The organism is Enhygromyxa salina, assembly GCF_002994615.1.
Classification (GTDB): Bacteria; Myxococcota_A; Polyangia; order Nannocystales; family Nannocystaceae; genus Plesiocystis; species Plesiocystis salina_A.
In genome coordinates this window covers 57,141-106,623 of the sequence record NZ_PVNK01000207.1, presented here as the reverse complement: position 1 = coordinate 106,623, position 49,483 = coordinate 57,141, and the positions used below count along the sequence as shown (strand labels likewise).

Annotated in this window: 34 protein-coding genes; 15 read left to right on the top strand and 19 right to left on the bottom strand. The window is 69.4% G+C overall.

All coding sequences use genetic code 11. The annotated features are described in order from the left end of the window. Positions 1-711: hypothetical protein (locus ENSA5_RS24400; RefSeq protein ID WP_181198094.1), on the bottom strand; the 711-nt coding region annotated here is incomplete at its 3' end. A gap of 38 nt (positions 712-749) precedes the next feature. Beyond that, a complete protein-coding gene (locus tag ENSA5_RS24395) occupies positions 750-1,625 on the bottom strand; it encodes a multinuclear nonheme iron-dependent oxidase (RefSeq protein WP_106394097.1) in 876 nt (291 codons plus the stop codon). 89 nt (positions 1,626-1,714) lie between these two features. On the opposite strand from ENSA5_RS24395, the gene ENSA5_RS24390 reads away from it, so the two are divergent. Then, a complete protein-coding gene (locus ENSA5_RS24390) occupies positions 1,715-3,346 on the top strand; it encodes an NAD(P)/FAD-dependent oxidoreductase (protein ID WP_181198093.1) in 1,632 nt (543 codons plus the stop codon). A gap of 261 nt (positions 3,347-3,607) precedes the next feature. Here the strand turns inward: ENSA5_RS24390 and ENSA5_RS24385 are convergent, their stop codons facing one another. Then, positions 3,608-5,371 (bottom strand): DUF2330 domain-containing protein, encoded by a 1,764-nt coding sequence (locus tag ENSA5_RS24385; protein ID WP_181198092.1) that lies wholly within the window; start codon positions 5,369-5,371, stop codon positions 3,608-3,610. A gap of 92 nt (positions 5,372-5,463) precedes the next feature. Further along, on the bottom strand, positions 5,464-7,191 hold the full coding sequence (locus ENSA5_RS24380; RefSeq protein WP_258183000.1) for a DUF2330 domain-containing protein: 1,728 nt from the start codon (positions 7,189-7,191) through the stop codon (positions 5,464-5,466). A gap of 432 nt (positions 7,192-7,623) precedes the next feature. Here ENSA5_RS24380 and ENSA5_RS24375 point away from each other — a divergent pair, with 432 nt between their 5' ends. From ENSA5_RS24375 to ENSA5_RS36330, 8 genes are all read left to right on the top strand, one after another. Beyond that, positions 7,624-8,823: an efflux RND transporter periplasmic adaptor subunit gene (locus tag ENSA5_RS24375; RefSeq protein ID WP_181198091.1), complete on the top strand. Its 1,200-nt coding sequence runs from the start codon at positions 7,624-7,626 to the stop codon at positions 8,821-8,823. Positions 8,824-8,831: 8 nt separating this feature from the next. Next, positions 8,832-12,596, top strand: coding sequence for an efflux RND transporter permease subunit (locus ENSA5_RS24370; protein WP_106394092.1), 3,765 nt, complete (start codon positions 8,832-8,834; stop codon positions 12,594-12,596). Further along, the gene (locus ENSA5_RS24365; RefSeq protein WP_106394091.1) at positions 12,589-15,783 is read left to right on the top strand and encodes an efflux RND transporter permease subunit; all 3,195 of its coding nucleotides are present in this window, start codon (positions 12,589-12,591) and stop codon (positions 15,781-15,783) included. Before ENSA5_RS24370 ends, ENSA5_RS24365 begins: the two co-directional genes overlap by 8 nt. Positions 15,784-16,050: 267 nt before the next feature. Continuing rightward, on the top strand, positions 16,051-16,563 hold the full coding sequence (locus tag ENSA5_RS24360; RefSeq protein WP_258182999.1) for a GNAT family N-acetyltransferase: 513 nt from the start codon (positions 16,051-16,053) through the stop codon (positions 16,561-16,563). Between the two features lie 174 nt (positions 16,564-16,737). Continuing rightward, entirely contained in the window at positions 16,738-17,376 is a 639-nt protein-coding gene (locus ENSA5_RS24355) for a hypothetical protein (protein WP_146156063.1), read from the top strand. A 169-nt stretch (positions 17,377-17,545) separates the two neighbouring features. Further along, positions 17,546-19,042: a hypothetical protein gene (locus ENSA5_RS24350; RefSeq protein WP_106394088.1), complete on the top strand. Its 1,497-nt coding sequence runs from the start codon at positions 17,546-17,548 to the stop codon at positions 19,040-19,042. Between the two features lie 77 nt (positions 19,043-19,119). Continuing rightward, positions 19,120-19,908 (top strand): GNAT family N-acetyltransferase, encoded by a 789-nt coding sequence (locus tag ENSA5_RS24345; protein WP_106394087.1) that lies wholly within the window; start codon positions 19,120-19,122, stop codon positions 19,906-19,908. 85 nt (positions 19,909-19,993) lie between these two features. Then, positions 19,994-20,518, top strand: a complete 525-nt coding sequence (locus tag ENSA5_RS36330; protein WP_146156062.1) for a hypothetical protein — start codon at positions 19,994-19,996, stop codon at positions 20,516-20,518. Here the strand turns inward: ENSA5_RS36330 and ENSA5_RS24340 are convergent. From ENSA5_RS24340 to ENSA5_RS24330, 3 genes are read right to left on the bottom strand one after another with little or no spacing between them, the layout of a single operon-like run. After that, positions 20,438-23,524, bottom strand: a complete 3,087-nt coding sequence (locus ENSA5_RS24340; RefSeq protein ID WP_106394086.1) for a DPP IV N-terminal domain-containing protein — start codon at positions 23,522-23,524, stop codon at positions 20,438-20,440. The genes ENSA5_RS36330 and ENSA5_RS24340 overlap by 81 nt on opposite strands. Positions 23,525-23,570: 46 nt before the next feature. Beyond that, entirely contained in the window at positions 23,571-24,416 is an 846-nt protein-coding gene (locus tag ENSA5_RS24335) for a M48 family metallopeptidase (protein WP_106394085.1), read from the bottom strand. Between the two features lie 7 nt (positions 24,417-24,423). After that, the gene (locus ENSA5_RS24330; protein WP_181198090.1) at positions 24,424-25,254 is read right to left on the bottom strand and encodes an alpha/beta hydrolase; all 831 of its coding nucleotides are present in this window, start codon (positions 25,252-25,254) and stop codon (positions 24,424-24,426) included. A gap of 88 nt (positions 25,255-25,342) precedes the next feature. On the opposite strand from ENSA5_RS24330, the gene ENSA5_RS24325 reads away from it, so the two are divergent. Both ENSA5_RS24325 and ENSA5_RS24320 read left to right on the top strand, forming a co-directional pair. After that, entirely contained in the window at positions 25,343-26,386 is a 1,044-nt protein-coding gene (locus tag ENSA5_RS24325) for a hypothetical protein (RefSeq protein ID WP_146156061.1), read from the top strand. A gap of 80 nt (positions 26,387-26,466) precedes the next feature. Then, entirely contained in the window at positions 26,467-27,009 is a 543-nt protein-coding gene (locus tag ENSA5_RS24320) for a CBS domain-containing protein (RefSeq protein ID WP_106394082.1), read from the top strand. A gap of 16 nt (positions 27,010-27,025) precedes the next feature. On the opposite strand, the gene ENSA5_RS24315 is transcribed toward ENSA5_RS24320, so the two are convergent. Next, positions 27,026-28,186, bottom strand: a complete 1,161-nt coding sequence (locus tag ENSA5_RS24315; protein ID WP_181198089.1) for a protein kinase domain-containing protein — start codon at positions 28,184-28,186, stop codon at positions 27,026-27,028. On the opposite strand from ENSA5_RS24315, the gene ENSA5_RS38165 reads away from it, so the two are divergent. Then, positions 28,169-28,834 (top strand): ATP-binding protein, encoded by a 666-nt coding sequence (locus ENSA5_RS38165; protein ID WP_181198088.1) that lies wholly within the window; start codon positions 28,169-28,171, stop codon positions 28,832-28,834. The genes ENSA5_RS24315 and ENSA5_RS38165 overlap by 18 nt on opposite strands. Positions 28,835-28,849: 15 nt before the next feature. Here ENSA5_RS38165 and ENSA5_RS38160 read toward each other — a convergent pair whose 3' ends face one another. From ENSA5_RS38160 to ENSA5_RS24260, 9 genes are all read right to left on the bottom strand, one after another. Further along, complete coding sequence (locus ENSA5_RS38160) at positions 28,850-29,518, bottom strand: hypothetical protein (protein ID WP_181198087.1); 669 nt, start codon at positions 29,516-29,518, stop codon at positions 28,850-28,852. Further along, on the bottom strand, positions 29,515-30,309 hold the full coding sequence (locus ENSA5_RS24295) for an outer membrane protein assembly factor BamD (RefSeq protein ID WP_106394078.1): 795 nt from the start codon (positions 30,307-30,309) through the stop codon (positions 29,515-29,517). The genes ENSA5_RS38160 and ENSA5_RS24295 overlap by 4 nt, the downstream gene beginning before the upstream one ends. Before the next feature lie 77 nt (positions 30,310-30,386). Next, entirely contained in the window at positions 30,387-30,977 is a 591-nt protein-coding gene (locus ENSA5_RS24290) for a hypothetical protein (RefSeq protein WP_146156059.1), read from the bottom strand. 69 nt (positions 30,978-31,046) lie between these two features. Further along, a complete protein-coding gene (locus ENSA5_RS24285) occupies positions 31,047-34,097 on the bottom strand; it encodes a VWA domain-containing protein (protein WP_106394076.1) in 3,051 nt (1,016 codons plus the stop codon). Beyond that, the gene (locus tag ENSA5_RS24280; RefSeq protein WP_106394075.1) at positions 34,094-36,109 is read right to left on the bottom strand and encodes a vWA domain-containing protein; all 2,016 of its coding nucleotides are present in this window, start codon (positions 36,107-36,109) and stop codon (positions 34,094-34,096) included. Before ENSA5_RS24280 ends, ENSA5_RS24285 begins: the two co-directional genes overlap by 4 nt. Then, the gene (locus ENSA5_RS24275; protein ID WP_106394074.1) at positions 36,106-37,053 is read right to left on the bottom strand and encodes a DUF58 domain-containing protein; all 948 of its coding nucleotides are present in this window, start codon (positions 37,051-37,053) and stop codon (positions 36,106-36,108) included. The genes ENSA5_RS24280 and ENSA5_RS24275 overlap by 4 nt, the downstream gene beginning before the upstream one ends. A gap of 31 nt (positions 37,054-37,084) precedes the next feature. After that, positions 37,085-38,098, bottom strand: coding sequence for an AAA family ATPase (locus ENSA5_RS24270; RefSeq protein WP_106394073.1), 1,014 nt, complete (start codon positions 38,096-38,098; stop codon positions 37,085-37,087). Positions 38,099-38,198: 100 nt separating this feature from the next. Then, positions 38,199-40,112 carry a DUF8809 domain-containing protein gene (locus tag ENSA5_RS36325; protein ID WP_146156058.1) on the bottom strand — a complete coding sequence of 638 codons (1,914 nt, stop codon included), beginning with the start codon at positions 40,110-40,112 and terminating at the stop codon, positions 38,199-38,201. A 12-nt stretch (positions 40,113-40,124) separates the two neighbouring features. Further along, entirely contained in the window at positions 40,125-41,453 is a 1,329-nt protein-coding gene (locus tag ENSA5_RS24260; RefSeq protein WP_146156057.1) for a hypothetical protein, read from the bottom strand. A 147-nt stretch (positions 41,454-41,600) separates the two neighbouring features. Here ENSA5_RS24260 and ENSA5_RS24255 point away from each other — a divergent pair, with 147 nt between their 5' ends. After that, on the top strand, positions 41,601-42,641 hold the full coding sequence (locus ENSA5_RS24255) for a hypothetical protein (RefSeq protein WP_146156056.1): 1,041 nt from the start codon (positions 41,601-41,603) through the stop codon (positions 42,639-42,641). A 272-nt stretch (positions 42,642-42,913) separates the two neighbouring features. Here the strand turns inward: ENSA5_RS24255 and ENSA5_RS24250 are convergent, their stop codons facing one another. After that, entirely contained in the window at positions 42,914-43,633 is a 720-nt protein-coding gene (locus ENSA5_RS24250; RefSeq protein WP_106394070.1) for a crotonase/enoyl-CoA hydratase family protein, read from the bottom strand. A 98-nt stretch (positions 43,634-43,731) separates the two neighbouring features. Between ENSA5_RS24250 and mfd the strand changes: the two genes are divergently transcribed. After that, the gene (gene mfd / locus ENSA5_RS24245; protein WP_106394069.1) at positions 43,732-47,373 is read left to right on the top strand and encodes a transcription-repair coupling factor; all 3,642 of its coding nucleotides are present in this window, start codon (positions 43,732-43,734) and stop codon (positions 47,371-47,373) included. 362 nt (positions 47,374-47,735) lie between these two features. Here mfd and ENSA5_RS24240 read toward each other — a convergent pair whose 3' ends face one another. Beyond that, positions 47,736-48,680: a hypothetical protein gene (locus ENSA5_RS24240; RefSeq protein ID WP_106394068.1), complete on the bottom strand. Its 945-nt coding sequence runs from the start codon at positions 48,678-48,680 to the stop codon at positions 47,736-47,738. A gap of 321 nt (positions 48,681-49,001) precedes the next feature. Here ENSA5_RS24240 and ENSA5_RS24235 point away from each other — a divergent pair, with 321 nt between their 5' ends. Then, on the top strand, positions 49,002-49,361 hold the full coding sequence (locus ENSA5_RS24235) for a ribbon-helix-helix protein, CopG family (protein WP_106394067.1): 360 nt from the start codon (positions 49,002-49,004) through the stop codon (positions 49,359-49,361). Positions 49,362-49,483: the final 122 nt, after the last annotated feature.

Sequence of the window (49,483 nt, the reverse complement as noted above, 5' to 3'; positions counted from 1 at the left end):
AAGCAACCCATCGCCGATCAGCCCATCAAGCACCTCCTCAGCCTCACCAACCTCAGCACCAAGCTCGATCGCCACCCCCAACAGCTCCCCCCGCGCACGCGGAGGATCCGCCGCGATCAACAACCCAACCAACCCCTCCGAAGCCGTACCGATCGACAGCGACCCATCCCCCTGCACCTCAACCAACAAATGCTCCCGCCCCCGACGCGGAGGCTTATTCGCCCAAGGTCGCCGCAACTTCGCCAAGGCCGCAAGCGGCTCGGACCCAAGCCGCCTACGAGCACGCTGATACCAAGCAAGGGTCCCGTCCGGGACCCGAACCGGCACCAGCCCGACCGCGCAGCCAACACCGGCAACTCGAGGCCGCCCCCGACGACGCGCCCGGGCCATCGCAGTCTCCAGCACGCCGACGCCCTTCGCCCGATCCCGCAAATACCGCCCCCCAAACGCCAGCGCCATCGACCCACGCTCAAACACGCAAGCACGAAACTCAGCCGACGAGAAGAAGCGCTCGACAAACTCGATCCCAAGCAGCGCCGCGCTGACCGGGTACTCGTCGAGGATCACCCGCAGCGCCCGAGCGCGGCGCATGTCGTCGGTCCCGAGCGCGCGCGGATCGACGCCCCGCAACAATTCGCGCTCACGGCCCCCAAGCTCGGCTAGCGGCTCAGCCCCGCGCACCCGCGCGGCGTACTTGGGATCGAAGAGCATACAGACCAGCCCCTGCTGGACGCGTCGCGGATCCAAGCTCACGCCTCCTCCCGCCCCGCCAGCAACGCGCGCGCACGCTCGAACAGCGGCACGACCTCGGCGATCGAATTGCGCTCACACTCGACGACGATCGCCCGCAGGTTGCTCGCGCGCGCGATCGCAGCTTCGGCGATCGCCCACGTATCCGGCAGCACCGCGACGCCATGGTCATCCTCAACCCACGCGAGCCCGTCGCGCTCGTGCTCGCGACCGCCAGCGATGTGCAGCTCGACGACGCGGTCCCAAGCAAAGTCCCCGAACCCGGCGAGCGGCGCGAGCCCCCGAGCGCGCTGAAACATCGCGAGGTGAGCGCAGTCGAGCAGCAACCCCGTATCAGCGGCCTCGGCCACCCGCGCGAAGAACTCGAGCAGGTGCAGCTCACCGACAAACGCGGCCCCGGGCGGGTTCTCGGGCAAGACCTCGCACCCGGTCGCCTCGCGCAGCCTGACGATCCCCTCAGCCATCGGCGCGACGGCCTCGGGCTCGAGCACTGGGGGCAACAACAACATGTGACCGCGATCCCGGGCGCCGAAGTGCCACAGCCCCGCGTCGCCGCACAGCCACGCCGGTCGTAGGAGTTCGATCGTCGCCCGGACCGCGTCGAGCCACGCGTCGTCAAAGTCCTCGGGCTCGTCGAGGTTGATGTCGAGAAAGTGGTAGGTCGTCGCCCACCCCTGCTCGGCCCAAGCCCGCGCGTCGCCGTCGAGCCCCTTGACGATCTCGACCCCGACCTCGAGAAAGCCGGCGTAGTCAACGTGCTCACGGCGCAGCGCCGCGGGATCCAGCGCGCCGTCCGCCCGCCCCGCACCGTACTCGGTGCTGACCCCGAGTCCGAGGGTCGGCAGCGCCTGCACGCGGTCGAGAAAGCCCGGCATCGAGGGCCGGTTGTAAGCGATCTGCGGCTGGCGTGCAGCCCGGGGACCAACCCCCAGCCGGAGGAACGAGCTCCTGCTACCTTCCGCCCGTGCCCCGGACCGTCGACGTGCTGCTCGACCCCGACGCGTTCGCCGACGAGGCGCGGCTGCGTCGGGCCGCCGCGCGCAAGGCCAAGCTGCGCGAGCGTGACGTCCGCCACGTGGTCGTGCGTCGGCGCAGCGTCGACGCGCGTGGTGGCGAGGTCAAGATCCGGGCCCAGGTCGAGCTCTGGAAGCGCGAGCCACCGCCGAGCTCGCGGCCCAAACCCTGGGACCTGCCCACCTTGCGCGGCGAGGCGCCGGTCGTGATCATCGGCGCCGGACCAGCCGGGTTGTTCTGCGCCCTGGCCCTGACCCGCGCGGGGGTCCGATCGATCATCATCGAGCGCGGCCAAGCGGTGAGCCAGCGACGCCGCGACGTCGCCGATCTCAGCGCCCGCGGCGTGCTCCACCCCGAGAGCAACTACTGCTTCGGCGAAGGCGGAGCCGGGACCTTCAGCGACGGCAAGCTCTACACGCGCGCCCACAAGCGCGGACCCGTCGACGAGGTCTTGCGCGTGCTCGTCGCCCACGGCGCGCCGCTCGATCTGCTCGTCGACGCGCGGCCCCACATCGGCACCAACCGGCTGCCCGGGGTCGTGACAAGCCTGCGCGAGCAGCTCGAGCACGCTGGAGTTCAGGTCCGCTTTGGCGCCCGCGCGACGGGCCTGCGGACCAAAGATGGCGTCGTGACCGGGGTCGAGCTCGACGAGGGCGAGCACCTCGACGCGGCGGCCGTAGTCATCGCGACCGGGCACTCGGCCCGCGACGTGGTCCGCTTCGTCCGCAACGCAGGCGCCGCAGTCCGCTTCAAGCCCTTCGCGCTCGGGGTCCGCGTCGAGCATCCACAGCCGCTGATCGATCGCGTGCAGTACGGCGGCTGGGCCGGACACCCGGTCCTGGGCGCGGCCAGCTATCGCCTGGTTCAGCGCGTCGGCGAGACCTCGGTGTTCTCGTTTTGCATGTGCCCCGGAGGCCACATCGTCCCGGCCGCGACCGAGCTCGACGGCCAGGTGGTCAACGGCTGGAGCCCCTCGTCACGGCGGGGCCGCTTCGCCAACAGCGGGTTCGTGGCCGAGATCGGGGCGCCGCAGCTGCGCGCGCTGGGCCTCGATCCCAACGCGGATCCCCTGGCCGGCATCGAGTTCCAACGCCACTACGAGCGGGCCGCGTTCGAGGCGGGCGGCGGCGCGTTCGTGGGCCCGGCCCAGGGTCTGCGCGACTTCGTCGAAGGGCGCCACACCAACGAGCTCCCGCCCTGCAGCTATCCGCGCGGGGTCAGCTCGGTCCGACTCGACGAGCTCCTGGGCCCGCTCGCGTCCCCCATCCAGGCCGCGCTGGGCGAGGTCGCGCGAAGCATGCCCGAGTTCCTCGGGCCCGAAGCCCTGGCCGTCGGCGTCGAGAGCCGCACGAGCGCGCCCTATCGGATCGAGCGCGACAAAGACACGCTGCAGTCACCGAGCCTCGCTCGGCTCTATCCCTGCGGCGAGGGAGCGGGCTTCGCTGGCGGGATCATGTCGGCCGCGCTCGACGGCATCCGCGTGGCCAAGGCGATCACCGCTCGCGTGCGGACGAGCGGCGCCCCGCGTCGCGCGTCCACCCATCCGGACGGGTTGCCGGCCGCCGACAGCGACGCAACCTGATGGGATGACTCCCCGTGAGCAGGGGTCGACGCCCCCTCACTGCCCCGCTCATGTCCTGCTGCTCGGATCACACGAGAACTTCCGTCGCATCAGTCGCGACCTCGTCGGCGCCGCCGAGGCTGCTCGAGCGCTTCGACGCCGCAGGCACGGTCTGACGGTTCGCGCACGAGCTCGCGCCCGCGACCGACAGGATCGCCCTGAGGAGCCACGACACAGCCCTTGGAGCCCAGTGCCGTGCACGAGTCGGATCGGACTTCGGGCTCAGTCCCGGCGGCGCCAGGGCCCGATCAACCCGAGCACCAACAGCCCCAGCGCGACGCCGACTGGCGCCGTGCCGCGCCGCGTCGAGCACCCGCAGCTGACGTCGTAGGGCAGCTCGTACCCTGCCCCCGTGCTCGTCCCGTCGTCGCCAGCGTCGTCGCCGGGCTCGCTGCCGCCCTCGCCATCCCCAGCCGTGTCCCCATCGCCGGTCCCGCCCTCGTCGGCCAGACACTCGACCCCGGTCTGATAGCTGGCGAACGCCGCCCCGATCGCCGCGCTGTTGTCGGTCTCGATCTGCGGCGGCCCCATCTCCGGGATCTGCTCGATCCGCAGCACATGGGGCATCCCCTCCCAGCCCGGATAGCTCGCGCCCCCGGGCACGCACACGGGCATGTCCTCGCCGTCCACGTCGACGTGATAGAGCTGATCCCCACCGCACAGGACCTGCTCGGTCGTGGTGATCGTCGTATTCGTCAGATCTGGAAGATCGGCGTTCGCGTGAAAGGTGGGATCGACGGTCATCTCACTCGGCGACATCGTGGTGTTGAGCCGAGTGAGCTTGGGCCAGGTCTCGAGCAGATCGACCGCGTGGAGGCCCGGATCGATGATCCGCTCGACGAGCGCGGCCGCGAACGCGGCGTCGTCCCAGGCCATCAAGTCGATCTGATCGGCGAAATCCTCGATATTGTTCCAAAAATTGACGGCGTCGACGCCTTCGGGCGGCGGGATGAACTCGAGCAGCAAAGACTGAATCAGCGGGTGAATGTTGAGATTCTGCGAACCGATGATGTCGAGCGCCGCGATCGGATCGACGCCAATGAACGCGGTCTCGTCCCAGCTCGGCCGATAGATGCTCACGTCCGACACGACACCGCTGGGCCCGGCGTACTCGGTCACGAAGCCCTGGCCGCCGGCCTCGTCGGCGGCCATGCTCAGCAGCTCGAGGTAGCTGCCCGGCCCGCTTTGCTGCCAGTCGTAGGCCAGCGGATTGAGGACCACGTGCTTGTAGTTGCTCGGCGCCCAGCGATCTTGGGCCAGGAAGTAGGCGCGGATGCCCATGTCGTCCTGCGCGGCGATCCGCGTCAGCCGGATCGGCACGCAGGGCTCGTCGCCGGGGAACTTGAAGGTCAGCGGGTGGATCTCGTCGACCGCGGCCCCGGCCGCGAGCTTGACCGCGGCGAACAAGAAGCCCTCGTCGAGGTACTCCTGCAAGATCGGCTCGGCGTCGGGATCTTGGGCGTAGTTGTTGGCGTCGAGGAAGTCGACGACCTCCTCGGCCGTGCCGCCTTGCAAGACCACGACCTCGAACGCGCCGACGACCTCCTCGAACACGACCTCGGGGGGCCCGGGATCTCCGCCGAGGTCGAACTGCGGCGAGAGCCCGCCGCCGTCCTCACCGCCCCAGGGGCTGTCCTCCTCGCAGTCGTACTCGGTCACGGTCGTCCACGTCGGCGCGGCCGCGTTGCTCATGGCCGTGAACAGGGGGTCGGATCCAACCGCGACCTCGGGGACGCCCTGCAGCGGCAGCACCCACGCGAAGCGCTCGGCGTCGCCCTCGTACTGGATCCGCACGTGGACCTCGACCGTCGAGCCGTCCATCACGAACAAGATGTCCTCGCCGCGCTGGTCGACGGGCATCGGATCCGGGAGGTTGTCGCAGAAGGTCCCGCCGCAGGCCTCGGCGCTGCGTGGCGAGGCCAGCAGCGCGAGCAGCATCAAGGGAGTGAGCGTCGAGGTCGCAGAGACGAGGCGGGGCAAGCTCATTCGAGCCCGATGATACCCAATCGCCATCGGCCCGGCTCGGCCGCCGCATGTTCATCCCCCCGGAAAAACGCGGCGACCGAGCCGGCCCAACGCTAACTTCGTTCCCCGCGCCTGCGCGTCGCCCCGCCGACGAAGGCGAGCCCGAGCAGCCCGAGCGCGACCCCCAACGGGCTGTCCTCGCTCGCGCGGCAGGCACAACCGGCCATGGCGCCGCGTCCATTCAGGCTCGCGCCACCGGCCTCCCCCTCCCCGCCCGCGTCGGCCCCGGCTTCACCACCTTCACCACCGTCGCCGCCCTCATCCCCCCCGGGATCCGCACAGCCGGCCTCGACCTGATGCGCCGTCCAGTCGTCGACGATCTCTGCCGTGAAATCCTCGATGACCTGCGGCGGACCCATCGGCGCGATCTTCTCGATCCGCCGGGTCGGCCGCTGCGAGAGCAGCTCCGGCCACTGATACTGCTGCTCGCCCAGACAGACCGGGACCGGGTTCTCGCCCCACGGGACCATGTAGCGCGACCCCTGCTCGCCGCAAAGATTGAGGCCCTCGGCGGTCTTGAAATTGGAGACCTCGGGCAGATCCGGGGTCTCGATGAAGATTGGATCGAGGGTCATCTCCTCGGGTGAGATCGTGGTGACGAGACGGGTGAGGTAGGGCCAGGCGTCGAGCAGGTCGACGGCGTGGAGGCCCGGCTCGATGATCCGCTCGGCGAGCGCGGCCGCGAAGGCCTCGGAGTCCCAGGCGCCCTGGTCGATCTGGTCGGCGTAGAGCTCGATGCTGTTCCAAAAGTCCGCGGCGTCGAGGCCGTCGGGCGGCGGGATGAACTGCATGAGCAGCGGCTGAATGAGCGGGTGACGGTTGAGATTCTGGTCGTCGATCAGAGCGATCGCGGTGATCGGATCGACGCCGATGAAGGCCGACTCGTCCCAGTAGTTCTCGTAGACGCCGTCGGTCCCGACGATGTCCGAGCTGCCCGCGTAGTCCGTCGCAAACGCGCGCCCCCCAGCCTCGTCGACGGCCAGCGACAGCTGCTCGGTGTAGGCCGCCCGGCTCGTGTTGTCTCCGTTGATCTCGCTCCACGGGAACGCGAGGGTGTTGAGCTCGACGTGGTGGTAGTTGAGCGGCGCCCAGCGGTGCTGGCCGAGAAAGTAGGCGCGCACGCCCATGTCGGGCTCGGCCGCGATTCGCGTGAGCCGCAGCGGCACGCAAGGCTCGTCGCCGAGCATGCGGAACACCAGCGGGTGGATGTCGGCGACCTCGGCCGCGGCGGTCAGCTTGACCGCGGCGAACAAGAAGCCCTCGTCGAGGTACTCCTGCAGGATCGGCGCGGCCGCCATGTCTTGCTCGTAGTCGTTGTCGGCGAGGAACTGCATGACCCCGGCCACGGTCCCGCCCTGGAGCACGACGACCTCGAACGCGCCGACGGTCTCCTCGATGACGACGTCGGGCTCGCTCGCGCCGGCGAAGTCATCTTCGGGCACGAAAGTCAGCCCGCCGCCGCTGCCTGGATCTTCATCGGGGCACGCATAGGACTCGTTCGTTCGCCACGCGGGCGCGCTCGCGAAGCCAAGCTGGCCGAACAGCGCGTCCGATCCAACGCTGATGTCGGGGATCGCTCGCAGCGGTACGAGCCACGCGAAGTGCTCGGCCTCGCCCTCGTACTGGATGCGGACGTGGACCTCGATCTCCGGCCCATCTTGCACGAACAAGATGTCCTCGCCGCGCTGGTCGACGGCCATCGGGACGTTGGTGTTGTCGCAGAAGGTCCCACCGCAGGCGTCTGCGGTGCCCGGGATCAGCGCCACGAGCGGGGCGGCCACGACCGGAGCGGCCACGAGCGCGGGTGCCAAAAGAGCGACCCACGGACGGGGCGAGGGGCGGAGGTCGAGGGCTGGAGTCATGGTCAGTTCCGGGAGGGGCTTGCAGCTTGGTGCACTTGCAGTATTTTCGCCTACTTGAGAAGACTGGAGAGATCACCAAACAGAGCTGCTTTTCTCAATAAAACCCTCATTGCTACCGCATGCTGTCACGCTTCTGAGGCGTGTGCAAGCGCAAATATCCAACGAAACCCCGAGGCCCCGACCCGAGTCCATCCTCCACTCTCGAGTCGCCCCGAGCGTCCCGGGGCGGGCCCCGGGACAGCGCTCCCGCTTCGTGCTACGTGGCACGGCGACCCTGTTATGACCGCGTATGACCCCCAATCCGCCGCCGAGGATGGCAATGACCGTCCGAGCGCGCGCCGCCGAGCAGCTGTGCTCACCCGCTCGCTGCTGGCGCTCGCGCTGACGGGGTTGGCGCTGCCCGGCTGCAACGGCGGCATGGGTGGCCCGGGTATGGGCCGCGGACAACCCGGCCCGCAGGAGGAGCCCGAAGAGCGGCCGACGCCCGTGCTCCTGGCCAAGGTCGAGCACGGAACCATCGAAGGCAAGATCCGCGCGGCCTCCACGATCGAGGCCGAGCTGCAGGTCACGGTCCACGCCGAGTCGACCGGTCGCATCACCAGCTTGGAGCTCGAAGAGGGCGACGAGGTCGAGAGCGGTCAGCTCCTCGCCCGGATCCGGCGCGACGCGCAGTCGCTCGGGGTCGAGCGAGCCGAGACCAACCTCGCCGACATGCAGCGCGAGCTCGATCGCGTCGAGCGGCTCCACAACCAGGGCATCGCCAGCCGCAGCGAGTACGACCAGGCCAAGTCCAACGTCGATCAGGCCAAGCTCGACAAGAAGGACCGGCGCCGGGATCTGTCCAACACCGTGATCAAGGCCCCCTTCTCGGGCATCTTGACCCGCCGCTTCGTCGCCGAGGGCGGGTTCGTCACCAGCGGCGCGCAGATCTTCGAGGTCACCGACTTCTCGACCCTGGTCGCGCGGGTCTACGTGCCCGAAAAAGAGCTCGACCGGATCGCCGTCGGCCAGCCCGCCAACATCGTCGGCAAGGCGGCCAAGAACCGCCAGGGCATCGGCGAGGTCCGCCGCATCGCGCCGGTCGTCGACGCCACGACCGGCACCGTCAAGGTCACGATCGGCCTGCCCGACGCCCTCGCGGGCGGCGCGGCCGGGTTCTTGCCGGGCATGTACGCCGAGGTCACGCTCACGACCGAGGTCCACGAGGACGTGCCGATCGTGCCCAAGCCCGCGCTCATCCACGAAGAGGAGCAGACCTTCGTGTTCGTCGCCGAGGGCGACCGGGCCAAGAAGACCCTGATCGAGACCGGCCTCGCCGACGACGACTTCGTCGAGGTCACGGGCGGGCTCGAGCCTGGCGCGCGGATCATCGTCGCCGGTCAGGCCGGGCTCAAGGACGGCGCGCTGATCCTCGAGGTCGACGCCAAGGGCCAGCCGACCACCCCCGACAAGACCGGCGACGCCGCCGAGCCCGACCGGGCCGCGCCCGAGGGCCCTGGCGTCGCAACCCCCGGCAAGGCCACCAAAGAGGGCGTCGCCAAGGCCGGCTGAGGCACGCGATGGCCGAGCTGCGCGACTCTCCGGATCAGCTGCGAGAGGCCCAGTCGAGCGTCTCGGGCTGGCGCCGTCGGCTGCGCTCGATGGATCGCTTCCGCTTCACCGTCACCCGCCCGGTCGCGGTCTTGATGGTGTTCTTCGCGGTCATGGTCTTCGGCCTGTTCTCGGCCCGGATGCTGCCGATCAATTTGATGCCGGACATCAGCTACCCCAAGCTGACGGTCCGCACCGAGTACGAGGGCGCGGCCCCGGCCGAGGTCGAGAACGACGTCGCGCGCCCGCTCGAGGAGGTCCTGGGCGTGGTCACCGGGGTCACGCGGATCTCGAGCGTGTCGCGGGCCGGCTACGCCGACGTGATCCTCGAGTTCACCTGGGACACCGAGATGTCCGAGGCCAACCAGGACGTGCTCGAGAAGCTCGACCTGATCAAGCCCAACCTGCCCGACGAGATCAAGACCCCGCTGATCCTCCGCTACGACCCGAGCCTCGATCCGGTCCTGGTCTTGAGCCTCGTCGGCGAGGGCGAGGCCTACGAGGGCATCGCCGGGCTCAAGTCGCTGCGCCGGGTCGCCGACCGCGAGGTTCGGCGCCTGCTCGAGCCCGTCGACGGCGTGGCCTCGGTCAAGGTCCGCGGCGGCCTCGAAGAAGAGATCCTCGTCGCCCTCGACGAGGACGCGCTGCGGCGCACGGGCATCTCGAGCCAGGACGTGATCTCCCGGCTCGAGTCCGAGAACATCAACCTCGCGGGCGGGAGCATGCGCGAGGGCCGGACCCGCTACCTGATCCGCACGGTCAACGAGTTCGACGAGCTCGACGACATCCGCGACCTCGTCGTCGCCAGCCGCGAGGGCCGCGACGTGCTCTTGCGCCACATCGCGGCCGTCGACTACGGCCACGAAGACCGCGAGGTCATCACCCGGATCGACGGCCGCGAGGCCGTGATGATCGAGGTCTACAAGGAGGCCGACGCCAACATCGTCGACATGGCCGAGCGGGTCCGCGAGCGGATCGAGGCCCGGGTCGGGCCCAAGCTCGAGCGCGAGTACGGCGTCGGCCTCGGGGTCGTCTCGGACCGCTCGCTGTTCATCGAGTCGAGCATCCGCGAGGTCCGCAACACCGCGTTCTTGGGCGGCATCTTCGCGGTCCTGGTGCTGTTCTTGTTCCTCCGCGAGGGCAAGTCCACGATCATCGTCGCGCTCTCGATCCCGATCTCGATCCTCGTGACCTTCGCGCCGCTGAAGCTCGCCGGGGTCAGCCTCAACATCATGTCGCTCGGCGGCATGGCGCTCGGGGTCGGGATGCTGGTCGACAACTCGATCGTCGTGCTCGAGTCGATCCACCGCTGCCGCGAAGAGGGCGACCCGCTGTTTCGCGCGACCCTGCGCGGGGTCTCGGAGGTCGGCTCGGCGGTCGTCGCCTCGACCCTGACCTCGATCGCGGTGTTCTTCCCGATGGTCTTCGTCGAGGGCGTCGCCGGGCAGATGTTCGGCGACCTCGGGCTCACCGTCGTGTTCTCGCTCCTGGCCTCGCTGGCCGTGGCGCTGTTCTTCATCCCGATGCTGGCCTCGCGCGAGATCAAGGCCCTCGACAACCAGCGCGGGTTCAAGGAGCAGCTCGGCCAGCGGTGGACGCGGTGGACCAGCGTCATCGAGGTCCGCGAGCTGATCGCCGAGTTTCGCTGGTGGCAGGTCCTGCTCTTGCCCTACTACCTCCTGCGCCTGGTCCTGCACCTCGTGCTCGAGCTCGGGGCCAAGCTCATCTCGACGGTCCTGAGCCTGGTCCTGACCGGGGTCGTCTATCTCGTCGGCGCGCCCCTGTGGCTGATCGGTCAGGCCGCGCGCCCGGTCTTGTGGGCCTTCGACAGGCTCCTCGACGCCCTCGCTCGCGTCTACGGGCTGGTCATTCGCTGGTCGCTGCGCCACGCGATCACGGTCGTGACCCTGTCGCTGGCCGCGTTCGCGCTGATGGTGCTCGGGGCCACGCGCCTCGACTCCGAGCTGATCCCCGAGGTCCACCAGGGCGAGTTCACGGTCGAGCTCGTGTTCCCGGTCGGCACGCCCCTCGACGAGACCGACGCGCTGGTCGAGCCGATCGAGCAGGCCCTGCGCGAGCAGGTCCCGCACCTGCGCGCCTCGGTCACGACGGTCGGCAGCGAGCGCGACAGCGACGACGCGGGCGAGCGGGGCGAGCACACCGCGAAGATCTCGATCTCGCTCCTGGCCGGCGGCGGACAGGAGCAGGCCGCGGCCAAACGCGAGCTCGGGGCCGCGCCCGAGCCCGCGCCCGGAGCCGCGCCCGAGCCCGAGCCCGGAGCCGCGCCCGAGCCCGAGCCCGAGCTCGACGGCGAGCCCAAGACCGGCTCGTTCGCGCCCTCGCTGACCTCGCCCGAGCAGGCCGAGGCCGAGGCGCTCGAGGTCGTGCGCGAGCTCGTCCACAACGTCCCCGACCTCGACACCAACATCACGCGCCCGGTCCTGTTCTCGTTCAAGACCCCGGTCGAGGTCGAGATCCGCGGCCACGAGCTCGACGAGCTCGCCGCGGCGACCGAGGCCGTGCGCGAGCGCCTCGAGGGCCTCGAGGGCCTGCGCGACGTCAAGGCCTCGATCCAGCCCGGCAACCCCGAGGTCCAGATCCTCTACGATCGCGACGCCCTCGCCCGCCTCAACCTCGACATCCGGGCGGTCGCCGAGCTCGTTCGAGCCAAGGTCCAGGGCGAGGAGGCGACCAAGTTCAACCGCCGCGACCGCAAGATCCCGATCCGCGTGCGCGCCAGCGGCATGGACGCGGCCAGCGTCGACGAGCTGCGCAACCTCGCCGTCAACCCGCCGGGCGCGTCTGCGGTCTCGATGATCGCGGCCGGCGACCTCGGGCTCCAGACCCCCGCGATCCCGCTCTCGGCCGTCGCCGACATCGAGGTCGGGCGCGGCCCGAACGAGATCCGGCGCATCGGCCAGCAGCGCGTCGGCCTCGTCACCGCCAACATCGAGGGCGTCGGGCTCGGCAGCGTCGCCGAGCGGATCGACGCCGCGCTGGCCGAGATCGAGCTCCCGGCCGGGGTCACGACCGCGGTCACCGGTCAGAGCGAGGAGTGGGAGACCTCGAGCAAGTCGCTCTACCTCGCGCTCGGGCTGTCGGTGTTCTTGGTCTACGTGATCATGGCCTCGCAGTTCGAGAGCCTGGTCTACCCGCTGATCATCCTGGTCTCGATCCCCCTGGCCTTCGTCGGCGTCGTGCTCGTGCTCCTGGCCCTCGACATGCCGATCTCGGTGATCGCCTTCCTCGGCGCGATCATGCTCGCGGGCATCGTCGTCAACAACGCGATCGTCCTCGTCGACTACATCAACCAGCTCAAGGCCCGCGGCCACGAGACCGCCAAGGCGATCGAGCTGGCCGGGACGATCCGCCTCCGGCCGATCTTGATGACCACGCTGACGACCGTGCTCGGGCTGATCCCGATGGCCATGGGCCTCGGCGACGGCGCCGAGATCCGCCAGCCGATGGCCGTGACCGTGATCGCCGGCCTGAGCTTCTCGACCCTGCTGACGCTGATCGTGATCCCGACGCTCTACCAGCTCGTCGACCGCCTGCTCGGAGCCGAGGACGGCCAGACCCCAGCCGAGCGGCTCCAGGCCGAGATCGCCGCCGTCGACCACTCGCTGCTCGTCCCCGAGGCCGTCGAGCTGGCCGAGCGCGCCGCGGCCGACGCGTCCGACGCGTCCGCCGCCGACCCCGACGCCCCGGGCGACGAGGAGCCGAACGATGGGTGAGCGCCCCCCCCATCACCTGCGCGAGAACCCCGTCGTCCGCGTCGCGCTGAGCCGACCGATCACCATGCTGATGGTGTTCGCGAGCGTGCTGGTCCTCGGCGTCATCGCGGTCATCAACATCCCGCTCGAGCTGATCCCCAGCGGCGCCGCGGCGCCCTTCTTGTCGGTCGAGATCCCCTACAGCAACGCGACCGCGCAGGACGTCGAGGACAAGATCACCCGCCCGCTCGAGGCCGAGCTCGCGACCACGCCGCGGCTCGACGAGCTCAGCGCGACCTCGAGCTCGAGCCGCGCGCGCGTCAACCTGGTCTTCGATCAAGACGCCGACATGGACGTCGCCTACCGCGAGGTCCGCGATCGCATCGCCCGGGTCCGCGGCGACCTGCCCGACGACGTCAAGCAGATCAACATCCAGAAGCACTCGGCCGAGAACATCGCTACGGCCTTTTATGGCGTGTCGTGGCCCGAGGGCCTCGACAACCCCCGCGACATCATCGATCGCCGGCTCATGCGTCGGCTCGAGCGGATCGAGGGCGTGGGCATGGTCAACGCCTGGGGCCAGGCCGACCGCGAGATCCGGATCGAGGTCGACCGCGAGCTCGCCGAGGCCGCCAACCTCAACATCTTCGAGCTCGCCCAGCGCCTGTCGGCCGCGCACTTCAACCTCGCCAGCGGCACGCTCGAGGAGAGCGAGGGCAAGTACCTGCTGCGCTCGATGGCCGAGTTTCAGTCGCTCGACGAGCTCGGGGAGGTCATCGTCGGGGCCAACGACCTGCGCCTCGACGACATCGCCGACGTCATCTACGAGTTCCCCAAGCAAGAGAGCTTCGACCGCTACAACGGCCGCGAGTCGATGGCGCTGTTCGTCATCAAGGAGTCGCAGGCCAACACCGTCGAGGTCTCGGAGCGGGTCAAGGCCGAGGTCGCCGAGGCGATGAAGGACCCGGCCCTGGCGCCCTTCGAGATCATGCCGATCTTCATTCAGGGCAACACGATCGTCACCGGGCTGCGCCAGGTCGTCGAGTCGGGCCTCCAGGGCGGGATCTTGGCCCTGTTCGTGCTGTTGTTCTTCCTCCGGCGGCTGCGGCTCACGGTGGTCATCGCGCTGGCGATCCCGCTGTCGATGTTCATGTCGCTGCCCTTCATGTACTTCTCGGATCAGACCATCAACCTGGTCTCGCTGATCGGCCTGATGATCTGTATCGGCCTGGTCGTCGACAACTCGGTCGTGGTCGCCGAGAACATCGCCCGCTACCGCGGCCGCGGGGTCTCGCGCTTCGCCGCGGCGCTCCACGGGACCAGCGAGGTCGCGCTGCCGATCACCCTGGCCACGGCCACGACCATGGTCGTGTTCTTGCCGGCCGCGCTGATGAGCTCGGGCTCGACGCAGTTCTTCATGGTCCGCATGGTCACGCCCGTGTGCGTGTCGCTGCTCGCCAGCTTGTTCGTCGCGCTGGTCCTGATCCCGATGGCGGCCGCGTTCTTGCTCGACCGCGACCTGTTCGCCGACGCCGACCCCGGCACCCTGCGCGGGCGCCTGATGGCCGCCGATCGCTGGTGGAAGGCCAAGCTGACCTGGCTCTACGACAAGACCTTCGGCCGCCTCGGGCTGCTCTACGGCGAGCTCCTGCGCCTGAGCCTGCGGCGGCGGGTCGACGTGGTCCTGATCGGGCTCTTGGCCATGGCCTCGCTCGCGGTCCCGGCCAACCCCGAGACCGGGGTCCGCCGCGCGGGCGATCAGAACATGGGCGGGCGCCAGGTCCGGGTGACCTACACGATGCCGCAGGACGTGAGCCTCGAAGAGGCCGACGTGTTCTTCCGCGAGCTCGAGCGGTGGTTCGCCGACAACCGCGAGAGCTGGAACGTCAACGGCGAGTTCGTCCAGGTCGAGCCCGGCTTCGCCAGCGTGCAGTTCTTCTTCAACCCCCCACGCGACGGCGATCCGCCCTACCGCGAGACCGGCAAGGAGATCTTCGAGCAGATGCCCGAGCCGCCGGGTTGGACCAAGCGCTCGAAATTCGCCGAGTCCGACGGCGGGGCCACGAACTCGTTCCCGGTCTTCATCTACGGCGACGACCACCGCACGGTCCAGGACGTCAAGACCGCGCTCTCGACCGAGCTCGAGAAGGTCGACGGGGTCATCTCGGTCCTCGGCAACGCCCGCGACGACAGCCAGCGCGACGAGCTCGCGCTCTCGCTCGACCCGGTCATGGCCGAGCGGCTCGGGGTCTCGGCCGGGATGGTCGGCAACACCGTCGCCTACGCCCTGCGCGGCAGCCCGCTGCCACGCTTTCACGGCGAGGACCGCGAGATCGACGTGTGGATCCGCTACGAGGAGGCCGACCGCGAGGAGCTCGACGACCTGCTCGAGTTCAAGGTCCCGACCGCGGCCGGGACCGCGGTCCCGATCCGCACGGTCACCAACAAGGACGTGCAAAAGGGCGAGACCGTGCTGGTCCGCAACAACAAGCGGGTCGCGGCGCTGATCGAGCTCGAGCTCGAGCCCGACGACCGCCAGGCCACGGTCGCCGCGCTCCAGGCCTTCTTGAAGGCCTACGAGCTGCCGCCGGGGGTGTCCTTCGACGGGGATCAAGAGGCCCGCAAGATCGACGACTCGACCACGGACTTGATCCTGGCGATGGCCCTGGCCTGCGTGTTCATCTTCTTGATCATGGGCTTCTTGTTCGAGAGCTTCGTGCTGCCGCTGTCGGTCCTGCCCGCGATCCCGCTGAGCTTCGTGGGCGTGTGGTGGTTCTTGTATTTGACCAACAGCGACCTCGATCCGCTCGCGGGTATCGGGCTGCTGCTCCTGCTCGGGGTCGTGGTCAACAACGCGATCGTGCTCGTCGACTTCATCAACGGCGCGCGCGAGCAGGGCCTGGATCGGACCGAGGCGATCGTCGAGGCCGGCGTCCAGCGCTTTCGGCCGATCTTCATGACCGCCCTGACCACGGTCGGGGGGATGTTGCCGCTGGCCTTCGCCGACGCGCCCGCGGAGGGGATCCCCTACGGACCCTTCGGCAAGACGCTGGTTGGGGGCATGACCACGGCCACGATCCTGACCTTGATCGTGGTCCCGGTCAGCTACACGGCCTTTGACGATCTGCGCGAGCTGGTCCAGGGCTGGTTCGCGCGGGTGTTCCGCAAGTCCGCGCCGTCGCCCGCCGAGAAGCCGTCCGAGCCCTGAGGCCGCGGTCAAACACAAAGCTCTGACGGCGAGCACCTCTCCCCCTCGCACTGTCGGCTCGGCGCTCACAGCCTCAATCACAGCTTCAGCCCGAGCCGGGCGCCGCATGCCGTAGTCGTTCCTGGTTTCGGGGCGGGCACCTCGTTGATGAGGCTGCACCGTGGCCGTCGGGCTCCGGCCACGGCCACGACGGGGTCTGCTGAGCGAGTTGGGTCGCGCTCGCGCACCGCAGCACCGCCTCCGTCATGCAGCTATGCTCACGGCCCCGTGACCGCTCGAATCCGATTCGCCAAGCCCGACGACGCGTCGACGCTGCACCGCTTCATCTGCGAGCTCGCGGTCTACGAGCGCGAGCCCGACGTCGTCGAGGTCACCCCGGCCGAGCTCCGCGCACAGCTCGGGCAAGACCCTCCGCCCTTCGAGTGCCTGCTCGTCGAAGAGCCCGTCGGCGACGCCCACCTCGCCCGGGGCTTCGCGCTCTTCTTCCACAACTACTCGACCTGGCGCGGGCGCCCGGGCCTGTACCTCGAAGACCTCTACGTGTCCCCCGAGCACCGCGGGCGCGGTCACGGCCGCGCGCTCCTGGCCGCGCTCGCCCGCCTCGCTCGCGCCCGTGGCTGCGCGCGGATGGAGTGGTCCGTGCTCGACTGGAACACCCCGGCGATCGACTTCTACGAGGGCCTCGGCGCGACCAAGATGTCGCAGTGGCGAAGCTTTCGCCTGAGCGACGAGGCCCTCGCCGAGCTCGCCAACTCGGGCCGCGACCCTGGCCAATGTTGAAGCTCCACCCCCGCCGCTCGGCGCTGCGCGCTTGCGGATTCTCGCGCATCCAGATCGTCGCCACGCGGCGTCGCTACCCCGCGCCGCGAAGCTGTATCCAGCGCGCTCGAGTTTGAGGCGCCGGGCGCGTCGCCGCCCCAACATTCATCCTTCGTTCGACACTCGCCGCCACGCATGATTGTCGTGCGGCACTCGCAAATTGTGGGGTTAACCTGCCCACGCAACTCCTCGGACCGGCAATGCGAGTTCGGCCCGAGGCTGCACCTGCGCGATTGGCTGGGCCGCCCCGGCGTTATCGGAGGGCGAGGAGTCGACATGATCAAGCCGCGAACAATCTCAATGCCGGGCTGCTGCATGTGCGGCGCGCTTTTGCTCCCGCTGCCCTGCCTCGCCGCGCCACCGACCATCGAGCCAAAGCTCGCGCCGGCAGCCGAGGTCGAGTCCGCCGGGCCGATCGGCGCCGACATCGACGTTGAAGGGCCGGCGCCAAAACCGAGCTCGGGCCTCGACGTTGGCGGCTCGGTCGCGGTCGCGCTCGGGGTCGCCACGCTCGTATGGGGAGGCGTCGAGCTCTCCCGTGGCGTGGTCGTGCAAGGCGGCGGCCGCGAGCGACGAGTCCTCATCGATCACCGCGCTGCTGGCAACGCCCTCATCGCTGTTGGAGCCACGGCGTTCATCACGGGCGCTGTCTTGCTCGCGTTTGACTGGGATCAGAGCACCAGGACCCGAAAAAAACGGCGGGCGGGACCCGCCAACTTCTACCCGGTGTTCGGCACCCACGGCGCCGGCCTGGCCGTCGCGGCCAGGTTCTGATCCTGAACGAAGCGCTGCGCGCTCGACTCAGAGCTTCTCGTCTTCAAGGGACCTTTCAAAAGGGCCCCTCGCGGCGGAGCCACCTTCGCTCAACCCAAACCATTTAGCTTGTTCAAATTAGCGCCTGATTTAGGTCTAGCCCCCATGCCTCCCACTCGAGGACCGCATCATGTCCAAGCATGTTTTCATCGCCAGCTTCGGCTTCACCCTGGGCCTCGTGGCCGCCGCCTGCGTGGTCACCACCGAGCCCGACAGGTCGCACTGTCGCTACGCAAACGGCGATCAGACCTGCGCCGATCGCTTCGGCGAGGAGCGGCCTTTTTGCACCCGGGCCGCCTGCGACGCGTCGTCCGAAGGCTACTTTGGCTGCGTCGCGCAGCGGCCAGCGGACGACTGCTACTACCCCTGCGGCGACAACGACAACGTGACCGACGACGACTCGTGCCTGAGCGACGAGGGCATGGCCGGGGGCATGGCCGAGGGCCACGGCGAGGGCGACACAGACTCACCATGCACCGATCCGGCCGACTGCTCGGACCCGGGCGCGCCGATCTGTGAGCTCGACACCGGTCTGTGCATCAGCTGTAGCGACGCCGCCGACCCCGACAGCGCGTGCGCCGAGCAGGACCCCGCCCTGCCCGTGTGCCTCGTCGACCTCGACGCGTGTGTGGCCTGCACCCAAGACAAGGCCGCCGCGTGCGTCGACGCCACGCCGATCTGCGACGCCAAGCTCCACGCCTGCGTCGGGTGCAGCGACCACCGCGAGTGCCCGGACAGCGCGTGTAACTATGCGACCGGACGCTGCCTCGATCCGGCGGCGGTGCTCCACGTCGACGGCGACAACTCCGAGTGCGAGGCCGCCGACGGGACCGAGGGGGCGCCCTACTGCGCGATCGGGGACGCGCTGCTCAACGCGCCCGAGCAGCCGCTGATCCTCATCCACGCGCGAGACGGCGAGGCCGCCTACCAGGAGGCCCTGCTCATCAATGGCGCGATCGCCATGTTCGCGGCGCCTGGCGAAGAGCCCGTGCTCCAGGGCCTCGCCGCCGCCGCGCCCGTGACCGTCTCGCCCGCGGGCCTGCTCTTCGCCCGCGGACTTCGGATCTCGGGCACGCCGAACGCCGAGGGCCTGGCGATCAACGGCGGCCGCGCGTGGGTCGAGCGATCCAAGATCTCGAACAACGCCGACGGTGGCGTCACGGTCGATGGCGGCGGCGTCCTGGTCGTCGAGAACAGCTTCGTCGGCGGGCCGCAGAATCGGCGCATCATCGACGTGCTCGATGGCCAGATCTCGGTCCTGTTCAGCACCGTCGGGGCGGGGTTCGGCGAGACCGCGCGGGCGGTCGCGTGCGCCGACGGGGCCGGGTCGATCATTCGCAACAGCTTGATCGTGTCGTACAGCGACGAGCCCGAGATCGACTGCCCCAAGCTCAGCGTCGTCGACTCATTCAGCGAGGCTGAGCACGGGGTCGTGTTCGATGATTTGTCGGGCTGGTTCGTCGATTTCGAGGGCGGCGACTATCACCTCGTGCCCGAGGCCTATCCGAGCGTGGTCGAGACCGGCGCGACCTGGGCCGCGAGCGATCCCGCCGTCGACATCGACGACGAGCCGCGGCCAGCTATCGACGGCGCGACCGACTTCGCCGGCGCCGACCGGATCCCCTAGCAGCCCGGGCTGCTAGCACCCCGGGCTGCTAGCGAAGTCGTGTTGCGGCGCGCGACGACGCCTGCTAGGACAGGGGCATGGTCGAGATGGGCGCAGTCGAGCTGGAGCGCGTGCTCGTTGACGCGCTGGCGCCGACGGCCGACGCGGTGCTGATCGACCGCCCGGACTGGGTCCAGCTGACCACGCCCTCGCTGCCCCACCCCAACCGCAACGGGGTGTTCCTCGCCCGGCTCACGCCCGAGACGGCTGACGCGCGCATCGCCGAGGTCAGACGCGAGCACGATTCGCGCGACGCGGGGATGCGCTGGATCGTCGGGCCGAGCAGCTCCCCAAACGATCTGTCGGCGAGGCTCGAGCGCGGCGGTATCCCCCTGCTCGCGACCGCGCTCGGCATGCACATGCACGTACCCGTGCCCGCGCGTGTCCGGAGCCTGCCCGCGGGCGTCGAGCTCCGCGCGGTCGGGGCCGAAGACTGCTCGACCTTCGCCAACATCAACGCCCGGGCGTGGGAGCGGGGCCCGAGCTTTCGAGCCGAGTGCGAGGCGTTCATGACCCGCGCGATCGTGCACGGCGACGGGAGCTTGCGCGCGTGGCTGCTCTACCGCGACGACGCGCTGATCGGAACCGCGAACCTGTGCCTGCTGCCGGGCCTCGGCTACTTCCAGGGCGCCGCGATCATGCGCGAGCACCGGCGCCAGGGCTTGTACCAGGCGCTAGTCGATCATCGGCTCGGGGTCTTGCGCGCGCTCGGCATCGAGCACGCCGTGGTCTGGGCCGACGAGTCGACCTCGGCCGGCGTGTGTCGCCGCGCGGGGTTCGTGGCCAAGTGCCGCGCGGCCTTCCACGAGCTGCCTGTGCCCAGCTGAGGAGCTGCGCCGCTCTACGAGTGTGCGCGCCGCTGCGGCAGGCGTAGCCCAGCCGGGAGCTCGGGGTAGGAGTCGAACTCGACGGGTGCCGGGCCACGATCCCCGCGCGCAGGCGGTTGGCCAGGTAGAGCAGGTGCAGGACCTCGTGGAGGATCTCATCGATCGCCACGAACACGTCCGTATCCAGCACCCCAGCGCTGTGATCGGGGATCTGAGCGTAGCGGGTGCGCCGGAGCTCGCGGTAGAACTCGAACGAGCCGATGTACTGACCCGAGCGCGTGACCCCGGCCTTGGTCGCGAGCTTGGTCTGGCAGCTCAGGCCTTCGGCGACCAGGACCTCGATGAGCGTGGCGACGTCGGCGAACACGGTGCTGCGCGCGGCGTGCTCGCGCAGCGTCCGACAGTAGCGCGTGAGGCCGGTGAGGGTCTCGGGCGCGTGGCGATAGCCGACGGTGATCGTTGGCAGCGCGTCGGCCGGACGGGCCGTGAGCAGGGCTGTGCGCAGCGGGGCCGCAGGAACCCGAGCTACTCAGAACCCCCGCCCGACGAACACGCGAAAATAGTCGATCCCAACGTCCGGATCGAGGCCGTGGGCGTACTGAAAAAATAGCGCGACCCGCTCGCCGTAGCCGAGCTTGAGGCTCGTGATCAGCGTCGCCCCGATGCTCCCGGCCAGGTCCCGAAATTTAATCGGATCGGTCCACGCCATGCCCCAGTCCGTGAACACGACCCCGACGATCCGCTCGAACAAGCCCGGCACGCTGCCGACGCCACGATCGATGTCGAGCAGCGGGATGCGGTACTCGGCGTTGAACAGGCCGTAGTACAGACCCGAAAATTCGCTCGGGTTGTAGCCGCGCAAGGTCGTGCCTTCGGCGAGCGCCGTCCGGGCGATGACGGTCCGGATCACGTCTTGCTCTTCGCTGAGCCCACCGAGACGAAAGGGCCCGCGCCCGCGCAGGCCCCCGGCCGAAGCCCCGCCCGACAGACGCAAGGCCAGGATCTGGTGACCGGGCCACGGCATGCGCAGATACTCGGCGTAGCTGCCGCTCACGCGCACGTCGCCGTAGTCGCTGCCGAGTCGCTGGTCGCTGATCGTGACCTGGGTCCGCAGCCGCCGACCGGTCTCCGACCCCCACGCGTAGCGCACGCCCTCGCGGGTGTCGTAGGTGAACCCGAGGTTGAGCGAGGCCACGTTGCCGACCGAAGGCAGGTTGGAGGCCGGCGCGTTGGGGTCGACGAGATCGTCGAATTCGTCGAGGTTCTTGTAGTTGGTGAGGCTGTAGCTGAGGTCGAGGTCGGCGGTGTGGCGAGCGAGGCGCAAGACCGGGAGGTCCATCTCGGCCTCGATCGCGGTGATCTGCTCGAGGTAGCCCCCGATCTGGTAGGGCTGGTCGGGGCCAAAGCCGAGGCTGTCGGCGGGCGGATCGTAGACGTAGCGATCGAAGTCCGTGCGCAGGCGATAGTCGCGACCAAAGCCAAAGCTGAAGGTCGGGAACAGGCGCGAGATCCGATAGAACACCGAGCCGCTCGGGCGGTTGACCTCGGTCAGCCACTCGAAGCTGCCGACGAGCGAGTGAAAGCCGATGACGTCCTCGACCGCGAGCGTGAGCCCGAGGCTCGAGAACAAGCTGCCAAACTCGAATTCGAAGGCCGCGGGCAGCAGCGTGCGCGGGTAGAAGGTCCGGTAGAAGCGGTAGGGCTTGGAGTCGAGGCTCGGCTTGCGGCCGGCGTCGGCGCTGCGCTCGGGCGTCGGGTCGTCGACGCTCGGCCAGGCCGGGATCGCGGGCATCGGCTCGAGGAAGGCCTCGGGATCGAAGTCCATCTTCCACACGTCGTAGCCCGTGCTCGAGTAGCCGACGTAGGCGATCTCGTCGCCCGCGTGGTTGATGCCGGGCTCGAAGGCGCCGCCGAGCACGTTGCTGACCTGCCAGACCTTCTTGGTCTGGGTGTCGTAGGCGTGGATGTTGTAGACGCCGCTGCGGTCGCTCGAGAACAGCAGCCAGCGCCCGTCGGGGCTCCACTCGGGCGAGTTGTCCTGGGCCCGGTCGGCGGTGATGCGCTCGTGGGTCTCGGTCTCGAGGTCGTAGACGTAGATGTCGCGGAGCCCGCCGTCGCGCCAGGCCGAGTAGGCGATCTTGGTCCCGTCGGGGTGCCAGTCGGGATCGTAGACCTGCTGCCAGTTGTCGAGGGGCGCGAGCTCCTCGACCTCGAGGGTGTCGAGCGCGAGCAGGCCGATCCGGGTCTGACCGGTGTCGTTGCGTACGAAGGCGACCCGGCGGCCGTCGGGCGAGACGTCGGGGCTGCGCGCGCGCAGGCCAAAGGTCAGCTGCTCGCGGCCGCGGCGGTCCGGGCCCTTCCAGCGGTACAGGTCACTCCAGCGGTAGCGCAGGTCGTGGATCCCGACCATGTCGAATACGATCTGGTCTTCGTTGGGCCCGATGAAGCTCGGCCGACCGTTGTCCTCGATGTCGATCACCCGCTCGATGTCGGGGCTCTGGCCCTGGTTGCCCATGCCCATGCCCTCGCGGATCCGCGAGCCCTCGGCCGAGATCCGGCGAATGCCCGACTGCTTGTGCCCGGTGTCGTCGAAGAAGTAGATGTGGCGATCGTCCGGGGCCCAGACCGGATAGCGGGTGTGAGCGCCCGACGCCCCCGCGCTGACCGTGAAGGTCAGGCGTCGACCCTGGCGGAGCCCGCGGGCGCGGATCTGGCGGGCCTCGGCGAAGAAGCGGTGCTCGAGATCGGTCTGGAACTCCTCGTAGACCTGATCGAAGTCGACGCCGATCACGTCCTTGAGCGCGCGGTTGATGCCCCACGGGACCAGGCGGCTGCCGTAGACATGGCTGAGCTCGGCGAGCTTGTCCTTGCCGTAGTGCATGCCGATGTAGTGCATGATGTGGAGGCCGTAGAGGTACACGCTCGACCCGTAGGGGAACACGCGAGCGTCGGAGTTGATCTGATCGACGCGCTGGAAGCGGCCCTCGAGCACGGCCATGCGCATGAACATGTTGAACAGCGCCGAGCGGTACCGGCCCTGGGCGCCGAGGTCCGACTCGTACATCGTCGCGAGGCCCTCGATGATCCAGCGCGGCTGGACGATGTTGGGGCCGAGGACCTTGCCGGCCGTGCCGAAGCCGAGGATCGCGTTGAGCAGGCGGGTGACGCCGTGGACCGTGTCGATGTGGACGACGTGGACGAACTCGTGGGTCACGAGGATGTCGAGCCAGTCGTCGTAGCTGCCGAGGACCGACATCGAGCCGGGCGCGGCGGCGAACAGGCGGATGCGCGGATAGGGCACCGCGTTGGCGAAGCCGTTGCTCGAGTCGGTCGTGTCGGTGATGACGATGTGGGTCCGGAGCGAGGGCGCGTGGGCGAGGCCGAGGGTCAGGCGCTCGTAGGCGCGCTCGGCCAGCATCGCCGCCCGGTCGGCGACCTCCTCCTCGCCGACGTGATAGTGGATCACGAAGTGCTCGGTCGTGATCGTGCGGAATTTTAGATCCGGGTTGGCGTGGGCCGTGGCGCCGGGCAGCAGCCACGCCAGCATGAACACGCACGCGAGCAGCAGCCCACGCAGGCCCCGCTGGCGCAGCTCGCCCTTGGCCGGATCAGGCACCGCCTGAGAGGGTACCCCGGCAGCAGCCCGAGGTCGCCCATTGGGCTCAGACCCGCATCTGCGCGGCCGCGAGCCCGCTGACCTTGGTGTAGCCCCCGTCGCCGATCCACCTGTCGAGGTGCTTGGCGCGCATGATCGGGAAGGGGTGGGTGCGCATGATCGTGATCAGCAGCTTGTAGGCGCGGTCGAGGCTCGAGGCGTCGCGGTCTTCGTAGGCGCGGATCTGGCGGAGGAACTCGGCCTGGTCCATGTCGGCGAGTAGGGTCTCGGCGCCGCCGGCCAGCTTCATGAAGGTCCGCATCGCGACGTTGGGATCTTGCACGGCCAAGAGCGCGGCGCGGTCGGCCGAGAGCTCGGCCTTGCGGTACCAGTCGAGCAGCGGCAGCGCGAGCCCGGCCCCGAGGAGCGAGCCGAGCCCGAGGGTCATCTTGCCGAAGATCTCGATCAGCACGGCGAGGTTCTCGGCGACGAGGGTGTAGAGCACGTGCTCGCACTTGATGTGGCCGAGCTCGTGGCAGATCACGAACATCTTCTCTTGCTCGTCGAGGAGGTTGAGCAGCGCCGAGGTCATGACGATGAAGGGCTTGGTGTGGCCGTAGGTGTACGCGTTGTAGGCCGGGTCGAGCGAGACGTAGAACTCGGGCTTGGCGACGCCGAGGATCTTGCAGCCCCACTCGAGGTAGCGGTTGAGCTTGGGGAACATCTTGTCGGTCACGCGCACGTTGTCGGCGACGTTTTGCAGGTAGTAGACCCGCTCGAAGCTGTACTCCATGACCTTGGCGATCAGCTTGTCGAAGCCGGGCACGGCCTTGAGCGCGGCCGTGGCCTTGACGTCCCAGGGGTGCATGAAGTCGGAGCTGGACAATCCGGGGTAGGTCTTGAGCTTGGCCATGGTCGCTTCACTCGCTGCGGTCGAGGGCGGCCCGCAGGGCGCTCATCAGGTCCGCGTGCATCGGTTGGGGGATCGCGTGGCCGACCCCCTCGTAGGTTCGGAGCTCGACCCGGTAGCCGGCCTGCTCGAGCTGCTCGACGGCCGCCTTGGTCGGCTCGTAGCGCACGGCCCTGTCGGCGTCGCCATGAAACGCGACGATCGGCGGGGCCGCCCCCGCGTCGACCTTGGCCGAGGGCCACAGCGGCTCGGGCAGCCAGCCGCCGACGGGGAACGCGGCCGAGAACAGCTCGGGGTGGTGAACGGCGAGGGTGAAGCTCAGCATCCCACCTTGGGAGAAGCCGACGACGATCGGCTTGCCAGTGGTTGGGCGATCCACGCTGAGCCGCGCGATCGCGGGGGCGAGGCGGCGGGCGGCGTCGGCGATGCCCTGTGCGAGCTGCTCGATGTCCTCGTCGGCCGCGCGCAGCGGAAACCACGACCAGCCCGGCTCGTGGGGGTCGAGGGCGCGGGGCAAGATGACGCGGACCGGACGATCAAAGCCCGCGAGCAGGCCACGGAAGCCCTCCGGGGTGTCGCCGAGGCCGTGGAGCGCGACGATCATCGGCAGCTCGGCCTCGGGGTCGGCGCCCGCGGTCACGAGCTCGAGGTAGTGGATCCCCGCGACCTGCGGGAGCTCGTCGTCAACGGCGGGCTCGGCTGCGCTCGCGCCCGCGGGCTGCGGGCTGCGGGCTGCGGGCGGGCTCTGCTCGGCCGGCTGCTCGACCTTGGGCTCGGGTGTCCGCGCCTCACAGGCGACGATCGCTAGGCACAAGCCGAGCCCCGTGATGAGGCGGTGCATGGCCGGAGGGTGGCACGTCGCGCCGCGGGACGTCACCCCCGGAGCTCCTGTGGGCGCCGCCACCATCGCTCTGGTACCTTAGACATCGATGCGAGGTCGTTCGGCGAGCCGGGCCAGGTGGCTGGCGCTTGGGGTGCTCGTCGTTGGGACCGGGTGCGGCCCCGGGCTCCTGCGCGATCTCGGCTTCGGCACCGCGGGCGAGGGCGACACCGTGGCGAGCGCGGACGACTCGGGGCCCGACGCCAGCGACAGCGCAGATGACGGGCCGTCCCCGAGCACGACCAGCGCCGACTCGAGCGAGACCGTCGGCGACGACTCCGGCGACGGCGACTCGAGCACGACCAGCGCCGAGGGGTCGACCACGACCATGACCACCACCACGGCCGACGGCGACGGCGACCCCGCCGAAGGTCCCGACGGCGACGGCGACGGCGACACTGACGACTGGGGCGGCGACACCTGGGGCACCCCCCCCGACGTGACCAACGAGCCCTGCGAGCCGCTGACCCAGGACTGCTTCCCAACCCACAAGTGCGTGCCCTTTGCGACCCAGCCCGGCAGCACCTTCCTCGACGCCAACAAGTGCATGCCGATCCTCGGCGACAAGAGCTGGGGCGAGGCGTGCACCCTCAGCGACTACAACGAGGCCCAGGACGACTGCGACGGCGAGGGCTTTTGCTGGAACCTCGAGTGGTCCGAGGGCGAGCTCCACGGCACCTGCGTGCCCTTTTGCGTCGGCAGCCCGCAAGACCTGATGTGCCCGACTGGCTGGGGTTGCCTGTTCTCCGGGGCCGTCGCGCTGTGCTCCAAGCAGTGCGATCCGCTGGCCCAAGACTGCCCCCTGGACTACGGCTGCTACTGGGCCGGCGGCGCGTTCGACTGCGCCCTGACCGGAACGCCGTCCGGCCCCAACCAGGCCTGCGACAACTACAACGACTGCCTCCCGGGCCTCGCCTGCGTCGGCAAGGCCCTGGTCCCCGGCTGCGAGGGCAACGACCCGAATTGCTGCACGTCATGGTGCGACCTCGACGGTCCCGATCCGTGCGCCCCGCCGCTTGGCTGCGCGCCCTTCTTCGAGCCGGACAACGCGCCGCCGATGCTCGACAATGTCGGCGTGTGCATCCAGCCCTAAATACGACTACGACCTGGCACTGCAAATTCTGCTCGCGGGCGTGGTGGAGACACCAGCACACCAGTGTTTGACTCCATGCGATGACCCGCCACGAATTGCCCCTCGTGTCTGACTACATGACCGAGCTGCCCGTGACTGTCGAGACCGGCATGCGCCTGTCCGACGCGCTCGACCGCATGTACTCCGACAATATCCGCCACCTGCCAGTCGTCGACGACGAGGGCAAGCTGGTCGGGCTGATCAGCACCCGCGACATCGCGGCCGCGGCCGCGCTGCGCGGCATTGATCCGGACGTCGCAACCGTGGAGATGGCGATGGCGACGGTGCCCTTCTCCTGCGCCGAGCACAGCCCGCTGCTGGCCGTGGTCGAGCGCATGGAGCGAGATCGCCTCGGCAGCGCGATCGTGACCCGCGAGGACCGGCCCTCGGGCATCTTCACGACCACCGACGCCCTCCGAGCCCTGCGCGGCCAGCTCCTCGGTGAGCCGGTCGAGCGCCTCGTCCGACCCGAGGTCGCCCCGGGCGAGGGCGAGCCCGGCAGGGCCCACCTTCACGCCCGCACCCGGATCAAGGGCGCGAGCCACAAAGACGGCATGGTCTCGTGGTTCCTGACCAGGTTCTGAGGGGACTGGTTTGGGGTTAGTGGCCGATCAGTCGGCGGACAATTGCGTTGAGGGCCTCGGGGTCGACGGGCTTGACCAGGAACCCGGAGGCCCCGAGTTGATGCAGGATCCGCCAGTCCGTCGCTCCGCCGACGCCAGTCACGACCACGATCGGCACCTCGCGGGTGCACTCGTTGGCCTTGAGCGCCGCGGTCAGCTGGACCCCGTTGAGCCCGGGCATGTTTAGATCGATGATCGCGATCGCCGGCGGGTTGCGCAGCGCGTGCTCGAGCGCGGCTGCCCCGTCGGGCACGAGGTCGAGCGTGACGTTGGGAAACGAGGTGTTGACGAATTTCGCGGTCCAGCGCAGGCAAGATGGATCGTCGTCGGCGATCAGGATCCGCATCGGCTCGCACGGCTTCAACAGGCTCTCACGCGCGATCGCCAGGGCCTTGCGCAGCGCGTCGGCCGACTCGATGCGCTGCGCCGGGTTCTTGGCCAGCGCGCGCTTGAGCACGACGTCAAACACGACCGGCAGCTCGGGCGCGACCTCGCTCGGCACGGGCGCGGTCTGATAGGCGTGGGCCTCCATCAACGCGGTCGCGTTCTTGGCCTGGAAGGGCAACCGGCCCGTGAGCAGCTCGTAGGCGATGACGCCGAGGGCGTAGACGTCGGCCGAGTGCGCGTAGCGGCTCGGGACCCGCTCTTGAGTTGCGACCTCGGGGGCGATGTAGGCTGGCGTCCCGGCCAGCGCCTCGCTGCCCTTGGCCCGCTCGCTGAGGTTGGCGGCGAGGCCCATGTCCGTCAGGATCACGCGAAAACCTGGGCCGATCAGGATGTTTCCGGGCTTGAGATCGCGGTGGACGGCGCCCGCCGCATGTAGCGCCGCGACGCCCCGGCACAACTGGTCGAGCACCCCGAGCGCCTCATCGAGGGACACCCGCCCGCAGGGATGGTCGGCGACCCACGCGTCGAGCCGCGTGCCCTTGATGTACTCCATGACGAAGTAGGGCGATCCCTGATACTCGCCGAAGGCGTGAATCTCGACCAGGTTCGGGTGCCGGGCTCGCGCCGTGGCTCGCGCCTCTTTGACAAAAAGATCGCGCAAGTCGCGCGTGGCGACGTGCTTGGGGTGAATGAATTTGATCGCGACTTCGCGCTCGAGCTTCTCGTCGACGCCGTGGAGGACGAGGCCCATCCCGCCCTCGCCGAGTTGGCCAAGAACGCGATAACAGCCCTGAATCAGCGTGCCAGTGGGGATCCAGCTGCAATGCGTGAGGTCGCCGGTGCGCGTCAGCACCTCGTCAATCGAGACCGGCTTGGTGACCTCGCGCGCGACCTGCTCCGGCGCCTCGCACGAACTGTCGAAGCCCAGCTCCGCCTCGCTTTCATCGACTCCCTCGCCCATCGCGGCTCGCTCAATTACACGAGATATGAGCCCGCGGTCGGCGGCAAAAAGTGCGGACGCGCTGGGCCGGGTACCGGCGAAGTTGCGTATCGCGGATCTTGTAATGCGCCTATCGTATGCCTGGTGAATGGTGCAAGGCATCAACGGCTGGAGGCGCTCGCGCGCAACGCCGACGATCAAGCGGTCGGCATGGTGGTGCGCCTTCTCGCGCATGAGATACGCAACGCGATCAACCCCTTGGGTCTGCAGCTCGCCCTGCTTCGGCGTCACATCCAAGCACCGAGCGACGAACTGCAAGATGTGCTCGACGGGCTCAAGGAGACCATCTCCCGAGTCCACGAGGTCCTCGACGGCGCGGCGCAGATCGGTCACGAGTTGTCCGCCCGCGACGCCGCGGATCCCGATGACGACGACCCCGATCGCGGTGCGCCCCGATGAGCGGAAGAGCCCGAGTCAGCCGCACTTGAGCAGGTTGGGCAGGCCCAGGCAGCTCATCGGGTTGCAGCACTGAGTGTTGAGCTCGCAGTTCTGGCCCGCGCTCAGGCAGCAGCCGGTGGTGTTGAGCTCGCAATTTTCGCAGACCAGCACGCCGCCGCCGTAGCCAAAGTCGGCGCAGGTGCTGCCGTTGAGATCCGCGCCGTCGCAGACCTCGCTGCCTTCGCGCGTCCCATTGCCACACACGGGGTCGCCAGTGTCGCCCTCGTCCCCGTCGTCCCCGTCGTCCCCGTCTCCGGTGTCGCCGTCTCCGGGGTCGCCATCTCCATCTCCATCTCCATCTCCGTCTCCGTCTCCATCTCCATCACCGACATCACCGGCATCGCCGTCTCCGTCGCCGTCTTCGCCCCCGTTTCCGGTATCGCCGCCTCCCTCCCCGTCCTCGGTGTTCCCGTCTCCGTTCCCGGTGTCACCGTCCCCACCGTCGCCGTCGCCGGTGCCGTTGCCGATCACGTCTGAAGCCTCGACACACATGCCCTGCGGCCCGCAGACCTGACCGTCGAAACACGCGGCGTCCTCGACACACGGCAACCCGAGCGTCTCGGGGTTGCCGAAGCAGCCCGCGAGCGCTCCGAGCCCCAGGACTCCGAGCCATCGGCGCCACCGAACATCGGGCGCGAAGCTCAAAATGCGCCTCCGATCACGAGGCCACCCGGCGTGGCGCGCACGGCGACGTGTCCACGCTCGGACTGAAACGACAGGCCAAGCAAGGTCGCGCCAGTCGCGGCCGAGATCACGGCCAAGCCCACGCCGACCCCGAGCAGGATGTCGCCGGTCCGACCCCGAGACGTTGCAGCCAGGCGCAGGTCGCCGGTGGTGCCCTCCTCGAATTCGGACTTGGCGCCCGTGCCGATCACCGCGCCCGCGACCGCGAGACCGCCGAAAGGCGCGGCCAGCGAGACCAACGCGATGCCCACGCGTCGGCGTCGACGATCGCGGACGGAGGTGTCCGCGACCGGGAGCGCGACCTCGCCCGGCTCGGCCTCGGCCGCGGCCTCGGCCTCGGCCTCGGCCTCGATGCGCTCGCGCTCGGCGAGCTCGTTCTCGAGCCGGATCACGTCGGTGTCCACGTCGGGATCACGGCCGAGGGCGCGCTCGTAGCCGCGGTAGTCGGCGAGCAGCTTGCGGGCGACGACGAAATGCTGGGGCTCGAGGTCGATGTCGTAGGCCAACACGTGGGTCTGAGCGAGGTTGAAGCTCAGCCGGCCGAGGGCCTGATCCCGCACCTCGCCGTCCTCGATGTCGTGGGCGCGGGCATAGGCAGCCGTGAACAGCTCGATCGCGCCCGCGTAGTCGTGGGTCTCGTACTTGGCCTGCGCATCCTGGAACAGGACCTGAGCCTCGGCGCTGGCCAAGTCTTCGGCGCCGGCCGGCGGCGCCGCGACGAGCACGCAGCACAGGACCCAAGAAGCGAGCATGTCATTGAGTGTAACACTGTCGTCAAAGGCGCCAAGCATTCCCCAAGCGCCGGTCTAGAGTTCAACGCGAGCGTCGTTCAGTTCGCGCAGCGCTCGAAATCCGAGAACGAGGTGGCCTCGAGCATGCAGCGGGCCTGCCGTTCAGACTCTTGCGGGTTGTCTTTGGCCTCTTGCTCGAGCTGCTCGGCGCAGGTCTCGAGGAACTTGGGGCGCTCGCCAGCGGGGATCAAAGCAGCCCCAAACTCTTCCTCCATGGTCGTGATGATGTGCTCACAGACGGCCGCGTAAGCGACCCCCCTGCCCGGCGACACAGCAGGCTCGCGCGCAGATGGCGGCTCACGACCGTCGCAGCGGCCAAGGTCGTCCGCGGTCTCACCCGCGAGGATGCAGCCCACACGCTCGGCCCAAGCGAGCTCACCGAGCGCCTCGCGCTTGGTCTGAGCTCCAGCGACGCAGCTAGCCACAAAGTCGCGACGAACACCGGCCGAGGCCATACCCGTGGCCACGATCAGGACTTCGTAGCTGTGAACGCAGATTCGCTCGAGCTCGGCGTCGACGACCGGAGAGTCATCTTTAGCTGTGGTGCCGATGTCACTCGGTCGCTGGCTCGATCGCGGGTCCGGATCCGTCAGCGGCGCCTCGCGCTTGGTGCAGGCGAGCACGCTCACCAACGCGAGCCCAAACACAAACGAGCTCGGAGGTTGTGGGGATCGGCGGACCATCGGAAGCCGGCTCGGTCAGACGCTGACCTTGCGGACTCCAAGACTGACACGACGCAGCAGCAGATCCAGGACCAGGAGCGGGAGCAGGAGCCAGACCAGGACCAGGGGCCACAGCGGCTTGGTCCGGGTCCGACCGTTGGCGTCACCCGGGGTCGTCACGACCTCGTCGACCGGCCCGCTGGTGGTCCCGCGCTCGACGAGGCCCGCGAGCCACTCGGCGTTGGGCTCGAGGGTCTGGGGCGAGAGCTCGGCCGGATAGGGCACGCTGACGTGGGAGATCGCCTCGGCCGCGAGCCGCGGCGGGTTTTGGCTGTCGTCGAACAGCCGAGCCTCGAGCAGACGCTGGCCGGCCTCGATGTCGCGGACCACGGCCTCGTAGCGACCCGGGGCCGAGAGCTCGAGCGAGACCTCGCGGACCCGACCGTTGTCGAGCAGCTCGCCGTCCTCGCCCTTCTCCTCCGGGATCGAGGGATCGATGACCTCGACGGCGCCGGACAGATCGTTGGCGAAGCCCTCGGGCGACTCGACGTCGACGACGACGCGCCAGGCACCCGGGTCGGCGGCGGGGCTGACCTTGATCTTGGCCCCGCCCATCATCCCGGCGCCCTGGCGCATGGTGTCGCGGGCCAGCTGCGACCACAGGCGCGGGAACCCGCTCCAGCCGATCCAGTTGACGGCCCAGCGTGGCTGGGCGTCACTCGCGAACGCGGCCACGCGCCCGAGCCCGCGGCGCGAGCGGACCAGCAGCGGATCGCCGAAGTGGGTGCGGAGGATGACCTCAGACTGGGCCTTGGGCTTGACCGGCACGATCCCGCGCAGACCTGGCGCGGTGTCGAAGTTGATCCCGCGAAGCATCTGCACGGGCTTGGCCACGCGCGGGTAGAGGTTGCGCTCGACCAGCGCGTTGCGCTTCACCTCGCGAGCCTCGCGCGAGAAGATCCGCGGGACGTCGGTCCCGTCTTCGGAGAAGAAGTAGCGGCCGTGACCGCGCTCGGCCACGCGGACGAGGAAGTCCTTGCCGGCCCCGGCGCCGACGCCGACCGAGGAGACCGTGATGTCGGCCTCGCGCATGTCGCCGAGCAGCGCGCTGATCCCATTTTCGGGGGACTCGCCGTCGGACAGCAAGATCACGTGCTTGACCAGGGCCTTGGACCCGGCGAGCTGGAGGTAGGCCTCGCGCAGGGCCGGCATCGCGTTGGTCCCACCGCCCGCGCTCAGGCGGCTGATCGACGAGGAGATGCGCAAACGGTTGGACGCCGACTGCAGCCGGACCAGCACCTGCGGGGCCGAGTCGAACGCGACCACGCCGATCTCGTCGTGGGGATCGAGGGCCCGGGCCGTGGCCCGCGCGGCCTCCTTGACCAGGTCGAGGCGGTCTTCGCTCGACATCGAGCCCGACTTGTCGATGACCAGGACCAGGGCGAGGGTCGGCTGCTCGCGCTGGCGCTCGCCGGAGAAGCGGACCGGGAGGACCTCCTCGATCGTGCTGCCGCCCCAGCCCCCGACGCCGAAGCTGTTCTCGCCGCCGATCATGATGAAGCCACCGCCCGCGTCCTTGACGTAGCGGACGACGCCGGCCTCCTGCTCGGGGGTGATCCAGCGCGAGGGGATGTCGTGGAAGACCACGAGGTCGTACTTGCGCAGGCCCTCGGCGCCGGCCGGGAGCCCGTTGGGCGCGACCGTGTCGACCGAGAGGTGGTTTGAGCCGAGCGCGCGCGAGAGCGCGGCCGAGGCGTCGGCGCTGACCAGCAGCACCCGCGGGCGGCCGACGACCTCACCGACGACGGCGGCCTTGTCGTTGATCTCGCTGCGGTTGTCTTCCTTGGCGATCTCGGCGGTGTCGAGGCGGGCCTCGAACAGGACCGGGCCGGGCTCGGTGACCCGCGCGGCCATCTTGATCTGCTGACGACCCGGGCGCAGCTCGATGTCGCGGCTCGGATCCATCGCGTTGGGCTTGCCGTCCTTGTCGAGGCTCAGGCGGACCTTGCCGGCCTTGGTTGCGACGATGTCGATCGCAACCTCGAAGCTCTGCGAGACCCGCAGCTCCTTGGGCAGGTGCACGGCCTCGATCAGCACGTCGCCGCGGACCGTGGCCGGGAAGCTGCGCGTGTGGACGGCGACGCCGCGATCCTCGAGGTCGAAGATCGCCTGGCCGAGGCCCTCGCGCTCGGACAGATCCCCGGTCGCGTCGGTGACCAGGACGACCCGGCCCTCGGTGTCCGGGTCGAGCAGCGCCTCGGCCAGGCGCATGGCCGAGGCGTGATCCGAGGCCAGGGCGTTGTCGGGATCACGCCCGATGCGGAGGTCGTCGGGGTTGAGGTTCGGCCCGAGCTCGATCACGTTGGCCCGACCGGCGTAGGTCACGAGCCGGACCCGCGTTCGATCTTCGCGCTCGACGCCCGCGGCCTCCTCGTCGTCGGCCAGGGTCATGGCCTGGCGCACGAGCTGCTCGGCGCCCGCGAGCTGCTCGGCGTCGATGCTCTCGGAGGTGTCGACCACGAAGACCACGGTCTTGCCGCGGATCGGCGACTGGAGGCTCGGCTGGCTCAGGCCCAGGGCGATCGCCATGAGCACCAGGAGCCGGACCAGGACCTGGAGCACGACCTGAAACGGGCGCACGTCGACCAGCGTGCGCGTGGCCATGACGATCAAGAAGGGCAACACCACGGTCGGCATCAGCCACAGGGCGTGGGGCCGCGCGATGACGAGGCGGTTGTCGCCGGACTCGCTGAGCCATGCAGCCAGCTGCATGGGCAGGTCGAGCTCGAGCGCGCCACGCAGCGGGATGACCCCGAGCAGCACGCGGGCCGCGAGCAGCCCGGCGAGCAGCGCGATCATCGGCAGCGCGAGCGGGTGACGCAGGAGCTCGTTGGTCTTCTTGCCGACCTTGGTCCGAACCGGGCGGCGCTTTCGCTGCTTGCCGGGCCGATCGCGCAGCGGCTTGGCCCCGGCGCTCATCGAGGCGGCGGCGCCCGGTGAGATCGGCAGGATCCCGCTCGGCTGCGGCGTCGGCTTGGTCGTGCCCGACCCCGCCCCGGGAGCGGCTGGCTTGTCCGAGTCGCTCATACGGTCTTCCTTCGGTGGTAGGTCGCCCACTCGATAGCGATCAGGGTGACCGCGATCAGCATGATCAGCGTCCACAGCGGGCCCTCGGACAGCGGCGCCGGGTCGGGAGGCTCGCCGGCCCGGCTGGCCTCGGGCACCGTGGCCTCGTCGAGGCGCGACTCGAGGTTGGAGGCCGCGGCGTTGGCCTGGTTGACGGCGACCTCGACGACCGAGCCCTCGGCGTCGCCGTCTTGGACGGCGATCGTGTAGACCCCCGGGATCAGCGCGCGCATCCGGAACCGGCCGTCCTGGGCGCGGACCCGCTGGGGCTCGGGCGCCTCGTCGTCGTCGGGGTCGAGGTCCGGCGGCGTGACCTCGAGCAGCGAGACGTCCATGCCCGGGACGCCGAAGTCTGCGAGCGCGAGGTCGCGGCTGGCCCCGATCGGGATCGCGGCGACGAAGCCGGCCTCGCGCATGCCGAAGTAGTCGACGGCGTTGGCGACGAGCAGCGGGAAGGCCGTGCGCAAGGGCAGGTCGGAGCTGCGCAGATCAAAGCCGATCAGCAGCATCCCGTGCTCGGCCTCGCGGAGCACGACGATCGGATCGCCGAGGTGGCTGACCAGCGCGACGTCGCCGGGGTCGATGTCGAAGCTGTCGCCGCTGTGCATGTTCACGTCTTTGAACACGACGCCCTCGAGCAGCGGGTGATCCTTCTTTTGCTCGGACAGGCGCGGGCTGACCAGGTCTTTGAGCTTGGCGACCGGGACCGGCGTCTTGTCGAGGCGGTGGGGATCGAAGATGACGAGGTTGGTGTCGGGCAGCGGGTCGGGCAGCGGGTTGTCGGCGATGTCGTAGAACACGACGTTGGCCGTCTCGATCGCCGGGTTGGACGGATCGCCCTCGCTCGGGGTCAAGGTCGTGAGCCGGACGTAGTCGTCGAGGGTCAGCAGCGCGGCCTCGAGGAACAAGTTGGTGCCGTCGGTGACGAGCACGACCTCCATCGGGTCGAGGGGCGGGATCACGGCGTAGGCGCGATCGTCGATCTTGGGGCCGAGGGACTCGGCAGACTCGCGGTCGTTGGGCAGCGCGATGAGCTCGGCGACGAGGCGCTCGCGCGCGGCCTCGAGCTTGGGCAGGACCTCGCGCGCGCGGGCGCCGGGGGCGAGCTCGAGCTGCTTGCCGCCGACCGGGAGCCCGTCGGCGGTCACGCGCAGCTCGAAGCGCGCGGGCTGCTCGCCGAGGTTCTGGACCTCGACGAGGACCTCGACCTTGTCGTGGTTGGACGGGTAGCGGCGCGCGGCGAAGGCCGTGATCGCGACGTTGCCGACCTCGTGCTCGGCCCCGATCTCGAACACCTCGCAGCGGGCCTCGCCCTCGAGCTGGCCGCGCGCGGTGCAGCGGCCGACGGCGTCGAGCGCGGGCCCGTCGAGGGCGCCGTCGGTCAAGACCAGGATCCGGGGGCTCGAGCGGCCCGAGAGCGCGTTGCGGGCGAGGAGCAGGGCGCGGGACAGATCGGCCTCGCCGGGGCCGGCCGCGACGTCCTCTTCGAGCGCGCGCAGCAGCGTGCCGGCCTCTCCGGTGATCGGGGCCGGGACCGAGACCTCGCTGCCAGCGGCGATGATCAGCGCGTGGTCGGCCGGGCCGAGGGCCTCGACCTCGGCCCGGGCGCGCTCGAGCGCGAGCGTGAGCCGGGTGTTGCCGTCTTCGTCGGCGGCCGCGGCCATGCTCGCCGAGGTGTCGATCACGATCGCGGTGGTCGCCGGATCGCGCAGCCAGACCTCGGGCCGGGGATCGCCGAGCGCCAGACACACGAGCGCGAGCAACAGCAGCTGGACCAGCCACGAGAACAGGCGCCGGAGCTTGCGCCACAGCCGACGGCTCTCGCTCTCGCGCGTGACCTGATCCCACAGCGCGGCGAAGGGCACGACGACCTGGCGCCTGCGCATGCGCAGGAGATAGAGCAGCGTGATCACGCCGCTGCCGACCGCGAACACGACCCCGAGCTCTGCGAGGGCCCAGCCAGCCAGGTTCATCGGAGCACCCCGCCGAGCCGGAAGATCCGCAGGACCAGATCGTCGAAGGGCTCGTCGATCGACGCGCTGAAGAAGGGCATCCCGCGCGAGCGGCACTTGTTGGCCAGGTGGGTGCAGAAGCGCTCGTGGGCCTCGGCGTAGGACTCGAGCAAGGACGCGCTGAGGGTCACGTCGCGGGTGTCGTCGCCCTCGACGTCGACGAGGGTCACGTCACCGCGCAGGCCCGTGTCGACGGGGTTGGCCTCGATCGGATCCAGGACCTGGATCGCGACGACCTCGTGCTTGCGAAAGCGCAGCATGTTGAGGCCGTCGAAGGCGCCCTCGAGATCATAAAAATCCGACAACACGACCGTGACCCCGGGCTGCGAGGACTGAGCCGCGACGCGCTTGCAGCCGCCGTAGATGTCGGTTGGGCCGCCGATCTGGGTGTTCTTGAGGAACTCGAACACGCGAAAGATCCGGCCCTTGCCGCGGATCGCCGGGATCGTCTCGTGGACCTTGGCCGAGAAGGCCGTGAGCCCGACGCGGTCGAGCCCGGCGAGGCCGACGTAGGCCAGCGCGGCGGCGATCTTCTGGGCGTAGATCAGCTTCTGGCCGTCCTTGGTCAGCATCGAGTCGCTGACGTCGACGACCAGGCGCAGGGGCAGATCCTCGTCCTCTTCGAACAGCCGGACCAGGGTCTGGCCGAGGCGGGCGTAGACGCCCCAGTCGACGTTGCGGATGTCGTCGCCGGGCGAGTACTCGCGGTGGTCGGCGAACTCGAGCCCGCTGCCGACCTTGCGGGTCTTGCGTTCGGCCCGCTGGCGCCCGCGGATCAGCCGACGCGCGATGACCTGGAGCAGCTCGAGCTGACGGAGGAATTCCTCGTCGAACAGATCCGAGCGATCGACCTGCTTGGTCTTTTGTTGCCGTCGTCCGCGGCCGATGCGTTGACCCAGGGCCATGAGCAGTCGTGTCCTTCGCGCGAGCGCGGGCTCAGTCGGGCTTGACCTTGGCGAGCACCTCTTCGAGCACGGCGTCGACCGACACGCCCTCGGCCTCGCCCTCGAAGTTGAGCAGCACCCGGTGGCGCAGGGCCTGGGGGACCACGCCCTTGACGTCTTCGACCGAGGGGGAGGTCCGGCCCTCGATCGCCGCGCGGACCCGGGCCGCGAGCAGGACCGACTGGGCCCCGCGCGGGCTGCCGCCGAAGCGCACGTACTGCTTGACGCCCTCGGTCGCGTTCTTGTCGGCGGGGTGGGTCGCGCGCAGGACCCGGACCACGTAGCGCGTCAGGCTCGGCGTGACCGGCATCGCGCGAACCAGGGTCTGCATCTCGACCAGGCGCTCGCCGTTGATGACCGGCTTGATCTCGTTTTGGTGGCTGCCGGTCGTGCGATCCAGGATCGAGATCAGCTCCTCCTCGTCGGGGAATTCGACGTTGATCTTGAACAAGAAGCGATCGAGCTGGGCCTCCGGGAGCGGGTAGGTACCCTCCTGCTCCAGCGGGTTTTGGGTCGCGAGGACGAAGAAGGGCTTGGGCAGCGCGCGGGTCTTGCCGCCGACCGTGACCTGCTTCTCGGCCATGGCCTCGAGCATCGCCGACTGGGTCTTGGGCGTCGCGCGGTTGATCTCGTCGGCGAGCACGATGTTGGCGAAGATCGGGCCCGGCTGATACTGCAAGGTCCGACCGACGCTGCCGTCTTCACCCTCGACGAGGACCGAGGTCCCGAGGATGTCGGCGGGCATCAAGTCCGGCGTGAACTGGATCCGGTTGAAGCTCATCGACACGGCCTCGGCGACGGTCCGGATCAGCAGGGTCTTGCCGAGGCCAGGGACGCCCTCGAGCAGGCCGTGACCACCCGCGAGCAAGCAGGTGATCACCCCGTGGATGACCGCGTCCTGGCCGACGATCGTCTGCTGAACCTCGTCGACGAGCTTGCGAAGATCCTGGGCGAGGGCCTGGAGTTGTTGCGCGGTGTTGGCTTCGGGTTGGGCTGGTTGGTTCATCGGAGGCCGGGGCAGCTTAGCGCTTGGCGAACGAACGAGCGACCGGGGCGGATTGTTCGATCGGCCCGGGTCCTGCTTGGTTCTGGGCTCAGCGCTGAGCTCAGTTCTGAGGCTGAATCATCTGGTAGTAGCGCTTGACCCGGCGGCGCTGGCCCTCGGGCAGCTCGTCGCTGTCCATCGCGCTCTGAGCGAAGCTCTTGTAGTCGCGGTAGACCCGCTTGTAGCTCTCGGTTGCGAAGCCCTCTTGGCTGGCGGTCTCGATCACCTCGGACCGGGTCTGGCCCTTGCCCTGCTTGGCGTCGACGCGCTCGTTGTTGACGTCGACGTCCTTGCGCGAGGCGTCGCCGAGGGCCTCGACGCTGCCGTCACCCATGCCGGGGCCCTGGCCAGCGCCGGGCTGCTGACCCTGGCCAGGCTGATTGCCCTGGCCCTCGCCCTCGCCCTCGCCCTGCCCCTCCTGGCCCTCCTGGCCCTCGCCCATCATCACGCCGTCGGGGTTGTCGCCGACCTCGCCCTCGACGAGCATCGTCGCGGGCTTGCCGTCCTTGCCCTTTTGGCCCTTGGCGGCCTTCTGGAACGCCTTTTGTTGCTGCTTGCGGCGGTTTTGGGACTCGCCGTTTTGACCCGAGCGCTGGACGAAGGACTTGGCCTGATCCATGGCGTCACGGACCTCACCCATCTGCTTTTGCTGACGCGACTGCTTGCTGGCCTGGCCCGCGCCCTTGCTGAGCTTTTGCTGGGCGTCCCTGCGCTTTTGCTGGGCGCCGCTCGACTGGCTGTTGCCCTGGGACTTGCGCGAGAGCTCTTTGAGCTGCTCGAGCTTCTCGCGCGCGGCCTTCTCGCGATCGGCCTGGCGCTGGAGCTCCTCGAGCCGCTCTTTTTTGCGCTCGAGCGCGCGCTCTTGCTCTTCGGGGTCCTCGGCCGGCTTCTTCTCCTGGCGCCGAAGCTCGCGCTCGGCCTGCTCCTTGGCCTTCTCGGTCCCGGTGTTCTCGTTGGCCGTCCGCGACAGCGAGCGCTCCATCTCCTTCAGGGCCTTGTCGAGCTCCTCTTTGAGGTCGCCGCCCTCGGCCTCGGCCCGATCCATGAGCTCCTGGAGCTCTTTTTCGACCTCTTCGGCGTCGGACTTGGCCAGGGCCTCGGCGACCTCGCGCATGATCTCGTGTTCGCGCAGATCCTCGGCGAGCTCGCGCATGCCCTCGGCGAGCATCCAGGGGTCTTCTTCGAGCTGCTCTTCGAGGTCGGCCTCGGCCTTTTGTAGCTCTTCGTCGAGCTGCTCGAGGCGCTGGAGCGCGTCGGCGCGGTCGAGCTCGCCGGACTCGAGGTCCTGGAGGACACCGAGCAGCTCGTTGGAGATCCGGGCGATCTCCTCTTCCTTGCTGGCCTCGAGCTTGCGCAGCTCCTCGCGCAGGGGCTCGGCGCGGGTCATGTCGAGGCCGCGGGCCTCGTCGAGGGTCTCGAGCTCGGTCTCCTCGGGCCCGCTGAGCAGGCGATCGTCGGGCTGCTCGGGCTCGCGCTGGGGGAGCAGCAGCGCGGCCAGGAGCAGCGAGAGCGCGAGGCCATCGAGCAGCCGCGGGCGCGGGACCACGAACTGGACGACGGGCTTGGCCGCGAGCCCGCCGATGCTCGAGGCCCCGTCGGCGATCGCCAGCTCGGCCATCTCGCGGGTCCGCGGGTCGTCTTGGGGGATCTTGGCGTCGTGCTCGGCGAACTCGATCGCGTTGCCGAGCCGATCGTGGAGGCGGTAGTGGGCGTCGACCTTGCGCGCGGTCGCCCGGATCGAGCGGCGGCGGATCGCAACCCAGGCCAGGACCACGGGGATCGGCGCGACCGCGGCCACGGTCCAGTTGACCGGGGTCATCAGCAGCCGGGCCGAGATGACCGCGAACGCGGCGATCATCAGGCCAGCGGGCAGCGCGACGCGGACCGTGAGCGCGAGCGCCTCGGCCGCCCGCTCGCGCCGCTGAACACGGCCGAGGAGGCTGTAGATGGGGCGAAGTTCGGGGCGCTTGCTCATGCTTTCGTCTCCCTAGAACGAGAACGCCTGCCACGCCGCCTTGGCCAGGGCAGCGTCGGGCTCGCCGACGCCGAGCGCGTCGTGGTGGTGGGTCGCGTAGAGGACCTTGTCGCGCTTGCGAACCAGCAGGTGCGCGTTGGGCTTGTGCTTCTCGAGGTAGTCCCGGAACAGCGGCTCGAATTGTTTGGCCTCGGCCGCGCTGTCCCAGACGATCACCCCGACCAGCAACGGCGCGGCGGCCTGGTCGGTCTTGTGGTCGAGGGCGATGTAGCGATCGCCGCCCCAGCCGGCCGCGGCCGCGCGAGCCGCGAAGGGCGGCGCGACGTCGGCGATCATCGCCAACAAGCTGGCCTCGCCGAGCTCGTCCTCCCAGGTGACCTCGTGATCGCCGAGCAAGTCGAGCAGCGGGGCGCGGTCGATGTTCACGGGCCGCGCGGGCTCGCGCTCGACGAGCTTGTCGAGGTGCAGCATCTGCTCGGTGGTCGTTGGCAGCTCGGCGTAGAGCGCGTCGACGGCCCCCCAGCCCTCGCTGCGGGCGAGCTCGATCACGCTGCGGGTCCCGTCGGTGTAGGGCATCTGGAGCATGCGCGCGAGCGTGGGATAGGGGATCCCCATGCCGTCTTGGATCTGGAGGACGAGGTCGGCCTGGGTCTCGAGCAGATCGTCGCCGATGCTGCCGATGCCCTCGCTGCCGGTCATCCAGGCCAAATAAGAGGCCTGGGCGTCGCCCTCGATCAGGAAGGTCTTGGCCGTGTCGAGGTCGCTGCGGCCCTTGGTCATGTGGTTGAGGGCCTCGAGGTCGAAGTGCATGTCTTGGAGGCCGTGGGCGCCCTCGTGGCCGACGACCATGCCGAGCGCGCCGCGATCGACGAAGTCGCCGATCAGCAGGGTCTTGCGCTTGGGATCGTAGATGCCGAGGACCCCGAACTCGAGCAGATCGAGCAGGACCTGCTCGCCGTCGCTGCCAACCGGGACCACGCCGAGCGCGGCCTGGACCCGGCCGGAGATCTGGATCTCTTCGGCGCTCATCTCTTCGTGCATGACCTCGCGGACGAACTCGCGGACGCCGTCCTTGCTGATCAGTTCCACGCTGAACTCCCCCGAGACCGGGAGCCCGCGCGACGCGGCGACCTCCTGGATGATCCGGCGGGCCGCGGCGTCGACCTTGGCCTGCGCGGCCGCGCGGGCCTCGGCTTCCTGCTCGGCGTCGGCATCCGGGCCTCGAACGTCTCGATCTCGATCTTCTTCCACGCGCTCGCCCGGATCCGTCGGCCCAGGCCCGGGTGTCGGGGTACAGGCGATCAGGGCCAGGCTCAGAGAGGTCCGCAGGGGTGCATTCACCGTCGACGAGCCTAGCAGGGCTCCCACGTCCGGCGGTCAGATACTTGAAATTGTTGCTATTTCTCACTGTCGGAGGGTCTCGTCGGTCCGCGCGCGGCAGACTGAGCTGACCATTTCCGACGCACCTGGCCTGCCCTACAATCCGTCATGGCCTCGAGCCCACTGCGGAAAATTCACTTTGCTGCCCTGTCACTCGCGTCCGTGCTCGGGTTTGGCCTCGGCGCGTGCGTCCAGGATCCCGGCACCGGCACCTGTGCCCCCGGCACGCTCAACTGCGAGTGCAACGTCGGCCAGTGCTACCCGGGCCTCCAGTGTGTGGCCAACTTCTGTATCGGGATCCCGGGCGGCGACGGCGACGGCGACGGCGAGACCGGCGACGGCACGGACGACCCCGAGTGCCCGACCGGCGAGCTGTCGTGCGACGGCGCGTGCATCGATCCGGACGTCGACCCCGACAACTGCGGCGAGTGCGGGAACGCGTGCGAGGGCGTGTGCAATGGGGGCGTGTGCGAGATCGTCGACTGCACCGTCGAAGCGTGCCCCGACGGCTCGTACTGCGACCTCGGCACCAACGAGTGCATGCCCGGCTGTGGCTCCGACGCGGACTGCCCCGACGGCTCGTGCGACCTCGGCTCGCACACCTGTGGGCTCGGCGCCGGCGACGCGTGTGACGTCTACACCCAGGACTGCATCGACGGCTTCAAGTGCAACGCCTCCTACGATCCGCCGATCTGCACACAGCTGCCGCCGGCGCCCAAGCAGGTCGGTCAACCCTGTGAGCTCGCCGAGGACGACTGCGTCGGCGGGGCCTATTGCATGTACAGCGGCGACCCCAACGTCGGCACCTGCAACCCGGTCTGCGGCGGCAGCGAGGCCAACCCGACCTGCGACCTGGGTGAGTTCTGCGCGATGACGGCCCCGCCGCTGTGCTTCGCGCAGTGTGATCCGCTCGCCGACGACTGCGCCTTCAGCGAGGGCTGCTACGGGCTGACCGCCAACATGGAATTCGGGTGCATCCCGACCTCGGTCAACCTCGGGCTCGGCGAGTCCTGTGCCTATCTCAACGACTGCGAGAGCGGCCTCGGCTGCAACACCAACGGGGTATGCGCCGAGTTCTGCGCCGTCGACAACCCGCCGGTCGACTGCACCTGCGTGGAGCTGTTCAACGGCATCGGGCTCTGCACCTAGGGCCCGTGGTGCAACCCATCGTGTCGTCTCGCGCCGGAATTTTCGTCGAGGGCGCGGAGCCAAAACGCCGCTGTGGTGGGCCCACTGCAAGTTTTGGCGACACTGCCCTCGGCGAAAAGGCCAAGCGAGACGGCGCGAGGGGTTGCGCCACGGGCTCCTAGCGAGGTGCAATGACCCCCGCGGCCGCCCACTGCAAGTTTTGGCGACACAGTCCTCGGCGAAAAGGCCAAGCGAGACGGCGCGAGGGGTTGCACCACGGGCTCCCAAGGGGGCTATGACCCGCCCGGGCGCGCACCGGTCACGCTGAGGAGCTTGTCGAGGTCTTCGGTCAGGGTCTCGCGGATCGTTGCGACGATGCCCTCGCGCATGCTGGCCTTGCTGCGGGCGTAGACCGGCAGGGGCAGACGCGTCAGCTCGTGGGCGCGGGCCATCGCGCGCGAGACGACCTCGTCGGCGGCGACGACCTCGTCGAGATAGCCGACGGCTTTGGCGCCCGCGGGGTCGTAGACCCTGGCCATCAGCGTGGCCTCGTAGCACTGACGCACATCGAGGCGGTCGCGGGCCAGCATCCACACGAGCTTCGGCAGCGGGATCCCGATCTGGACCTCCGTGAGCCCGATCTTGAACGCGCCCTGGGCCCCAACGCGGACGTCGGCCCCGAGCAAGATCAACGCGCCGCCCGCGACCGCGTGCCCGGTGCACGCGGCGACCAGCGGCGTGGGGAAGCTGAAGACGCGCAAGAACAGCTCGCAGCCGGCCAGGACCAGGGGCCGCGCGCTCTCGGCTCCCGACATCAAGACGCGCAGATCGAAGCCCGCGCAGAAGCGCCCGGCCCGGCCCACGAGCACCACCGCCTTGGCCTCACCCTCGGCGCGGTCGAGCGCGCGGTTGATCGACGCGACCATCTCGGGCCCGAGGGCGTTGGCCTTGGCGTCGTCGAGGGTGATGACGGCGACGTGGTCTTCCTGCGCGTAGTGAGCGAGCTCGGTCATATCGGGTCACAGTACGCCCTTTGCACGCCCCTCGTCTTCGCACGCGCGGCGCCGTTGTCCGAGCGCCGTCAGTAGGCTACGTCCGACCTCAGCGTCCCATGGCTCACCAAGCGATCGAGGCCATCGCGCCGATCCTGTCTGCCCTCCGCTCGGGTCGGCGCACCCGCGTGCTCGGGGCCGAGGGCGGCTACCGCGGCCTGCTCCTGGCCCGGGCGATGGCCGACCCCGACACCGACGCGCCGCTTTGCTACCTCGCGGCCGACGACGCGAGCGCGCGACAGGTCGCCGCCGACGTCGGCTTCTTCGCTGGGGTCTCGCCCGCCGAGCTCGACCAGAGCTCGCGGATCTTGCTGATCCCCGAGATCGACGTCTCCCCCTACGGCGACGTCTCGCCCGATCCGCGCGCGGTCGGGGGCCGGCTCGCCGCGCTCGAGCGGCTCCGCGCGGGCGAGGCCGAGCTCATCATCACGAGCTTGCGCAGCGCGCTGCGCAAGACCATCCCCGCCGCGGGCTTCGCCAGCTTGTGCCGCCAGTGGCGGACCGAGGGCGAGCTCGGGCGCGAGGAGGCGGCGGCGTTCTTGCTCGCGGCCGGCTACGAGCGCGTCGACCTCGTCGGCGATCCGGGCAGCTTCGCTATCCGCGGCGGGATCATGGACGTGTGGGTGCCGATCGAGCGCTTCCCCGCCCGGCTCGAGTGGTGGGGCGACGAGATCGAGCGCATCCGCATGTTCGACCCCGACAGCCAGCGCAGCCTGCGAGAGGTCCGATCCCTGCGCGTCCACCCGGTCCGCGAGACCATCGCAACCGGCGCGCGCGACCTCCGGCTCGCGGTGCTCGAGCTCGGCGACCAGATCGAGGTCCCGACCAGCAAGACGCGGCAGGTGATCGAGAACCTCCAAGCTGGCGTCGACTTCTTCGGCGTCGACGCGCTGACCCCGATCTTTCACGAGCGCCTCGACCCGCTGTGGGACCACCTGCCCGCCGACACCCGCTGGTACCTCGACGAGCCCGAGGCGCTGATCGGCCTCGGCGAGCGGATGCTCGACGAGATCGAGTTCGAGCATCGGCGCGCGATCGAGGCCAAGCACCTCGTCGCCGCCCCGGACCAGTTCTTCGTCACCCGTGAGCAGCTGCGCGCCCGCGTGCGCGAGACCGCCGTCGTCGGCCAGCGCCTCGACCTCTACGACCCCGAGGCGAAGGCCGCGACCAAGCAGCTGTCGCGCAAGCTCCTGCGGATCGAGCTCGGCCACAACCTCGAGCTCAAGACCAAGCTCGAGGCCGCGCGCGGGCAAAAAGGCGGCGAGCTGCTGCGGCCGGTCGTCGAGCACATCCGCAAGCTCGGGGTCCACGATCACGCGGTCCTCGACGGGCAGCTCGACGCGGCCGATCGCGACCCGTGGGACGTGATCCTGGTCGCCCCCAACCTGACCCACGCCGAGCGCCTCACGGCGATGCTGCGCGGCTACGGCCTCAGCCTCGAGCTGCCCGAGGCCGCGAGCGAGCGCGGGCCGCTGCGCGAGCTCGGCGGGCTCGGGCTGCCCCGGCTGCGGGTCCGCGTGCTCCCGGGCTCGCTGTCCGAGGGCTTTGCGAGCGAGGCCGACCGCCTCCTGGTCGTGTCCGAGTCCGAGATCTTCGGCTCGGTCGCGCGTCGCAAGCAACGCCGACGCAAGCGCGGCGCGGGCCTGGCCTCGCTCGCGCAGCTCAACGTCGCCGACTACGTCGTCCACCTCTTGCACGGCGTCGGCCGCTACATCGGCCTGACCAAGCTCGCGATTCATGGGGTCCCGGGCGACTTCGTGATCGTCGAGTACGCGGGCAAGGACAAGCTCTACCTGCCGGTCCACCGCATCGGCGAGATCGAGCGCTTCGTCGCGGCCGACGCCAAGCCGCCCAAGCTCGACAAGATGGGCGGTCAGACCTTCGAGAAGAAGGCGAGCAAGATCCGCGCAGACGTCCGCCAGATGGCCGAGGAGCTGCTCCAGATCTACGCCCAGCGCGAGGCCCTCAGCGGCCACGCGTACCCGCCGACCGACGAGATGTTCGCCGAGTTCGAGCAGACCTTCCCCTTCGAAGAGACCCCCGATCAGGCCGACGCGATCGACGCCGTCCAGGGCGACCTGTCCAGCCCCCAACCGATGGATCGCCTGGTCTGCGGCGACGTCGGCTTCGGCAAGACCGAGGTCGCGCTGCGGGCCGCGTTTCGGGTCGCGGCCTCGGGCAAACAGGTCGCGGTCTTGGCCCCGACCACGGTCCTGGTCCAGCAGCACTTCCTGACCTTCTCCGAGCGCATGGAGGCCTTCCCGCTCCGCGTGGGCGTGCTCAACCGCTTCGCGTCGACGGCCGAGCGCAAGCAGACCATCAAGCTGCTGCGCGCGGGCGACATCGACGTCGTCGTCGGCACCCACCGCCTGCTCGGGCGCGACGTCCGCTTCAAGGACCTGGGCCTGGTCGTGATCGACGAGGAGCAGCGCTTCGGGGTCAAGCAAAAGGAGCGCTTCAAGCAGCTCAAGACCTCGGTCGACGTGCTCACGCTGACGGCCACGCCGATCCCCCGGACCCTGCACATGTCGCTGCTCGGGCTGCGCGAGATCAGCATGATCACGACCGCGCCGGTCGATCGTCTGGCGATCCGGACCTACCTGACCCGCCACAGCGACGTGGTCCTCGACGAGGGCATCCGCCGCGAGCTCGCGCGCGGTGGCCAGATCTTCTACGTGGTGCCGCGGGTCATGGGCATCGAAGAGCACGCCGTGCGGATCCGCGAGCTGTGCCCCGAAGCCCGGGTCATCGTCGCCCACGGGCAGATGCCGCCGGACATGCTCGAGCAGACCATGGTCGACTTCGTCGAGCATCGGGCCGACGTCCTGGTCTCGACGACGATCATCGAGAGCGGCCTCGACATCCCCCGCGCCAACACCATGTTCATCGCGCGCGCCGATCAGTTCGGGCTCGGGCAGCTCTACCAGCTCCGCGGTCGCATCGGTCGGTCGAAGCTGCGGGCCTACTGCTACTTGATGGTCAACTCGCTCGAGCGGCTCTCGGACGACGGGCGGCGCCGACTCGAGGCGATCCAGCGCAACTCGGAGCTCGGCTCGGGCTTCAACGTCGCGAGCCAGGACCTGGAGATCCGCGGGGCCGGGGATCTGCTCGGGCGCAGGCAAAGCGGCAGCATCCAGGCGATCGGCTTCGAGGCCTACGCGCGGATCCTCGGCGAGGCCGTGGCCGAGCTGCGCGGCGACCCGATCCTGCGCGAGACCGACCCCGAGCTGGTCTTCGACGTGCCTGCGTTTTTGCCCGACACCTACGTCGAGGACGTCGGCCAGCGCCTGGACTTCTATCGCCGCCTGAGCACGGCGCGCGACGCCGACGAGGTCCGCGAGGTCATGACCGAGCTCCACGATCGCTACGGCGAGCTCCCGGTCGAGGCCACGCACTTCGGCCTGATGATGGCGTGCAAGAGCTACGGGCGGCGGCTGCGCGCGCTGAGCCTCGAGCTCGTCGGGATGCGCTTGTCGATCCGCCTCGGGCCCGAGACGCCGCTCGCTGTGGACGTGGCCGTGGGCCTGTCCGACGCGACCGACGGGCGCGTGCGCCTGGCCAGCGGTGGCGAGCGCATCGTGGCGACGATCCCCAACCGCACGGGCAAGGACTGCTCGCGCCAGCTCGAGGTCTGCGAGGGCGTGCTCGCCGAGCTCGTGACCTTCGCGCGGCTCGACGCCGCGATCACGCCGGACTCGTAGCCCCGCGCCTCCCCGCGCCTCCTAGCAGTCCGGGGTGCAATGCATCGTGTCGCCTCGCGCCGGAATTTTCGCCGAGGGCGCGAAGCCAAAACGCCGCTGTACCGGGCGTACTACAAGTTTTGGCGACAAAGCCCTCGGCGAAAAGGCCAAGCGAGGCGGCGCGAGGCATTGCACCCCGGGCTGCTAGCAGCCCGCAGCATGACCTCGCCATGCCAGTTGGCTTCGGTCGCCCACATCGGTCTGTGGTCCGGGGCCGACACGATGACGGGCGAGCGATGCGTAGCTCGGCGGCGTCGGCACGGCGGTGATCAACCCCAGCCCCACGGGCTGAGCGGCGGGCTGAGCGGCGGGCTGAGCGGCGCTCAGTTCGGGGTGACGAAGAGCTGATCGAGCGTGGTGATGGTGCTGGCGCGGACGACGAGCGCCTTCAGATCTTCGAGGGACTCGCAGGCATGGATGCGGGTGCGCGTGAGCTCGTCGAGTCCGATGCCGCGTGCCTCCAGGATGTTTGCGAGGACGGCCCGAAGGGCGTCGCGCTGGCCTTCTTCGCGGCCTTCTTCGCGGCCTTCGCGCCGACCTTCACGCTGGCCGGCCTCGCGGCCCTCGCGGAGCCCCTTGGTGAACGCCCCGCTGCGTCGCTCCCACTCGGACAGCTCCTCGTCGTCTTCTTCGGATAGGTGGCTTCGGGCTTGTTGCATGACTTCCTCGCTGATGCTCGCGCTCACGAGCTGAAGGTAGTTGCCCAAATCAGACGGCCGGATCGAGAACAGCGCCTGGAGGGTCACTGCTGCTGATACCACGGCTTCGGGGTCGCCGCCATGCATGACCACGCCCAGCACCGCGGCGGGAATGTCGGCAAGCGCACTTTCGAGGTCGATAATTGCCGGGATCATTTCGGGCGTAATTACGAACGGGGTCAACTCGGGCTCGAGTTGAAACAAATCTTCGCGCACCCAACGGAGGACTTCGGGGTCGGGGCTGAACACCAGGTTCCAGGCGGGGCACTTCAAGAGGCGCCGGACCGCGGCGCGGTAGAGGATCATGGTCCAGGCTTTGTTCGGATCCTTGTCTTTTTGAATTTCGAGGACGATTGCGCCCTCGGGCCGCCCTTCATTGCGACCGACAATGACCAGATCTGCCCGCACGGGCTCGCTCGAGCCGAGAGGATCGTCGAATTCGCCCGAGATTTCATGGATGAGGTCGTGGTCGAGTTCGAGGCGAGCGCCGGCCTCGCGGGCGTATGCGAGGACCCTGTCGGGAAACTTGCGGAACAGTCGCCTGATGTTCTGATGGGTTTTACCGGGCATTCGGTTCGGCCTTCACTGATATCGAGCGCACTGTGAGGGGTGAGGGTTTGAATGTCAATTAGATGGTGTCGTGTTTTAAAGTGGCCCGATTCTGGGCCACCTGTTCAATAGGGAGGTGGCCCGATTCCGGGCCACTTATCCTGCCCAATGCAAAGTGGCCCGATTCCGGGCCACCAATTCGAGCGAGCATCGCTTGGCGACTCAGGGCGGCGGACCGATCGTCCCGCCGCCTTCGGTCCCGGAGTCAGACCTCGTCGGGTCCGGACTCATCCCCCGATCTTCGTGACGCGCCGGGGGCGCGAATCGTGTATCCTGCGGACCATGTCGACCCCCAAGCCTGGTGTCCCTGCATCGCTCCTGCCTCGCCTCAGCAAGGTCGCCGAGCGCCTCGGTCGCCCGGTCGAGGAGCTGATCGAGCAAGCTCTGACCCGCTACATCGAAGAGCACGAGCACGAGCACGAGCACGAGCGCGAGCGCGACGCCGCGCCGGGGCCCGGCTTCGACGAGGTCGTGTTCGGCGAGGGCGACTCGGCGCAGAAGTTTGGCGCTGCCGAGTTCCGGCAGCTGCCGCTCCGCCGCCAGGTCAAGCTGCTGATGGGCAAGCCCGTCCACTTCTTCCGCGAAGGTCGCGAGATCCCGCGCGAGCAAGCGATGTCGTTGGCCGGCATCGCCACGCGCTGAGGCTTCGCCAGCGTCGCGACCTGAGCGGGCCGACCTCGCCCGATCTCCGGGCTCGGGTCCGGGTCGTGCTCGGCGTCGACCCGCGCGAGGCCAGAGTCCATGACCTAGCACCCCGGGCTGCT

Coding starts and splice junctions, on each gene's coding strand:
- ENSA5_RS24395 (WP_106394097.1), bottom strand. CDS start 1,625: ATGCCGGGCTTTCTCGACCGCGTGCAGGCGCTGCCGACCCTCGGACTC.
- ENSA5_RS24385 (WP_181198092.1), bottom strand. CDS start 5,371: ATGAGCTTGCCCCGCCTCGTCTCTGCGACCTCGACGCTCACTCCCTTG.
- ENSA5_RS24370 (WP_106394092.1), top strand. CDS start 8,832: ATGGCCGAGCTGCGCGACTCTCCGGATCAGCTGCGAGAGGCCCAGTCG.
- ENSA5_RS24365 (WP_106394091.1), top strand. CDS start 12,589: ATGGGTGAGCGCCCCCCCCATCACCTGCGCGAGAACCCCGTCGTCCGC.
- ENSA5_RS24355 (WP_146156063.1), top strand. CDS start 16,738: ATGATTGTCGTGCGGCACTCGCAAATTGTGGGGTTAACCTGCCCACGC.
- ENSA5_RS24350 (WP_106394088.1), top strand. CDS start 17,546: ATGTCCAAGCATGTTTTCATCGCCAGCTTCGGCTTCACCCTGGGCCTC.
- ENSA5_RS24345 (WP_106394087.1), top strand. CDS start 19,120: ATGGTCGAGATGGGCGCAGTCGAGCTGGAGCGCGTGCTCGTTGACGCG.
- ENSA5_RS24335 (WP_106394085.1), bottom strand. CDS start 24,416: ATGGCCAAGCTCAAGACCTACCCCGGATTGTCCAGCTCCGACTTCATG.
- ENSA5_RS24330 (WP_181198090.1), bottom strand. CDS start 25,254: ATGCACCGCCTCATCACGGGGCTCGGCTTGTGCCTAGCGATCGTCGCC.
- ENSA5_RS24325 (WP_146156061.1), top strand. CDS start 25,343: ATGCGAGGTCGTTCGGCGAGCCGGGCCAGGTGGCTGGCGCTTGGGGTG.
- ENSA5_RS24320 (WP_106394082.1), top strand. CDS start 26,467: ATGACCCGCCACGAATTGCCCCTCGTGTCTGACTACATGACCGAGCTG.
- ENSA5_RS24315 (WP_181198089.1), bottom strand. CDS start 28,186: ATGGGCCTCGTCCTCCACGGCGTCGACGAGAAGCTCGAGCGCGAAGTC.
- ENSA5_RS24295 (WP_106394078.1), bottom strand. CDS start 30,309: ATGCTCGCTTCTTGGGTCCTGTGCTGCGTGCTCGTCGCGGCGCCGCCG.
- ENSA5_RS24285 (WP_106394076.1), bottom strand. CDS start 34,097: ATGAGCGACTCGGACAAGCCAGCCGCTCCCGGGGCGGGGTCGGGCACG.
- ENSA5_RS24280 (WP_106394075.1), bottom strand. CDS start 36,109: ATGAACCTGGCTGGCTGGGCCCTCGCAGAGCTCGGGGTCGTGTTCGCG.
- ENSA5_RS24275 (WP_106394074.1), bottom strand. CDS start 37,053: ATGGCCCTGGGTCAACGCATCGGCCGCGGACGACGGCAACAAAAGACC.
- ENSA5_RS24270 (WP_106394073.1), bottom strand. CDS start 38,098: ATGAACCAACCAGCCCAACCCGAAGCCAACACCGCGCAACAACTCCAG.
- ENSA5_RS36325 (WP_146156058.1), bottom strand. CDS start 40,112: ATGAGCAAGCGCCCCGAACTTCGCCCCATCTACAGCCTCCTCGGCCGT.
- ENSA5_RS24255 (WP_146156056.1), top strand. CDS start 41,601: ATGGCCTCGAGCCCACTGCGGAAAATTCACTTTGCTGCCCTGTCACTC.
- ENSA5_RS24250 (WP_106394070.1), bottom strand. CDS start 43,633: ATGACCGAGCTCGCTCACTACGCGCAGGAAGACCACGTCGCCGTCATC.
- mfd (WP_106394069.1), top strand. CDS start 43,732: ATGGCTCACCAAGCGATCGAGGCCATCGCGCCGATCCTGTCTGCCCTC.
- ENSA5_RS24240 (WP_106394068.1), bottom strand. CDS start 48,680: ATGCCCGGTAAAACCCATCAGAACATCAGGCGACTGTTCCGCAAGTTT.
- ENSA5_RS24235 (WP_106394067.1), top strand. CDS start 49,002: ATGTCGACCCCCAAGCCTGGTGTCCCTGCATCGCTCCTGCCTCGCCTC.